We start from the raw sequence: 57671 nt of genomic DNA, 5'->3' as shown, positions 1-57671 counted from the left end.
GCTGGCGTCTTCCTGCACCGGGATATTCACCGGCTTGACGACGCCGAGCAGGTGGTTGTCTTCCAGCAGCACCGGAATGCCGGACAAGCCGCTCATCAGTTGGACTCCCAACGGCCGAGGATGCCGCAAGGCAGCGTCAAGCCGGAGCGGGAGATCGGCAGGCCGATCTCGCCGGCGCTGATCCGACCGCCGTAACGCGGCTTCATGGTCATCTCCAGCATGTTCGACAGTACGGTCGGCGAGATGCCGGTCGTATACGAGTTGATCAGCAGGAACAGCGGATCGTCCGAGAGGATCTGCATGCAGGATTCGAGGAACGGATACAAGCTGGACTCCAGCTTCCACGTCTCGCCGTTCGGACCGCGTCCGTAAGAAGGCGGGTCCATGATGATCGCGTCGTATTTGTTGCCGCGGCGCTGTTCGCGCTGCACGAACTTGAAGACGTCATCGGTGATGAAACGGACCGGACGGTCGCTCAGACCCGAGAGTTGAATATTTTCTTTGGCCCATTGGACCATGCCTTTGGCCGCGTCGACGTGCACGACGCTCGCGCCGGCATAAGCCGAAGCTACCGTTGCGCCGCCCGTATAAGCAAACAGGTTCAAGACCTGAATCGGACGTCCGGCATTCTGGATCTTGTCCATCATCCAGCTCCAGTTCGCGGCTTGTTCCGGGAACAGCCCCGTATGTTTGAAGCTGGTCGGCTTGATGTAGAATTTCAGTTTGTCGTCGTACGAGATCGTCCACCGTTCCGGGAGCTGTTTTTTCCAAGTCCATGCGCCGCCGCCCGACGAACTCCGATGGTAATGTCCCGCCGTCTCCCGCCACGGTCCGCTTTCGTCCGCGATCGGCCAGATGATCTGCGGGTCCGGACGCCGCAGCACCACGTCTCCCCAACGTTCGAGCTTGTCGCCCGCGCCGGTATCGATCAATTCGTAATCTTTCCAAAGTTCAGCCATATACATTGCGTTTAAACCACCCTTATTTAGTTGTTGTTGCTTTCTGAGCTTTCCGAAGAACGCTTGATTCCCAGACTATTATTCTACCCGAGGAGGGGACAAAAAGCCAGAAATTCAAAGTATATTGACATTGATAATCATTATCATTTATGATGAAGCAGAACGAATCCTTCGAAGCGGAGCGGTTCTTGATTTTACGATGAATTCTGGAGGTCTGACCATGAACAAACTCGTTCTTATATACGCCAGTCTAACCGGCAACACCGAAGAAATGTCCGAACTGATCACGAGCGGAATCGAAGAAGCGGGCGGTTCGGCAACGGTGAAAATGGCCGACGAATGCAGCGCGGATATCCTGCTCGACTACGACGGCATCATTTTGGGAACCTACACTTGGGGAGACGGGGAGCTGCCGGACGAGTTTCTGGATTTCTACGACGACTTGGAGAATCTGGATCTGACCGGCAAAAAAGCGGCGGTGTTCGGAAGCGGAGACACGGTGTACGAACAGTTCGCCAAAGCCGTCGATCTGCTGCAAGAAAAACTGGCGGAGCGCGGCGCGGAGATCGTGTCGGAACCGTTGAAGCTGGAGCTGAATCCGTCCGGCGACGAACGCGAAGCCTGCCGGGCGTTCGGCAAAAGTTTCGCTTCCGGCACGGTCGGCGTATGAGTACGGATCGCGAAGCGCCGCTGCTTCGGGACTATCGGCTCGAACGCTGGCTGGCTTCCGCGCGGTATGCCGATTCGGCGCGCGGCACCTGTTCTTCGCACGGAGGCGACTACCACTGGACCGAGCGTGTCCAGTACGCGGTCGGCCATGCGGTGAACCGCTATTATTCGGCAGATCCTGCGATGCGACGTCATGCGGATGCCGGGGAGTTGGTCGACTATCGTTGGCCGCGCCGCATCGCGTATTTCGATTCGGAGCAGAGCTATTGGCAGTTGAAAGATCAGGTCGCCCGCAACCTGCACGCTTTTTTTGCTTCTGACGGTTACGAAGGACAGCGGCCCGTGATGCTCTACGAGACTTTCGAGACGCGGATCGAGGAATTGGGCATCGACCTCTCGATGATCGTGCAGGCGGCATGGCAGGGCACGGACGAGCAAGGACTGCATCTGCAAAAATTCGTCGTCGAATACGATCCGGCAGTATTGGACGGCTACCGACATGCGGCTCGCGTGTTCTGCCGCTGCGCGTTCGGTGCCGATCCGGCGAAGATCGAGGCTTATCACGTATTAAGCGGAGAATATATCGACCTTTCGCTGGACGACATTCCGTACGAGAACTCGTTGGATTATCTGAAATTGGCTTACAGCGGCATGAAGCAGGGAGACGAAGAACAGTTGTGCGTTTGCGGACGATGCCGACGGGAAAAAGAAGCTTCGACGGAGCTTAGGCTCAGTTGATCTTCGATTCGGCCGATCCCGATTTACGCTTGGCGCCGCCGCAAACGACGCAAAAGCCTTGCCGAAGACCGTCATCGAACGGTCGGGCAAGGCTTTTGGTCGAGCGGAGCGAACGTTCGTGGAGCGCGGCGGATCAGAGTAGAAGTTCGTAGTAGTCCTGCACCGCATACGAGCGGAATCCGCAGCTTTCGTACAAGTGCAGTGCATTGTCGTTCTGCGTTTCCACGCCGATATGCGGCTGTAAGCCGGCTTCATTTTCTCGGCGAATCACTTGTTTAAGCGCGCTGCGCCCGATCCCGTTTCCGCGATAATCCGCGTCGACCACGAATCCGAACACCCAGGCCTGTCCGGGTACGTCGTAATCCATGGCCAGCGTGCCGACCGTTTCGCCATGCAGAACGAGCATGCTGCGGCTGCGGCTCGCGCTGCGCTGCTCTTCTTCCAGCATTTGCTCCGTATCGATTTCGCTCATCTCGAACCCGTCCTCGCACAGTCTCACGATGTCTTCGCGATCTCCGGGTTCGTAAGGACGATAAGAGACGGACGGCAGAGAACGCGTCTTGTCCTCCGAAGGTTCCTGCACCGCGTCCGCTTGCCAAGCCATCTCGTATTCGGAAAACGAGTAGCGGCAGCGGGTCGTTTTCAGCCATTCGGACGCGGAAACGGAAGCTTTCGGAGCGTTCAGCAGCACGGAAGAAGCGGCAGCCAAACTTCCGGAAGCCGAAGCTTCCTGCCAAAGTCCGGTGAAGATTCCTTTCCTGCGGTAATCCGGATGAACCATGCCGCAGACCTCGAATTTTTCGCCGAACCTGTAAAGCGCCAAGAATCCGACCAACCGATCGTTTTCGTAACGAAAATAATCCATGTCTTCGGAACGCGAATCCGATCTCAGCATTTCGTCGTTAAGTTTGAGCAGAATCCCGTCTTGCCGTTCGCAAAGCCGCTGCAGCGACTTGATGTCTTGCAATTGTCGTTCGTCCAGCAAAATAACCTCCCGTAATTCGTTTATGTAAGCGATACGCAGGCAGGCGGAATCCGCTTGCGAGATGCGTTTATCATAACATAAGCCCAAAAAACCCGGCAGCAGAATTTCCGCTTCCGGGCTAAGGCCGCACGCTTTTTTACGCGCGAAGATCGATCGAGCCGCCCAAATGGGGCGCAACGCTCGTCTCGAGCATCTTGGCCATCTGATCGCCCTGCTGTTTGGCTTGGTCCACGGCGATATTCATCACTTGGATCGAAGCTTGTTGGGCTACGCTTGTTTGGCTCATTACCGTAGAAAGTGCCGCGATATCCATATCGGATTCCTCCTTTCCGGCTGGCGGACTTCGTGTCCGACAAGATAGCTGCCTATATCGATTATCGGCATCGGGACGCCGAAGGCGAATAGGGCTTTTGTTGTATTCGTGATGTTGTAAGTTCCGGTTTGACTTCTTCTGGAAAACGAGCTATAATATATTTCATGTGGACACTTGAATAACGAAAATGCATATGCAGCATGCTTTGAAGATCCGAATCGCACTGGCGCGGTCATCGGAGCCGCAAGGATGGAAGAGAGGTAGGGCTTTCGTTGTTTTAGATTTCAGAGAACGAAGCCTTTCACCGTAGAGTGACAGCTCATGATTATTTGGACATCACGATTTCGCCGTAATGCGACGATCTGGCGGTCGTACGCGACATAGGCAAACATACAGCAAGGAAGACGATTCATCCATGAGGATCGGTTTCGGCAAGCGAAATCGTATGATTATTGGCAAGAGTGCCGGGAGAAGCCCGGCGAACGGTAAGAGGTTTCTCGGTTATTCAAGTGAAAAGCGGCGGAACGTACAGCATTACGTTTACTAAGTCCGCTATCGACGGCCGTCCTTCGGGACGGCCGTTTTTTGCGCGCTTCTTTTGCCGAATGCCTTGATTCTCCTCCGAAATAGATTTATACTTATTCTAAATTGAAATCTATGCAATCAAGATGATCCTAAACCATAAATGAGGAATGAACGAGATGAAAACCATTAATTTGACGACCCAGCGTCAAGCGGTCTACGACGTGGTACGGGAAGCGGAAGACCATCCGACGGCGGCCGACGTGATGAACCGTTTGGTGGAACGCGGACACAGTTTCGCTTACGGAACGGTTTATAACTCGCTGCGCTATCTGACCGACAAAGAAATGATCCGCGAACTCAAGCTCGGCGAAACGGCCAGCCGTTACGATGCGCGCACGGACGACCATCAGCATATCGTTTGCGAGGTGTGCGGCAAAGTCGGGGAAGTGATGACGCCGATGCCGGAAGAGTGGCTGGCGAAAGTGGCGGAAGAAACGGGTTACGAGGTGCATGAAGCTCATATCGTGGTGGAAGGAGTGTGCGCCGAATGCAGAAGCAAGCGCAAGAGATGATCGTATTGGAGACGGACGCTTTCGAACCGGAAGTTTGCGAGATCACGAGAAAGATCATTATCGTCAGCCCGTTTCCCGGGCGGATGCACGAGCTGATGCGCACGCTGATGGAAGCCTGCTTCGACGTGCTCGTGTTTCACCGGTGGGAACATTCGGAAGCGGGAGCGCTGCAAGCCGATCTGCTGATCTTCGACGTCAGCGGTTCGCAGGACGAAGATCCGGTAGGCGCTTTTCGGGAAAATATGCATCCGGTACATGCCGCGGTGCCTACGCTGTTCTTGGTGGACGAGCGGATGTTGGACGATCGGAGAAGCGGCGGACACGAGGAACTGCTGGTCTGGCCGGCTCGCCCGCAGGAAGGTCTGCATCACGTCCGCCGTATTCTGCGCAGCGTCTCTTCCCGCGAACTTGATCCGGGAACGGCGGCGGACGTGGAAGCCGTGCGCGACCAACTGATCTTCAAAGACCTGCGGATCGACCTGCGTCGCATGACCGTATACCGCGGAGGATCGCGAATCGATCTGACGAAGACGGAATACGAGCTGCTTCAGCAGTTGATCGAAGCCCGGGGAGGCGTGCGCACGCGCGAAGATTTGTTGAACCGCGTCTGGGGCACGCAATATTTCGGCGGCAGCAACGTGGTGGACGTGCATGTCAAGAGCTTGCGCAAAAAGCTCGGAGACAGCGCGGGCCAACCGTTGTATGTGGCGACCGTACGGGGAGTCGGATACCGCTTGGCGGACTGAGCGGGTATCGCGCATCGGCAAAAGCTGCGGCGCGTCGAGCGAAGATGAAGAAAGGCGGCGTTCGCCGAGCGCCCGCCTTCATCGGATCTTCACCAAAGCCTTATGTGCCGCTCATGATCGATCTTTCGGAGAGATGGTAGAATTCAATCATCGATTTAGATAAGGTCTAAAACCAATTCTAAATGTTAAGCGATGGCTTTTACCTCCAACCTCGAAAGGAAGATCGGATATGACGGATTACAGACTGACGACCAATCAAGGAGCGCCGGTAGGCGACAATCAGAATTCCAGAACGGCAGGCCGCCGCGGTCCCGCGCTGCTCGAAGATTATCATCTGCTCGAAAAACTGGCCCATTTCGATCGCGAACGGATTCCGGAGCGCGTCGTGCATGCCAGAGGAGCGGGCGCGCACGGAATCTTCAAGACCGAGTTCGGCATGTCGGAATATACGCGGGCGGCTTTTCTGAGCGAGGCCGGACTCGAGACTCCGGTATTCGTTCGCTTCTCGACGGTCATTCACGGCACGGGCTCGCCCGAGACCGCTCGCGACCCGCGCGGCTTCGCCGTCAAGTTCTATACGCAGGAAGGCAACTACGATCTGGTCGGCAATCATCTCCCGGTCTTCTTTATCCGCGACGCGATCAAGTTCCCGGATATGGTCCATTCGCTCAAACCGGACCCGCGGTCCAATCGTCAGGAACCCGGCCGTTATTGGGACTTCATGACGCGCACTCCGGAATCGACGCATATGATGACCTGGTTGTTCTCCGATCACGGCACGCCCGCCAATTACCGCGAGATGGACGGTTTCGGCGTCCATGCCTTCAAATGGGTGAACGAGTCCGGACGCGTCGTTTACGTCAAATACAAATGGGAATCGCTGCAGGGCGTACGCACGCTCAGCGCGGCGGAAGCCCGCGACGTTCAAGGCGAAGATTTCAGCCATGCCACGCGCGATCTGTTCGATCGGATCGAGGAAGGCGATTTCCCGCAGTGGACGTTGAAAGTACAGCTGCTCGACCCCGAACGCATGGACGATTACGCGTTCGATCCGCTCGACCCGACCAAGGTCTGGCCCGAAGACCAGTTCCCGCTTCGTACGGTCGGCACGATGACGTTGAACCGCAATCCGCGCAATTTCTTCGCCGAAGTCGAACAGTCCGCTTTTTCGCCGAGCGCGCTCGTGCCGGGCATCGAACCTTCGGAAGACAAGCTGCTTCAAGGACGCCTGTTCTCGTACCCGGATACGCAGCGCTACCGTCTGGGCGCCAACTATTTGCAGCTTCCGGTCAATTGTCCGTACGCGCCCGTGCGCAACCATCAGCAGGACGGCGCCATGAATATGCGGAGCGATCTGCCGCAGGACAATTACGAGCCCAGCCGCCACGAATCCGATCCGGTCGAAGATCCGGCTTACCGCGAGTCCGAAACGCCGCTCGAAGGCCGCGCGACCCGTCAGCGTATCGTCAAGACCGACGACTTCTCGCAGGCGGGCGAACAGTTCCGTTCGTATACCGCGGAGCAGCGGAACAATCTGATCGCGAATATCGTCAACGATCTTCGTCAGGTCGGCGAAGATACGCAGATGCGCGCGATCTGCAACTTTATCCGCGCGGACCGCGAATACGGCATGGTGTTGGCCCGAGAACTCGGCGTCGATATTTCCGGATTCATGGGCGGCCGATAAGCGCGTTTGCCGCAGCTTCACGAACCGATCGCAAGAAGGCCGGCGCGTTAACGGGTGACGATCTCGTGTTCGATCAGACCGGCTTCCCGGGCGGCGCTGGCCAGCTGAATGCGCATGATCGTCTGCGATTCGCTGATAATGAACACGACTTTCTCGAATCCGGTCTCTTGGTAGCCGACGAACGCGCTTTTGAGCTTCTCGATCTCATGGACGCGCAGCAGATTCATTTCGCGGCAGTCCACTTCGAGCGTGAACGCGGACGCGTCGATCGACGACGTGATTTTGTGGTAATCGCGTATAAAGTTCTGGTAGTCTTCGGGCGTGAACGTGCCGGTGATGCGCATATCGATCTTTTTCTCCGCCGGACGGGATTGGATATGGTAAGGAACGGTTGGCATGAGACTTCGCCTGCCTTTCGGAAATGTTCTTTGGATCCTCTGTCTAACGGGCTTGCGCCGATCTTGCCTCAACGAATTCGGAACATCCGAAAGTTATCCCTATTTTACATGCTTTTCCGTCGGGTCGATACCGTTTCGCGCAGATTGGGACGAAAAGCTCCGACCGATATTGAGGATTGCGCGGCCGAACGTTACAATGTGCGTATAAGCAGAGGAGGCCCGACATGACGGAAGAGGAACGCATACACCGAGGGATCTTGTTTTCTCCGGCAGCTCCCGAACTGAAAGCGATCAAGCTCGAATCCCATAAGCTCAGCGCGCTCTACAGCCGTACGTTCGAAGACGAGACGGAAGAAAGAGCGAGGCTGTTGGAGCGGCTGCTCGGCAGCTTGGGAGAAGGAGGGTTTATGCAAGGACCGATTTTTTTCCATTACGGCAAACATACCGAGATCGGCAAACACTTCTTCGCCAATTACAATCTGACCGTGCAAGACGATGCCAAAGTCGCGATCGGCGATCATGTCAGCTTCGGACCGAACGTGACGATCGTAACGCCGGTGCACCCGTTCGTGGCTTCGGAACGTCGGGCGATGTTCGATCGCAGAGGGGAAACCAAGTCGCTGTGTTACGCCAAACCGGTAACGATCGGAAACGACGTCTGGATATCGGCGGGCGTGACGATCTGCGGCGGAGTCACGATCGGCGACGGCTGCGTCATCGGAGCGGGCAGCGTGGTCACGCGGGACATTCCGGCGAATTCGCTGGCTGCCGGTTCGCCTTGCAAAGTCATCCGGCCGATCACGGAGGCCGACAGCATGCGGTTCAAGCCCGAGATTCTGGCGGATTGCCGAGTGATCGAACCGGAAGAATAAGCGTCGAACCGGAAGTTTTCGAATGGAAGACGCCCATATAAACGCGCAGGTCCCTTCTTGGGGGCCTGCGCGTTTCGGTATCCGGGATCTTTTCGGACGAATTCGCTTGTTCCGATTGGCGCAAGCCGGCGGCGTAAGGTAAAATGGGAAGGATAACGACAATCGAAAGTAGGGACGCATACCATGACCTATCGCAGCATGCAGGAATGTATCGCCGATCTGGAGAACGCCGGACATCTGCTCCGCATCACGGAAGAAGTCGATCCGGAACTGGAGATGGCCGCGATTCATCTGAGAGTATTCGAGGCGGGCGGACCCGCTTTGTATTTCGAAAAAGTAAAAGGTTCGAAGTACGGCGCCGTATCGAACCTGTTCGGCACGATCGAACGCAGCAAATACATTTTCCGCGATACGTGGGAGTCGACGCAGGAAGTCATCGGTCTTCGCAATGAACCGATGAAGGCGCTCAAGCAGCCGCTTCGTTACGCGGGAACCGGCCTGTCCGCGCGCCGGGCGCTGCCGATCAAGAAGCCCGGCCTGCCCGCGGATTTCGAAGAGATCAAGATCTCCGATCTGCCGATGGTCAAGAGTTGGCCGAACGACGGCGGAGCGTTCGTCACGCTGCCGCAGGTGTACAGCGAAGATCCCGACAAGCCGGGCGTCATGAACGCCAATCTCGGCATGTACCGGATTCAATTGAGCGGAAACGAATACGTGCAGGACGAAGAGATCGGCGTGCATTATCAGATCCACCGGGGCATCGGCGTTCATCAATCCAAAGCGGCGAAACGGGGCGAACCTCTTAAAGTGAGCTGCTTTATCGGCGGACCGCCCGCGCATACGCTGTCGGCCGTCATGCCGCTGCCGGAAGGACTCAGCGAACTGACCTTTGCCGGGCTGCTGTCCGGACGGCACTTCCGTTACAGCTACGTCGACGGGTTCTGCGTCAGCCACGACGCCGATTTCGTGATCACCGGCGAGATCTATCCGAACGAGACCAAGCCGGAAGGCCCGTTCGGCGACCACCTCGGTTATTACAGTCTGGTACACGATTTCCCGGTGATGCGCGTGCATAAAGTCTATGCCAAGAAGAACGCCGTCTACCCGTTCACGGTCGTCGGCCGTCCTCCGCAAGAAGATACCGCGTTCGGCGCGCTGATTCACGAATTGACCGGCGGAGCGATCCAGCAGGAGATTCCGGGCGTCAAAGAAGTGCATGCCGTCGACGCGTCGGGCGTGCATCCGCTGCTGCTCGCGGTAGGCAGCGAACGTTATACGCCTTATCAGGCGGTGAAGCGGCCGGCAGAGATTCTGACTATCGCCAACCGGATTCTCGGCACCGGGCAGCTCAGCCTGGCGAAATATTTGTTCATCACGGCCGAAGACGACGGGCCGGTGAACGCGCATGACATTCAAGGGTTGTTCCGGCATGTGCTGGAGCGGATCGATCTGCGGCGCGATTTGCATTTCCAGACGAACACGACGATCGATACGCTCGACTACTCCGGTACGGGACTGAACAGCGGCAGCAAAGTCGTCTTCGCGGCCGTCGGCAAGCCGATCCGCAAACTGTCGGCGGACGTGCCCGCCGCGCTGCGCGATCTGCCGAACGGATTCGGCCGCCCGGTCATGGCCATGCCGGGCATCGCGCTGCTCCGAGCGCCGGCATTCGTCGATTACGGTACGGCCGAAGCGCAGATTCGCGAGCTGACCGAAGCGATCGCGGCGCGCGGTCCGCTGGAAGATTGCCCGATGATCGTGCTGTGCGACGACAGCGAATTCGTGGGGGCGTCGTTCGACAACTTCCTGTGGGTCGGATTCACCCGCAGCAACCCGTCGCATGATATTCGCGGCGTCAACGAGACGTATGCCCACAAGCATTGGGGCTGCGAGAACGTCGTCATCGACGCGCGCTCGAAGCCGCATCAAGCGCCGCCGCTGATTCCCGATCCGCAGGTCCTGCAGCGGATCGAACCGGTCTTCTCGCCGAGCGGAAGTCTGGGCATTCTGCGCGGAATGCGCTGACGGATAGAGGCCTTTCGGCTTGCCGGCCGAAAGGCGCGGTTTGATCTTTTTTGATTGCATCGGCTTCGGCCCGGCGCCTGCCGCAAACCTTCGAGTTTGCGGCAGGCGTTTTTTTGTTGTCTCGTTTTTGGGCAAACGTCAAGGATAAACGTCGCATTGTTTTCTTCTATATGCGTATAGAAAATGTCTATTAACCGAACGATTGACCCGGTGTTTCGAGGATGGTAAGCTTCTTCACAACCCGAAAACATACAAAAACCATCGGAATTAACGAATTAAATTCGAGGAGAAGAGAGGCGGAGAGAAAATGACTCAACAAACCCATCAACGCAGCTTGAAATTCGGCGCGATCATTCACGGAGTAGGCGGAAGCGTAACGGGGTGGAGACATCCGGAAGTACTGAGCGATGCCAGCGTCAATCTCGAGTTCTATAAGCGTCAAGCGCAAACGGCCGAAGAAGGCAAGTTCGATCTGGTGTTTATCGCCGACGGCCTCTATATCAACGAAAAGTCCATTCCGCATTTCTTGAACCGGTTCGAACCGCTGACGATCTTGTCCGCGCTGGCGGCCGTCACGTCGAAGATCGGTCTGGTCGGCACGCTCTCTACCTCTTACAGCGAACCGTTCACGGTCGCTCGCCAGTTCGCTTCGCTGGACAAGATCAGCGGCGGCCGCGCCGGTTGGAACGTGGTCACTTCGCCGCTCGAAGGAACCGCGCGGAACCATATCATTCGTTCCCACCCGGCTCATGCCGATCGGTACAAGATCGCCGAAGAGCATCTGAACGTGGTACGCGGTTTGTGGGATTCTTGGGAAGACGACGCATTCGTGCGGAACAAAGAAACGGGCGTCTTCTTCGATCCGGACAAGCTGCATCGCTTGAACCATCAAGGCGAATATTTCTCGGTCGAAGGTCCGCTCAATATCGACCGCTCGAAGCAAGGACAGCCGGTGATCTTCCAAGCGGGCTCTTCGGAAGACGGCAAAGCGCTCGCGGCGCGTTCCGCCGATGCCGTATTCACCGGTCATGAACGGCTCGAAGACGCGCAGGCTTTTTATCGGGACGTGAAGCGGCAGGCCGTCGCCAACGGCCGCAAGCCGGAAGATATCGCGATCCTGCCGGGAATCAATCCGATCGTCGGCGCGACCCGCGAAGAAGCGGAAGCCAAATACGAAGAGATCGCGTCGCTGGTCACCATCGAGAAAGCGCTCGAATATCTGGGCCGTTTCTTCGACCATCACGATTTCTCGCAGTATCCGCTCGACGAAGCGTTCCCGGATCTCGGCGATCTCGGCAGCAACGCGTTCAAGAGCGGCACGGACAAGATCAAACGCGACGCCAAAGAGCAAGGACTGACGCTGCGTCAAGTGGCGCTTCGTTCCGCCACGCCGAAAACGAGCTTTATCGGCACGCCGGAAGACGTAGCGAACCGAATTCAGGAATGGTTCGAGAACGAAGGCGCGGACGGGTTCATCGTGCATACCGATATTCCGACCCAGCTGCGCACCTTCGTCGATACGGTGGTTCCGATCCTGCAAGAACGCGGCTTGTACCGTCTCGATTACGAAGCGGATACGCTGCGCGGCAACTTGGGCGTACCGATTCCGGAGAACCGGCATACGGCGCAGCGCCGGAAGCAGGAGCAGGTTTCGTCGGAAGAAGCGGCGGTCAACTGATCGGCGGTCCGAACCCGATCGATTCGGAAAACAAACGGCGGTTCGGCGTTCGTTCGGACCGCCTGCCTGAATCAAGGCGTCGTTGCGATACATAGACGCGCATACTAAGACAGATAGAGGGGGCTTACTCACATGTACGGCGATACTACGGACAAGAGCTTATCCAAGGCTTCGATCGGCAGAAAAAGGTTCAACTGGAGTTACGCGTTCGGCGCATTGGCGCTCGCGCTGACAACGGCTCTTGCGGGCTGCGGTCCGGCGGACGGCGGGAAATCGGCGCAGGCGGCTTCCGGAACGACCGCAGCTTCCGCGCCGGTTCAAGGCGGCGAATTGACTTACGCGCTGGCCACGTCGCCGGACACGCTCGATCCGCGCCGCAGCGGCCTTGCCGTCTCGGTCCGCGTATTCGGCGCTCTGTACGATACGCTGCTGATCCGCAGCGCCGACGGTTCGCTCGGCCCTTCGCTGGCGACCGAATGGAAAGCGTCGGACGACGGTCTGAGCTACACGCTCAAACTGAGGGACGACGTGAAGTTCCAAGACGGCACGCCGTTCGACGCCGAAGCGGTCAAGTTCAATTTCGACAGCATCATCGATCCGGAGACGAAGGCCGCCAATGCGCTCGCGCTGCTGCGTCCTTACAAGTCTTCGGAAGTCGTGGACGAACATACGATCAAGCTGAATCTGGAGAAACCGTCCGAAGCGTTCCTCGGCAACTTAAGCCAAGGCATGCTCAGTATCGTATCGCCGACGGCCGCGAAGAAAGAAGGCGAAGATTTCGGCAAACATCCGGTCGGAACCGGACCGTTCAAGTTCGCGAGCTGGACGGAGAACGCCGACATCAAGCTGGAACGCAATCCGGATTACGCGTGGGGCAGCGCGGAGGCGTCCAACGCCGGAGCCGCTTATCTCGACGCGCTGACGTTCAAGATCGTGCCGGAAGAAGCGACCCGAATCGGCGGCGTGCAGAGCGGCCAAGTCTTGGCGGCGGAGACCGTGCCGCCGCAGAACGTGGTCGCGCTGAAAAACGATCCGAACGCGCAGCTTCTTCAAACGAATACGATCGGGTTCCCGTATACGCTGTTCTTCAATCTGGAGCATAAACCGTGGAACGAGCTGAAAGCGCGTCAAGCGGTACAGTATGCCGTCGATATCGATTCGATCGTCAAGACGCTGTATCTGGGGACGTACGAACAAGCTTGGTCGTCGATCACGCCGGGCATTCTCGGGTACGACGAATCGCTGGAAGGCAAGATCAAGCCGGACGTCGCCAAAGCGAACGCCCTGCTCGACGAACTCGGATGGGTCAAAGGCGCCGATGGGATCCGGGTCAAAGACGGTCAGAAGCTGACGCTGCATTACGTGGACGGCTCGCCGAACCGCGAGAAACGCAACGATATTGCGGCCATGATTCGCGAGCAGCTCAAAGCGGTCGGCATCGAAACGGAAGTGGAAATCACGCAGGATGTAGCGACGGTCGTCTACCAGAACTGGGATTACGATCTGTACGGCAACAGTCAGGTCAATTCCGATCCGAACGGACTGGTCTCGTTCTATCATTCGACGAAAGAAGGCGAACGACGAACGCTGTCGGGGCTGTCCGATCCTCAGGTAGACGAGTGGCTGGATCAAGGCGCGACCGAGAAAGACGAAGCGAAGCGGGCCGAGCTGTACAAGAAGGTGCAGCAGTATATCAGCGATCAAGCGCTGATTCTGCCGGTGTACGTCTTCCCGTATACCGTAGCCGCGGGCAAATCGGTGCAAGGACTCAAATTCGACCCGTTCGGTTACCCGATCTTCAACGATGTCTATCTACAAAAATAATCCGCAAAAATAAGTTCGTCCGAGCGGTTCCGCGAAAAGAATTTCGAGCAAGTCCGCGCGGCCGCTTCCGAGGCGAAGAAACGAAGCGGTCCGAACCGGACGAAAGGAGGAAGACGTTATGCTTCAAGCCGCCTTGTCCCGGCTGCTCAGCTCTCTGCTCGTGATCGTCGGTTCGCTGGCATTGGTATTTTGCATCTTCTACCTGCTGCCGGGCGATCCGGTGCTGTCGATGGTCGATCCGACTTCGGTCAGTCCCGAAGTCATCGAAAACCTGCGGCAGCAGCTCGGGCTCGACCGTCCGTTCCATGAGCGGCTGCTGACGTATTTCGGCGACATGCTGACCGGAGATTTCGGCCGTTCGCTGGTCGGCTCCGATCCGGTGCTGCCGAAGATTCTGGCGCAGGTGCCTTCGACGCTGCTGCTTACGGCGGCCAGCGCGCTGGTAGCCGTGGCGGTCGGCGTCACGCTGGGCGTGTTATCGGCGGTCCGCAAAGGCGGCATCATCGATCTGATCGCCCGAATCGTCGGACTGTTCGGCATCTCGATGCCCACGTTCTGGTCGGGAATTCTGCTCATCCTGATCTTCTCGGTGCAGCTCGGCTGGCTGCCTTCGATGGGCTCGGACGGTTGGCGCACTTTGATTCTGCCGGCGCTCGCGCTCGGCTTCGTCGGAGCGGGTTCGATCGTGCGCATGGTGCGGGGCAGCATGCTCGACGTGCTGAACGAGCCGTTTATCACCACTCTGCGCGCCAAAGGGCTGCGCGAACGGGCCGTTCAGTACAAGCATGCGCTTCGCAGCGCTCTGATCCCGGCGGTGACGCTGATCGGGATGCAGATCGGCGATATGCTGGCCGGAACGGTCATTATCGAAACGGTGTTCTCGCGGCAGGGCATCGGTCGGATCTTGGCCGACGCCATCATGGCCAAAGACCTGCCGGTCGTGCAGGGGATCGTCTTCTTCACGGCGATCGTATACGTGGGCATCAATCTGCTGGTCGACCTGTCTTACGCGGCGATCGATCCGAGAATCAGACGGAAAGGAGCGAAATCATGAAAAATTCGGCGACATCGGCAGAACCGGCGGCGCGCGGCGCATGGCTCGGCCGCTTGGCGGGACGCAGCCGAAAAAGCGCTTATGCCGCAGGTCGGCAGGCCGTTTCCCGGCGGCGTTTCGGGTCGGCCGATCTTCTGACGGTTCTCGCGGGTCTTGCGGTTTCTTTTCTCGCCGCGTGCGCGCTGCTGCCCGGCTGGATCGCGCCTTATTCGCCGACCGAGATGAATACGGCCGCGATTCTGCAAGGTCCTTCTTCGGCGCATCTGTTCGGAACCGATTATTTCGGCCGCGACGTGTTCAGTCTGGTGGTATACGGAACTCGGGATTCGCTGCTGATCGGCGTCAGCTCCGTGATCGTCGGCGTGCTGCTCGGCGGTACGCTCGGCTCGCTCGCCGGATACGTCGGCGGCAGGCTCGACGCGGCGATCATGCGGATCATGGACGTCCTGTTGACGATTCCCGGCATCCTGCTGGCGCTGACGATCGCGGCGGCGCTCGGCCCGGGCCTGCGCAATATCGTGCTCGCGATCGCGATCTCGTCCGTGCCGGGGTATGCCCGGGTGATGCGCGGACAGATCATGGCGATTCGCGGCCGGGGATACGTATTCGCTTCGCGAGCGCTCGGAACCAAGCCGTCGGACGTGCTGCTTCGGCATGTACTGCCGAACTCGGCCGCGCCGCTGCTGGTCATGGCGACTTTGGGATTGGGATCGTCGATTCTGGCCGGAGCGGGATTAAGTTTTCTGGGGCTCGGCGTACTTAAAGAAATTCCCGACTGGGGCGCGCTTCTGTCTCAAGGACGCGGTTATCTGACCGTCGCTTGGTGGATCTGCACGTTCCCGGGCCTGACGATCACGCTGTTCGTGCTCTCGGTAAACTTGATCGGCGACCGTTGGAGAGACGCGGTCGATCCGAAGCGCAAAGGAAGATAAACGCCGGCCGCACAGGCGGTCGCCAAAGGAGGATCGACATCATGACGCAGCCCCTGCTTGAAGTCAAAGACCTGACGATCGACGTCCATACGCCGAGAGGCACGCTGACGGCCGTGTCGGAGATTTCGTTCGATATCGCGCCCGGCGAGACCGTCTGCCTGGTCGGCGAATCGGGCAGCGGCAAAACGATCGCTTCCAAAGCGATCTTGAGGCTTACCGATTACGAGAACGGCAGCATCGCGGGCGGAAGCATCCGGTTGGGCGACGATTTTATCGATTCGCTGCCGCAGAGCGCCGTTCGCGGTCTTCGCGGCCGCAAAGCCGCGATGATCTTCCAAGAACCGATGGCGGCGTTCGATCCGGTCTTCACGATCGGCAGCCAGATCGTGGAGACGATGGCGGCGCATCGCCGCGAACGGAAATCCAAGTTATGGGCGGAAGGCGCGCAGCTGCTGCGCCGGGTCGGCATCCCCGAGCCGGAACTTCGCATGAAGCAGTATCCGGGCGAACTGTCCGGCGGCATGCTTCAGCGCGCCATGATCGCGATGGCGCTCTCCGGGGAACCGGAGCTGCTGATCGCCGACGAACCGACGACGGCGCTCGACGTCACCATACAGGCGCAGATTCTTGAGCTGCTGAGCGAATTGAAGCAAAGTCTCGGCATGTCGATCCTGCTGATCACGCACGATCTGGGCGTCGCGGCCGAGATGGCCGACCGGATCGTCGTGCTGTATGCCGGACGCATCGCCGAACAGGGAACGGCCGCCGAAGTGCTCGGCAATCCGCGGCATCCTTATACGATCGGCCTGTTGAATGCCGTCGCGACGCAAGAAGGCCGCCGCGGCGAACGGCTGCGCGCGATCGAAGGCTCGCCGCCGGGTCTGGCCGAGATGCCGGACGGCTGCCGATTCCATCCGCGCTGCGCTTGGGCGACCGAGCGCTGCCGAAGCAGCGTTCCGCCGCTGAGCGAGCAGGGCGGCGGACGCTTCGCCGCCTGCTGGCACGCCGACGAAGTCGCGGCCGCCCCGCGCGGCGGAAGTCCGGCGGGCTTCGCTTCCGCCGTTCCCGCCTCGACCTCGGCGGGAACGCCCGGCGCCTCGGCCGCGCCGGCCGAATTCTCCGCTTCGCGCCCGCTGCTCGAAGCGGAGAACCTCGCCAAGCATTATCCGCTCGGCGGCGGATGGGGCCGCCCGAAGCGTATCCTTCGGGCCGTCGACGGCGTATCGCTGTCGATCGCCGAAGGCGAGACCTTCGGACTGGTCGGCGAGTCCGGCAGCGGCAAGTCGACGCTGGGCCGCCTGCTGCTTCAGCTCGAACCGCAGACGAGCGGGGAAGTGCGCTTCCGCGGCGAAGCCTTGACGCTGCGGGACCAAGCCCGCTGGCGGCAGTCGCGCCGCGATCTTCAGATCATTCATCAAGACCCTTACGGAACGGTCGATCCGCGTTGGAATATCGGCGAGATTATCGCCGAGCCGCTTCGGGCGCATACGTCGCTCGGCGCTGCCGAGCGTCGCGAGCGGGTCGGCGAACTGCTCGAACAAGTCGGCCTGCAAGCCGCTTGGCAGAACCGTTACCCGCACGAGTTCTCGGGCGGTCAGCGTCAACGGATCGGGATCGCTCGCGCCATCGCGGTCAATCCGCGGTTCGTTTTGGCCGACGAGGCCGTCTCCGCGCTCGACGTCTCGGTACAGGCGCAGATCGTCAATCTGCTGCAGGATCTTCAACAGAAATTAGGCTTGACCTCGGTATTTATCGCGCACGGCCTGCAAGTCGTTCGCCATATTTCCGATCGGATCGGAGTCATGTATTTGGGGAAGTTGATGGAAGTCGCGCCCGGCGAAGAATTGTTCCGGAATCCGGCGCATCCGTACACGCGGGCGCTGCTCTCGTCGATCCCGGGAACATCGGCGGCGAACCGGGAATCGTTTATCGTCAAAGGAGAAATTCCGTCGCCGACGAATCCGCCGGCCGGCTGCCGGTTCCATACCCGCTGCCCGCTGGCGACCGATCTGTGCCGCAACGTCGAGCCGCCTCTGGCGGAGATCGGCAGCCGGCATGCCGCCGCCTGCCATTATCCGTCGTAAATTCGCTTGTTCTTACTTATTCCCGAGGAGGAATTTCCATGACCCAGAACGTCCTGATCGTCTCCGGCAGCCCGAATCGCTCGTCCCGATTGTACGGACCGGTGAACTATTTGCAAGGCCGATTGACCGAAGAAGGCTTCGACAGCGAACTGCTGCATATCGCGGAGCTTCCGGCCGCCGACCTGATCGGCGCCAACTTCGCGGGTTCCGAGATCCGCGCCGCGCTGCGGAAGGTCGACGCGGCGGACGCCGTCGTATTCGCCAGCCCGGTGTACAAAGCTTCGTATTCCGGCGTGCTCAAGACGTTCCTCGATCTGATCCCGCAGGAAGGTCTGCGCGACAAACCGGTACTGCCGCTGTTCGTGGGCGGAACGATCGCGCATCTGCTGGCGATCGACTATTCGCTGAAGCCGGTATTGAACGCGCTCGCCGCGCGCAACATTCTCGGCGGCGTGTTCGGGGTCGATCGGGAGATCGAACGCCGCCCGGAAGGCGGATATATTCTGTCGGCCGAGATTCAGTCGCGTCTGGAACGTTCGCTGTCCGAACTTAAGCTCGAGCTGGCCCGGCGCGAGAGCGTGCCTGCGGCGCTTCCGGGCGTGCATGCCTGATATCACTTGATCGATCGAGAACGGGAGAAGGAAAGAGGGGACGATATGGAGATACGATTGAGCATTTTGGACCAAACGCCTATTTTTGAACAAGATACGCCCGAGCGGGCGCTGCGCTATACCGTCGAATTGGCCCGCCGCGCCGATCGACTCGGCTATCATCGGTTCTGGGTGTCGGAACATCACGATTCCCGCTCGGTCGCGGGATCTTCGCCGGAAGTGCTGATCGCGTATCTGCTCGCGTCCACGGAGCGGATCCGCGTCGGCTCCGGCGGCGTGATGCTTCAGCATTACAGCCCGTACAAAGTCGCCGAGAGTTTCAACGTGCTGGCGAATCTCGAACCGAACCGGCTGGATTTGGGCGTCGGACGCGCGCCGGGCGGCCTGCCGCGTTCGACGCGGGCGCTGCGCCGAGGCGCGCCGGAAGAAGACGCTTCGCTGTCCGGCAAGCTGGAAGAACTGCAAAACTATCTGCACGGCATCGAGCCGGGCGAAGGCGATCCGCTCGAAGGACTGCGCGCCGAGCCGGTATCGGAGCAGCCCGCGCGTCTTTACGTGCTCGGAGCGAGCGCGGACAGCGCCGATCTGGCGGCGAGTCTGGGCCTGCCGTATGTATTCTCGCTGTTTATCAACGGAGACTTGGGTCAAGCGGAAGAGGCGCTGCAGCGCTATCGGGACCGATTCGTGTCCGCGAACGGGTCGCGACCCGAATCGATTCTGTCGGTGTCCGCCGCGGCCGCGGACACCGACGAAGAAGCGGAAGGCATCGCGGCGGAAAGCGATCTGTTCCGCGCGGTTCTCGCCAGCGGACGGAAGATCACGATCGGCGATCGGGCGCGCGCCGAAGAATTCGGCATTCAATCCGGGGAAGAATACCGCATCGAACATATTCCTTCCCCGCTGATCAAAGGTTCGGCGGAAACGGTCGGTCGACGGCTGCGGGAAGCGGCCGAACGCTGCGGCGTCGAAGAACTGGTCATTACCAGTCCGATCCGCGAGTTCGCGAAACGGATCCGTTCGTACGAGCTGCTTAGGGATTATTTTGCCGGCACGCGGCCTGAAGAATTCGAACCCGAAGAATCCGAACCGGCGAACGACGGGGGTTCTCGGCCGATCGTTTCGGCATAAGCTCGATAAAAAGAGAGGTCGACGCGCGAGCAGAATCGTGCAGCGACCTCTCTAAGCCGTTTTCGGCGCAGGGGGCAAGAGGAAGGCCGTACGCGCAGCCGATTATGCTGCCGCAAAAAAAAGAACCCGGTATCGGGTTCTTTTCGTTATGTCTTTCGTTATGATCGTAGAATCGGTCGTGCTTCGGAACGTCTTTCAGCGGTTTCGCGAAGTATACAGCACTTTGGCCGTGGTCTTCACGATCAATTGACGTTGAGGTTCCTGCGGTTTGTCGGATTTGCCGGCTTCTTTAAATACGCCGTTGCAGGAAGAACAGAGCCGTCCGCTGCGCGTATCGCAGCCGCATGATTCGCAAGGGTAAGTCAGGTTGGTATACGTAAGGGACGATAAGCGTCCGGATTTGATAAAAGCATGCAGCTCGCCGAGCGAGACGCCGGTTGCTTTTTGTAGGTCTTTGGTTGTGCTTTTCGGGCGCATCCACAGATGATCGAGGCAGCGATTGAGACTGTTGTCCATGTCTGCGCTGCAAGAAGAACAGAGGTTGCGAAGATTTTTTTGATAAATGCTTCCGCATTTCGGACAATAATCGACCAAAAGAGTCATCTGTAGCACCTCGCTATCATTGTGTGATTTTCTTTGTAGGCTTTAGGTTGTAGAACCATAATACTATCTGACCGAATAGCGCGCAAGGACCAAAACTGAAATTAAGCTTAATTTAAAGGTTTTTGCCTTTTTAGTAGGCCTAAAGACCTTTTTTGTAGCAAGAACCGTATAACAGAGCCTTTAGAAGCTTATCCGGCAAAAAACGACACGGTTCCGACTATCGACGCAGCCGCTCGCCGCGATGCGGCAAAACGCCGAAAAGCCCGCCCGAGTCCTTGAAGATAGGACTTTCAGGCGGGCTTTTATAAAGATTCGCGATCGGATTCCTAACAAGGGAGAAAAGAGATCAGCGTATGCCTCGCGGAAGTTCCAACGAAAACGTCGTACCGGACGGACCGCTCGAACGCAGCAGCAAATCTCCGCCTTGAGCGCGTGCCAACAAACGGCTGTAAGTCAGGCCCAGACCGAGTCCGCGCGTGGCTCTTTTCTTCTGTTCGCTGCGGTAGAATCGGTCGAAAACATGATCGCGGTCTTGTTCGCGGATGCCGGTGCCGTTGTCGGCGATCTCCACATGGATGCGTCCCGTGGATTCGCGGATCGTAAGCCGAAGCCGCAGAGGGCGTTCGGGATGGGCGGCTTGCAGCCCGTTATTCAGAAGATTGACGACGATCTGCTGAATCCGCAACGCGTCGCCCGTCGTATAGATCATCTCTGCGGGGAAATCGTAGTCGATCTCGATGGAGTCGCATTCATGCGGCAGCTTCCATTGGTACACGATCTCCGATACCAGCAGTTTCAAATCGATCCGGTCTCGGCGTACGGAGACGTTGCCGGACGAGAACGCGTTATAGTCGAGCAGGTCGGCGACCATCCGTTCCATCCGGCCCGATTCCTGAAGCGCGATATCCAGAAACTCTTTCGCTTCTTCGCCCGTAACGACTTCTTCGCGCACGGCCATGACCAACCCCTTGATCGAAGTGACCGGCGTCTTCAACTCGTGGGTGACGCCGGCCAGCGACAATTCGCGCCATTCTTCCAATTGATGCAGCCGGCCGGCCATGCTGCGGAACGAATCGACCAATTCGCCGAGTTCGCGTTCTCCCGTTTGAATCTGAAGCTCGACGTCGTAACGTCCGTTGCGAATCTGTCTCGCGCTTTCGGCGACTTCGCGAATCGGCCGGGACAATTTGCGCGAGAGCAGATAGATCGTAAACCAACCGGACAAAGCCAGCACGCCCAGCAGCGAAGCGAACGCGATGATTTCGTTCGAAGTGTATAGAGGCGTTTTGCGGAACTGGCTGATGTAGACGCCGCCGATTTCTTTGCCGTTTTGCATGATCGGCGTATCGATCAATTGATACTCCGGCTCGCCGGAACGAGGCCGCGGATGCAATTTATCGCGGATTTGCTGCGGAGTCATCTCGGGGCGGGTGAATACCGCGTTGCCCTGCGCATCGGCGACAAGCAGGCACACGTCCAGATTGATGTTGAACAGTTCCATGCGTTCGTCGAGAATCGTGTTCAGATTGCTCGGAATATATAGCGAACCGTCTTCGGTCTTGACGCGATCCGCGACTTCTTGCCCGAGCATGGCGGCGGTGCGCGAACGGTTATCCATCGCCGTTTCGCGGATGCCGTACAGCGCGACGCCTCCGGCGATCGCCAGCGCAGCGAACAAGATCAGAAAATAGCGCAGCGTCCAATAAGTCAGGATGGAAGTCGCCCTGCGCTTGCGAGTTCTTCCTTCCGAGCGCCGCACCGGCGCCGCGATGACGTTCATTATTCGGCGACCCAAAATTGATACCCCGTTCCTCGTAAAGTGCGAATCTCCCCGTTTTCCGTCGGCCAATGGGACAACGCTTGCCGCAGCCGCTTGATCGACAGATCGACGGCGCGGTCGCTGCCTTCGTAATCCATTCCCCATACATGTTCGATCAACTGATCGCGGGTGAACATGCGGTTCGGATAATCGGACAAGAACATGAGCAGCGACAAGTCGCGGGGCGTAAGCGGAACTTCGGCCCCGTTGAGCAGGACGCGCTGCGCGTTAGGATCGATGACCAGTCCGCCGAACCGTTTGCTGGCGTCTTCTCCGCTGTAGACGGGCCGTCTGCGCAGCACCGCGTTCACTCTCGCCACCACTTCTTCGGGGACGAACGGTTTGGTCATATAATCGTCGGCGCCGCCGTTGAGTCCGTCAAGCCGATAATCGATATCGCCGAGCGCCGTGAGCATGATGACCGGACACGATCCCCGTTTGCGGATCTCCTCCAACAGCTCCCAGCCGTCGATGCCGGGAAGCATGATATCCAGCAGCACGAGCGCCGGCTGCGTCTCTTCGAATCGTTCCATCGCCTGCCTGCCGTCCGCGACGCGTTCGACGGCGAACCCGGCTTTTTTGAGATAAGCGGCCAGCACCCGGGCAATGGCTTCCTGATCTTCGACGATCAGAATCGTGGTCATGGCGATCTTCTCCTTCCTTGCATAAATCGTGCGTTCATCTATGTTTTTCGGCAGGAAACAAAAAGGGTCATGGCTTCTATTCTACGTACAAAATCGCTCAGGGCAAGGCTTTTCGACGCTTTTTGTCCGGATCGGAAAACATTTTTTCGCTGCCGGGGCTTTGACATTTTCCCGACATATTGGGGTGTTATGATACCAAAAAAAACGGTCAGGGAGGAAAAACAAATGAACAAGAAAGCCAGAAATTGGATGATCGCGGCAGCGGCGGTAGTGGTGATCGGCGGGGCGGGCGGTTACGCTTGGATGACGAGTTACCTCGGCAATAACGTGGAGATCGAAAGCGTGCTGCCGACCGAAGCGTCTTCGAATTCGGCCTCGACGACCGGCGCGACCGCCAAAGCGGCGGAAGCGACGAACACGGAAACTTCGGGAGCGGCCGTGGCGGCGGACGACCTGAACGGCGAATGGAAAATCGCCGATACGTCGAAAGTGTATTTCTCCGTCAAGACGTCGCAAGAAGAAGTCAATTTCGCGGACGACAAAGTCAGCGGAACTTGGAACGTGGACGTTGCCGACCCGTCGAAAATGAAAGGCAGCGGAGCGATCGAGATCGACGCGATCGACTCGGGCAACGCGCAGCGCGACGAGCATATCAAGAGCGACGATTTCTTCCAGATGAGCCAACATCCGCAGGCGACGTTCACGGCGGATTCGTTCGAAGGCCTGCCGACGGAATGGAAAGAAGGCGAAGTTTACGATTTCAAGATGGGAGGCACGCTGACGGTCAAAGGGATCGAGAAGCCGGTCAAGTTCGAAGCCAAAGCTTCGTATCAGGGCGGCAAGCTGCTGCTGTCGGGCACGACGACCGTGACGTTCGAAGACTTCGGCCTGAAGAACCCTCATTCGGTCGTGCTCAGCACGGAGAACGATATCAAAGTCCAATTGGAACTGTCGCTCGCGAAATAAGCCGGAGCGATCAGGCGGCGGAATCCGCAGCCTGCACCTTTTCGAATCCGATCATATCGGGCCTTGCCGAGCGGCGCAATCGCTGTACGGCAAGGCTTTTTTGCGGCGAAAAAGCGTACCGTCGACGAAGGCGGAGCGTGGACGATGATTATGCGGCGGGAATTTGCGGTATGGGTTAATATGCTTTTTCGACAAAAAAGGAGCTGTCTGCCTCTATGATCGTTCGTTTCGGATATGTCGCCATGTCGCTCGAAATCCAAAACTCTTCGCCGTCCAAAACGATGACGATGGCCCGTTTCGCCAAACTGCCCGATCGCGAAGCGGCGCTTCGGCAGCTTGAGCGGATCGCGGAAGAGAATCTTCGCAATACGCTGCGCCTGCTGCGCCACAACGTCGCGGAAGGGATCGAGATGTACCGTTTTTCTTCCAAATTGATTCCGCTCGCGACCCATGCGGATCTTCAAGATTGGGACCCCTTCGAAGCGTTGGCCGAGCCGTTCGCGGAGATAGGAGAATACGTGCGCGAGCATAAGCTCCGGGTCTCGTTCCATCCCGATCATTACACCGTGCTCAGCACGCCGAGACCGGAAGTGTTGATCTCGTCCGTGCGCGATCTGCGCTACCATGTCAAGATGCTGCAAGCGATGGGATTGGACGCGCGGGCCAAAAACAATATCCATATCGGCGGCGCTTACGGAGACAAGCCTTCGGCCGCCGATCGTTTCGTCGAACATTTCGCCGGGCTGGACCCCGATATTCAATGCCGCCTGACGCTGGAAAACGACGACAAAACGTTCACGACCGGCGAAACGCTGGAAGCCGCGCGGCGAACAGGACTGCCGATGGTGCTCGATATCCACCACCACTGGGTCAACAGCGGCGGCGAGCCGGCCTCGGATTGGTGGCCTGAAGTCGCGCGCACGTGGGAATCGGAGCTTGCGCGCATCGACGTGCCTCAAGGCGAGACGCTTCCGCCGAAGATCCATGCGTCCAGTCCCAAGAGCGAGACCGACCGCCGAAGCCATGCGGACGGGGTGGAAGCCGGACCTCTGCTGGAATTCCTGCGCGCTGCCGCCCGAACTTCCCCGCAGATCGACGTGATGCTGGAAGCCAAGCATAAGGATCGGGCTTTGTTCGGACTGATGCGCGATCTGGAAGCTTACCAGGGAGACGGCGTGAAGATTCTGGGCGGGGGGAAGATCGAAGTGGAGGCGTAACGGATACGCGAAAAGTCCTCTCGGGCATGGGCCGGAGAGGACTTTTTTTTGCGCGAAAAGCGCCTTGCGACCTTCTACAGCGCCGCCGTGCGCAGCATCGGGCTGACCAGCGAAGGCAGCGTCGAACCGTGATTCTCGCCTTCGAACAGGCGGAAGCGGACGTTCAAGCCGTATTCGCGCAGCGGTTCGAGCCGCTCGTACAGCGCACGTGCATTCCGAACCATCGGGAACGGGGCTTCGCTTTCCAGCTCTCCGAGCGCGATCAGCAGATTCAGCTCGCGCTTGCCTTCGCGCAGCCGTTCGGCGAACGCCGCTTCTTCTTCTTGAATCTGCGGACTTCCCCAATGCAGCGAAGGACTGCCCGCCACATAGCAGCGGAAAGCCTCCGGACGCGTGAACAGCGTATGCAGCGTAAACAATCCGCCGAAAGAATGTCCGAACAGCGTCTGGCGGCTGCGGTCGATCGGCAGCATGGTTTCGATCCGGGGCTTCAGCACGTCTTCGATAAAGCGCAGAAACCGGTCCGCCCCGCCGTGCTCCGGCCGAGGCAGGCCGTCCCGGGACTCGGGCAGATTCTCGGCAGCGACCGGCAGCGTATAGTCGTAACGGCGTTCGGGCGAGAAAGGCAGGCCGCTCGGATAACCGATTCCGACGATGACCGACGGCCGGACGCCGGTCTTGTCGGCGCGCCGCGATTGGGCGCGTGCGGCTTCGCGCACCGTATGAAACACGGCATGGCCGTCGAGCATATAGATCACCGGATAGCCGGCAGCCGGCGCTTCTTGATCGGGAACGGATACGAGAATCCGATATTCGCGTCCTTCGGCGGAGAAGACGGCGAACTGCCGGGCTCCGCTCAATTCGATCGGGAACAGTCCGTCCGCGAGAAGTTCGGAACCGGCGTCTTCGCCGCCTTCCGCGGAAACCAAGTTCGAATGCATGGAGCAAGCCTCCTCGTGCAAAAAATAAGACGTTCGATTCGAACGCGGCCGAGCGATGCGGACGAACGCGAAGCGATGAACAAACGCCTGTTTACGGAAGTATAACGCCGACGGTCGGGCATAGACATGGACGATGTTCAGACAGTGAATGGACGATCGAACGCCGCCTGCCGTTGACTCCTTTTTCGGCAAAAGGTAAAGTAAAGAAAGATTTCAATGAGAAACATTATCAATAACAGCGGAAGCTGTTATCGAATATCGAGGGAGGAGATCCGTTATGGTCATCAATTTCGGAGGAAATCAGGCGAAGCGGGGCGGAATCCTGCCGCATGAAGAACCCGTCTTCCGGCTTCGGGGCATCGAACGGGCAGACTGCGATTCCGGGCGCGAAATCCCGCAGCGACTCGCTTCTTCCTATGTATGGATCGCGGCCGTGGCGGGAGAAGGCACCGTCGTCTGCGAACAAGGCAGGACTCCGCTTGAAGCCGGCGGCATGCTGTTGTTCGCCCCGGGAAGGACTTTCGGGATCGAAACGGGATCGGCCGAAAGCTTTTCCGCCTATCTGCTGCTGTTCGACGTTTTTCGCGAAGAAGAAGCGAATCCCGGCCGACTGCGCGCCTTGACCGGCGAAACCGGATTCCGGTTCGGGCCTTCGGAAATTTATGTGCCCGCCGCCCGGCTGCTTGCAGTCTGCGAGTCGATCGGGCGTTATTGGCAAAGCCCGGAAGTCGGCGAGCGAATGAAAGCCAGAGCCGGTTTTCTGGAATTGATCGGAGAATGGTCGGCGGCTTCGGCCGGTCCGCGCCGCGATCCCGAGAAGCTGCTTCAACGCACCAAGACTTTTATCGACGAACATTATCGCGAGCCGCTGAAGTTGGACGAGCTGGCCGATATGGCGGGACTTAGCCGCAATTATTATGTCGGACAGTTCAAGAAGCGCTACGGCAAGAGCGTCGTCGAATACATGACCGATCTTCGTATTCGCCGCGCCAAACGACTGATGGCCGGCGGCTCGGATTTGAAGCTGCGCGAAGTGGCGCAGCAGGTCGGATACAGCGACGAATTCTATTTCAGCCGGCGCTTCAAGCAGGAGACGGGAATCGCGCCGAGCGCTTACGTCAAAAGCCGGGCGCGCCGAATCGCGGCTTACGGTCCGATCGCGACCGGTTATCTGCTCGCGCTCGGGATCATTCCTTATGCCGCTCCGCTGCATCCCAAATGGAACGCTTATTATCACCGTCGGTATGCCGACGATATTCCGGTGCATCTGAGCGGTTACAAACTCGGCGAACATCGGGAAGCCAATCTGAGCCGTTTGGCGCAGAGCCGTCCGGAACGGATCGTATGCGGCGGCGTTTCGGACGAAGAGAAAAGGCGTCTGGAAGAAATCGCCGAAGTCGTCTATATCCGACCGGAAACGGATTGGCGCGCCGCGCTTCGCGAGACGGCCGCCGTTCTGGAAGCGGAGCAGGAAGCCGAACGCTGGTTGGCGTCGTACGACGAAGCCGCGGCGACGATCGGAAGTGCGATCGGGCGGCGGCGCTCCGGCGAACGCACGCTGATGATCCGGTTTATCGACGGCCGTTTCTATTCCGCGGCTTCGTCCTCGGCTGCCGGCGTTCTGCGCTTTGACCTCGGCATCCCGGTCTTCGAATGGCCTGACGAATACGAAGCGCGGGTTCCGCTCGGTCTCGATCTGCTGGCCGCTTCCCGCGCCGATCGCATCCTGCTGCTCGTTTGTCAAGAAGACGCGACATTGGCGGCTTGGGAGCGTCTGCGGCAATCGCCCGAATGGACCGGCCTGCCCGCCGTGGCGTCCGGGAAACTTCATCTGATCGCATCCGATCCGTGGCGGGAGAGCACGCCGAGCGCGCATAAGCGGGTACTGAAAGAGGCGTCGCGGATTTTCTGATTTTGGTTCTATCGGAGAATCGTCCATGATTTCGGGGGAAATCGTGCATGGCGTTCGGGGCAAGCAGTCTCTATGATTTGGTAATGAGAATCATTATCATAAATAGAGAGTTCGAAAGGGGAGCAATCATCATGCATCAACGTTTCAAATCGTTATCCGCCGTGTTTATTCTGGTCCTGACCGTAGGCCTATTGGCCGCCTGCGGCAGCGGCAATCAAGATCGGACTTCCGCGGAGACGCCGAAAAGCGCGGATGCAAGCGCGCAGGCAGCGGCAGCGGACAAGACGGAAACGGCGGCAAACGGACAAACCTCGGACAGCGCGTCCGGCGAGCGTACGATCGAGTACCTCGGCAAAACGTATACGGTTCCTGCCGAAGCGCGGCGGATCGTGATCACGGGCGCGATGGAAGCGATGGAAGACGCGGTAACGCTCGACGTGCATCCGATAGGCGCCATTACATACGCCGGGAAATTCCCGGAGCAGTTCGCGAGCATTACCGATAACGCGCAGTCGATCGGTGAGAAAACGGAGCCCAACTTCGAGACGATCCTGTCGCTCAAACCCGACGTCATTCTGGGCACGACCAAGTTCCCGGAAGAGACGGCCGCGCAGCTCGAGAAGATCGCGCCGACTATTCTGGTGTCGCACATTTCGTCCGATTGGCAGGATAATTTGAAACTGATGGGCGAGTTGACCGGGAAGCAAACGCAGGCTCAAGCGGCGATCGATCAATACGCGGCGGACGTCGAGAACGCCAAAAGCGAAATCGGAAGCAAGACGGAAGGACGTACGGTCATGGCCGTGCGCGTGCGTCAAGGTTCGCTGTACGTCTATCCGGCCGACGTGTTCGTCAACGCCATCTTGTACGGCGATCTGGGGATTGCCGTGCCGGAGATCGTCGCGTCCGCCAAAGCCCAGCAGGAGATTTCCGTCGAACAGTTGGCCGAGATCGATCCGGACGAATTGTTCGTTCAGTTCTCCGAAAACGAAAACGGCAAAGCGCCGAAAGCGTTGGACGAGCTGGAAAGCAATCCGATCGTGCAGCAGTTGAAAGCGTACAAGGACGGCACGCTGTACGTGAACGCGATGAACCCGCTGTCCGAAGGCGGACCGGCCTGGAGCCGCGACCAGTTCTTGAAAGCCGCCGCCGAGAAACTGGCTCGATAATCATGAACGGCAAAAGAAGAATCCGCCCGCTGGCGCTGACGACGATCCTGCTTCCCGCAATCGTCGCCGCGCTGGCGGTTTCGGTTCTGTACGGTGCCAAACAGATCGACGCCTCCGCCGTCCTGGAGGCGATCTTTCGTTTCGATCCGAATAACATCGACCATCAGATTATCGTGCAGTCGCGCATGACCCGAGCGGTCGGCGCGCTGCTGATCGGCGCTTTTCTGGCGATGTCCGGAGCGATCATGCAGGGAATGACCCGCAATTATCTCGCTTCGCCTTCGATCATGGGCGTATCGGACGGTTCGGTCATGGCGGTTACGCTGAGCATGATCCTGCTGCCGGCGACCTCGAATATGGGGACGATCGCGTTCTCGTTGATCGGTTCGGCCGTCGGAGCGGGAATCGTGTTCGGATTGGCTTGGCTGCTGCCGAACGGGACTTCTCCGGTCCGCATGGCGATTCTCGGCACGATCATCGGAACCTTTCTGGGCGGAGTCGCCGAAGCGGCGGCCATGTATTTTCAAGTGTCCCAATCGATCAGCTTCTGGTACAACGCCCGCCTCGATCAGATGAACCCGGCGATGATCAAGCTCGCGCTGCCGTTTGCCGCGGTCGGCATCGTGCTGGCCCTGTGTTTGTCGCGTTCGGTGACCGTCTTGTCGATGGGAGACGACATCGCGGCCGGACTCGGCCAGCGAACGGGGCTCGTCAAAGGCCTGTCCATGCTCTGCGTCGTGATCTTGACCGGCATCTCCGTCGCGCTGGCGGGCAAGATCGCTTTTGTCGGTTTGTTGGTTCCGCATATCGTCCGCTTTTTCGTCGGAACGGATTATCGGAGCATCATCCCGTTCAGCGCGCTGGTCGGCGGATTGTTTCTGGTGTTCTGCGATATCCTCAGCCGATTCGTGAACGCGCCGTACGAGACGCCGATCGGCGTCGTCACTTCGCTGCTCGGCGTACCGTTCTTCTTGTACCTGATCAAACGCAAAGGAGGACGCGCCAATGCGCTTTGATTCTCCGCGCCGCACAGCCTCGGTCGCGGCGATCGCGCTCGTCTTGATTCTGGTTATCGCGTATATCAGCGTGACCAACGGCATGTTCGATCTATCGGTCGGCGATGTGGTGCGGACGCTGCTCCGCATCGATCCGATTCCCGAACACGATCTCGTCGTGTTCGATTTCCGCCTGCCGCGGATCGTGATCGCGCTGCTCGTGGGATTCGGTCTGGGCATCGCAGGCTCGGTCGTTCAGGGGATCACCCGGAACGGACTGGCCGACCCCGGGATGCTGGGGATCAATGCGGGAGCGGGCATGGCGATCGTGCTGTTCATGCTGATTCTCCGCGACAAGCTCGATTTCAAGGACGGCTGGCTGTCGTTCATGGCCATGCCGATGTTCGGTCTGTTCGGCGGGCTGGCCGCCGCGGCGCTGATCTTCCTGTTCGCCCAGAATCGCGGGCGTCTGGATCCTCAGCAGTTGATCTTGGTAGGGATCGCCGTCGGTTCCGGCTTCGGAGCGGTCACGCTGTATTTGTCGCTCAAGATGAGCCCGAGCGATTTCGAAGCGGCCGCCGTCTGGTTGGCGGGCAGCCTTCATCGTTCGAATTGGCGGTATATCGCGGCCATGCTGCCGTGGTTCGTGCTGCTGACGCCTTATATCGTATACAAGTCGCGCATGCTGGACGTGATGCAGCTTCGGGACGAGAGTTCGCAAGGACTGGGCGTCGAGCTGACCGGAGAACGGCGCAGACTCGTGTTGGCCGCCGTAGGTCTGGTCGCGGCCTGCGTATCCGTCTCGGGCAGCATCGGCTTCGTCGGCCTGATCGCTCCGCATATCGCCAGAAGGCTGGTCGGCGTTCGTCATCGGCATATGCTGCCGATCTCGGGTCTGATCGGCGCGGCGACGGTAGCGGCCGGCGATCTGATCGGCCGGACCGTCTTCGCGCCGGCCGAACTTGCGGTCGGCGTCGTCGTCTCGATCATCGGCGTGCCTTATTTTGTCTATCTGCTGTTCAAGTCGCGCGTTTGACGCGCCGGAACGATCGAAGATTTCGATAAGTCCGAGAGCCGCGCCGATCCTGATCAGATCAGGGTCGGCGTTTTTGCGGCGTGCCGAGATAACCCAAAGTCCCGATGACTTATAGAAAAAATCGATAAAGAAAAAGCCGAAATCGGCCTGTCGAAAGCGAAGAAAAAGCCTTTTTCTCCATTGACAGCAGGCTATTCGGACACTATGATACACTAAACCGAGTTAATAGATCGGATAAATCATGATGAAAGAGGGGCGGCCGAGTGAACATCGAAAATATCGAGTCTTTCGTCTATATCAACCATTACGGAAGTTTCAACAAAACGGCCGAAGCGCTGTTTCTGTCGCAGCCGTCGGTCACGGCGAGAATCCAGACTTTGGAGCGCGAACTCGGCTGCCGTCTGTTCGACCGGATCGGCAAGCAGGTGGTCCTGACCGAGGAAGGACGCAAGTTTCTTCCTTATGCTCAGGAGATGCTGAAGACGCTGCAAAAAGGACGCCAGCATATCCGGCGTTCGGAGAAGCTTCCGCAGGAACTGCGGATCGGCAGCACGATCTCCGTATCGAATTACCTGATTCCCGAGCTGCTGCCCCGCCTCCACGAACGCTGCCCGGGGATTCACGTCAAATTATCGACCGGCGGCACCGACGAATTGGTCAAACGTCTGCTTGCCGGCGAGATCGATACGGCTTTTATCCGCAAAGTCATGCATCCGGGATTGCGCACCGTCGCTTTTTACGAAGATCCGATCCATCTGTACGTTCGTTCCGATCATCCGTTCGCGCGCGAAGAGTCGATCTCGGCCGTCGATTTGCAGGAACGCCAATTGGTGTTCTTCGAATGCGGAACGCTGGATTGGCTGCGGATTCACCGGTCGTTCGAATCGCTGGATTCGCCGCCGGACATCGCTTATCACGTCGACAATTCGGAAACGGCCAAAAAGCTGATCCTGCGCGGCGCGGGCATCGGGTTCCTGCCGGCCGTGTGCGCGCGCGAAGAAGTCAAAGACGGCCGATTAACGCCGATCCGCGTGCGGGAACTGTCGGAGTTCGCGCTCCAGACCAGCTTGGTCGCGCTGCGTCAGGACGATTCGGCGATCACCCGCCAACTGGCGTCGATCTTCGGCGACGTGGTGCGGGACGGCGAACTGGCGGCTTCCCCGCTGCCGGAACGCGGCGGTCCGGACATGGCGCGCGCGGCCGCGCGGTAAATCGGCCGGCCGCGCCGCGCGTGCTTGCGGAAGCGGCCGACCGCGCGGCTTTGCAGCGAATCCTTGACGATCGAACAGACGGCTTTCCGAACGCGGAATGCCGTTTTTTGCTGCGCCGAAAAGGCTTCGGGACGTGTCAGTTTTATCGGCCGCGGACAAGAATGAGCCGCGCTTTTTAGCGTCTCGGCACATTGTGGAAAGCGAAACGAATAGGCTACCATTGGGAATAAATTCCCGATAAGGAGAGCTGCATATGACCCTTCATGAAACGATGATCAGCTACAGAACGATGGACAGCGCGCATGTCGGAGGGCGCGAGATCGCGCGGCTGTTCGACGCTTATCCGGAAGTGACGGTCGAATCGACCGAGGTACGCGGGGAAAAAGGCAAGACCGATTTCGTGCGCATCGTCGTTCCGGGAACGTCCGGCAAGCTCGCCGGAGGCTCCGCGCCTACGATGGGCATCGTCGGCCGATTGGGCGGGATCGGCGCGCGGCCTTCGCGGATCGGGCTCGTGTCCGACGCGGACGGCGCGGTGGCGGCGGTCGCCGCGGCGCTCAAGCTGGCGGACATGCAGGCGAAAGGCGACCGGTTGGCCGGCGACGTCATCGTGACGACGCATATTTGCCCCGATGCCCCGACGCAGCCGCACGAGCCGGTAGATTTTATGGGCTCGCCGGTAGAGATCGACGTGATGAACCGTTACGAGATCGATCCGGCGATGGACGCCATCGTCTCGATCGATACGACCAAAGGCAATCGCGTGATCAACCATAAAGGCATCGCGCTGTCGCCGACGGTCAAGCAGGGCTATATCCTCCGCGTCAGCGAAGACCTGCTGCGCATCATGGAGATGACGACCGGCGAGCTGCCGGTCACGTTCCCGATCACGACGCAGGACATCACGCCTTACGGCAACGGCTTGTACCATATCAACTCGATTCTCCAACCGGCCGTGGCGACGGACGCTCCGGTGGTCGGGCTGGCGATCACGGCCAAGTCGGCCGTGCCGGGCTGCGGAACGGGCGCGAGTCACGAAGTGGATATCGCCTCGGCGGTACGCTTCGCGGTCGAAACGGCCAAAGAAGTGACCGCGGGCACTTGCCGTTTCTACGATACAAGCGAATTCGCGGCGCTGAACCGGCTGTACGGTTCGATGGAGCGGCTGCAGACGCTCGGCGAGGAGAAGACCGAAGCGGCGATGGAGCCGTCGGGATTATGATCCAGATCGCGAACGAAGGCTTATTCGAAACGGGCTTCCCGGATCGGGCACGGCGCCTCGGGATGATCACGATCGGACAGGCGCCGCGCGCGGACGTGGCGCCGATCTTGGAAGAAGCGCTCGGCGCCGGCATCCGTCTGGTGCAGGTCGGCGCGCTGGACGGCGTCGAAGAAACGGATATTCGGAAGCGGCTTCAACCGGAAGACGGCGAAGACGACCATCTGCTGACGTCGCGTCTGGCGAACGGCCGCTCCGCGGTCTTCTCCCGGAACAAGATTCGTCCGCTGGTCCAGCGGAAGATCGACGAGCTCGAAGATGCCGGAATCAAGCAGATTCTGCTGCTCTGCACCGGCGCGTTTCCCGGTTTGACGACCCGAAGCGCTCTGCTGTACGAGCCGGACCGGCTGCTGCCGCCTCTGCTTAAAGCGCTGGCCGGCGAACGGCGCTTCGGCGTCGTCGGACCGCTCGCGGAGCAGGCGGACAGCCTGCGCTCGAAGTACGGACCTTACGGATTGGACCCGAAGTACGCGGCGGCTTCGCCGTACGAACCGGACCGCGAAGCTTTCCGGCGCGCGGCCGCCGAGCTTCGCGGCGAAGTCGACCTGATCGTGCTCGATTGCATGGGATATACGCGCGAGATGCGGAGCTGGATCGCGGAAGGATCGGACGTTCCGGTCGTGCTGTCGAACGCGATGATCGGCAAAGTCCTCTCGGAAACGGTATAATCGTAGCAGCGGCGGCAAACAAGACCGGATCGGCGGCACCTGCCGGCCCGGTCTTCGTCCGCATCGAAGGAGGAAAAAAGATGAGCGAAACTCGAATCGAAACCGCCCGGAATCTGCTGCGCGACTGCCTCGGCGTCCAAGCCGGCGAATCGCTGGTCGTCGTCGCCGACGACAGCCGGCGCGATCTGGCGGATTCCCTGTACGAAGCGGGCCGGCGTCTGGGCGCGGAGACGGTGCTCGCCGTGATGGGCGAGCGTTCCCGGTCGGGCGAAGAACCGCCTGCGGCCGTGGCCGACGCGATGGCCGCGGCGGCGGCGGTCGTATGCGTCACCCGGCATTCGCTGACGCACACGCAGGCCCGCAAGCGGGCCGCGGCGGCCGGCGCCCGAGTGGCGACCATGCCCGGAATCACGGAAGACATGTTCTCGCAGGGCGCGATCACGGCCGATTACGGCCGGGTACGCGAACTGACCGAGCGCGTGACGGCGCGGCTGTCGGACGTCTCGGAAGTGCGCGTCGAGAAAAACGGGCGCAGCCTGAGCTTCTCGGTCGCCGGCCGGGACGGCGTGCCGAGCACGGGATTGTATCTCAATCCCGGGGAGTCGGGCAATCTGCCTTCGGGCGAAGCGTACATCGCGCCGGTCGAAGGCAGGGGAGGCGGCGAGATTCTCGTCGACGGTTCGATCGCGGGCATCGGAGCTCTGGAAGCGCCCGTCCTGCTGCGGATCGAAGACGGAAGATTGGTCGCGGCCGAAGGGCTCGAAGGCGCGCGGCTGCTGGAGATATTAGGCGGCGGGGAAGGCCGAACGCTGGCGGAATTCGGTATCGGTACGAACGACAAAGCGCGTATCACCGGCGTGGTGTTGGAAGACGAGAAAGTGTACGGCACGATCCATATCGCGTTCGGCAGCAACCATACGTTCGGCGGAACCGTCGACGCGGGCGTGCATATCGACTGCGTGGTAAAAGAACCCGACGTGTATTTCGACGGCAAGCCGGTCATTCGAGCCGGCGAGTGGATCGACTGAAAAAAGGAGGCGGCGGATAACATGCTGGGAATCATTCGCGTGATCACGATGGACAGCGAAGAAGACGTGAACAAGCACGGCGCGCTGATCCGGCGCCGCAGCGGCGTGGAGACCCTGAGCGCCTGCATTCCGGATCAGCCGGAAGGCGTGTACGACGAAGCGACGGAAGCGCAAGCGTCGCCTAAGATCGTCGAACTGGCCCGCGAGTTGGAGCGCCGGGGCTGCACGGCGATCGGGATCAGCTGCGCCGCCGATCCGGCGCTCGAAGAGACGCGGGCCGCGGTCGGCGTCCCGGTCTACGGCGCCGGTTCGTGCGCCGCTCGGCAGGCGCTGGAACTCGCCCCTCGCGCGGGCGTGCTGACGATCCTGCGGGAAGCGCCGCCGCTGATTCGCGGCGCGCTCGGCGAAGCGTATATCGGGACGGAACGCCCCGAAGGCGTCGTAACGACGCTCGATCTGCAAACGCCGCAGGGGCAGGAAGCCGCGATCGAGGCGGCGCTGCGTCTGCGGAATCGCGGGGCGGAAGTCGTCGTATTGGCTTGTACGGGCTTTGCCAGCATCGGCTTCGCCGATCAGCTGCGCGCGCGCACGGGCATCGTCGCCGTCGATCCGATTCTGGCGCTGGGCGTCGAAGCGCTGCGCGCAGGATCGGCCGTCGCGTCCGAGCGGCCTTGATCCGCGAAATCGAACGTCCGACCCGAACACGGCGATGCTGCCTGCCGCGAAGCGACAGCTGTTCGCTCCGCGCGACCCCCGCATTTTCGAGGCGGGGGTCGGATGTCGGCCTCGACGATCGACCTTTGCGAACGTAAAGCTTCATCCGGCGGAACTTCGTTTTCCGCCGGACGAAGCTTTTTTTGCGCGTACTCTGTCCGAATCTTACACTGCGGCGTCAGATTTTCGAGCAAACCTTTTCCAGCGATGGAGAGTGCCGGAAGACGGTAGCGTTTACTTTTTCCGAATAGCTGACATGCCCTATTCTTCACCGTCGATGTCTGATAAACTTACCTGAAAATTGAGCAAGCCGGCGTCGGCCGATGCGCGATGTTGCGGAATATCGGGTCGGTCGGCGCCGCGAATCTGGGAATCGGCGGTGAGAAAGAAGTGGAAAAGACCGGCGTTACGTTACACGAACTGCTTCGCATGCCTCTGTTGGAACAGGCCCGAGTGGTCGGCGGAGCCGTAGGATTGAGCCGCCCCGTGCGTTTTATCGATATCATCGAAGTGCCCGATCTGAAAGGCTGGGTCAAAGAAGGCGTGCTGATGCTGACGACCGCTTATTCGATCCGCCACGATCCGCCGCTGCTGGCGGAAATGATCCGCACGCTGGCGCAAGGCGGCGCGGCGGGGCTGGCGATCAAACCCGCGCGCTTCCTGAACGAGATCCCCGAAGAAGCGCTGGCCGCCAGCGAGCGGTACGGACTGCCGTTGATCGAACTGCCGCCCGAGATCCCGTATACCGACATCACCAAGGCCGTGATGGAACAGGTGCTGGATCGGCAGGCGGTCCTGCTGCGCAGAGCCGACGAGATCTACCGCAAGCTGACTCGCATGGTGTTGGAAAATACGGGCATTCAGGCGGTGCAGGATCAAGTATCGGCGCTGCTGGGCGCGGAAACGGCGGTCGTGGATCATTCCGGCTGCGCGATCGTGTCTTCGCCGGCCGGTTGGGATTATCGGGAAGCGAAGCACCCGCTCCGGCGGGACATCGATCTCGATCGACGAACGGTGGCGCGCCTGTTGGTAAACAAGCGGGAACTGGACGAGATGGAAGAGATCGCGATCGAGCAATCCCGGTTGGTATTGGCTCTGGAACTGATGCGAGACAAGATCGTCGAAGATACGGAGAGCCGTATGCGCGGCAATTTTATCGACGAACTGATGACGCCGCCGGGATTGTCGAAGCACGAAGCGGAGCAGCGCGGACGGCAGCTCGGCATGAATCCCGGCCAACAGTGGCAGGTCGCCGTGATCGAAGGTTCGGTCCCGCCCGAAGAAGACGGGCTGATCCGTCTGCTCCAGCGGGAAGCGGCGAGCCGCGGCGTCAAGCCGCACGCGGAATTCCGCAGCAATCGCGCGATCCTGTTTCTGCCGCTGCCCGCGACTCGCGACGACGACCGCCGCGAACCGGAATCTCTCTGGACGCAGACCGTCGGAGGATGGATGAAAAGCGGGGAAGCGGGATTGCAACGCTGCCGTGCCGGAATCGGCCGCCCCAAATGGCTGTGGGAGATCCATGACGGCTACGGCGAAGCGCGCGGCGCTCTGGCGATCTCGCGCAAGCTCAGCGGCGGCGACTTGACGGCTTACGACGAGATCGAGCTGTACCATTTGCTGCGCGGCACGGCCGACGACGAAGGGTTCAAAGCTTTGTTCGAGCGCAGGCTCGGCAAGCTCAAACGGTACGACGACGAGCACGGCGGAGATCTGCTGCGAACGCTGTTCTTTTATCTCAAAAGCCGAGGGAGCCTGATCGATACGGCCAACAACCTGTTCATCCACCGCAACTCGGTCAAATACCGCTTGGAGCGGATTCGCGATATCGCCGGTTTCGACCTGAACGACCCGCACGAGCAGTTGACCCTGCATCTGTGCTTGATCGCTTATTATTTGTCCGAACAATCATCGGAGTAAGACGGACGAGGCTTCCTCTCGGGGAAGTTCGCGCACCGATGCTTTGATGATATAAAGCGGCTTCGTATTAAAGTTTCGATGCTTTGCCGAAGAAAATAAGTAACACCAAAAGTGATATTCGTGCTGAAAGGACAGAAGAAGCTTCGTTTTTTTAGCGGGAAGGGACGTAGTGAGGGCCGCTTAATGTCGGTAAAATGAGCACAAATCCAAGAAACGCCGGTCGAAACAAAGCTTGGGCGGTCGGACATGCAATGAAACCTGACAAAGAAGTTCGGGCACAACAAACAAAGGGGTGGGTCGATTGTTTGGATATACGGTCAAAAGATTGGGTCAGATGATTCCGTCGCTGCTCGGCATCGTGGTGATCACGTTCATTCTGTCGAGAGTGCTGCCGGGCGATCCGGCGGTGATGATGGCGGGAGAGCAGGCGGACGATTCGGTCATCGAGAACATCCGCCGAGACATGGGACTCGACCAACCGCTGTACATGCAGTTTTTCGCTTACGTCGTTAAGCTGTTCCAAGGCGATCTCGGCATGGCTTACCATACGGGGCATACGGTAACCGCCGATTTCGCCAACCGTTTCCCGGCGACGATCGAGCTGACGCTGTTCAGCATTCTGATCGCCGTGCTGGTCGCGATCCCGGTCGGGATCGTCGCCGCCACGCGCAAGGAATCGATCGCCGATCATATCTCACGCGTGTTCTCGCTGATCGGAGCGTGCGTGCCGATCTTCTGGCTGGGGCTGATGTTCATCTACATCTTCTATTCGATTCTCGGCTGGTCGCCCGCTCCGATGGGCCGAATCAGCGGCGATCTGAATCCGCCGACGAACCTCACCGGTTTGTATCTGGTCGACAGTCTGCTGACCGGCGACTTCGCCGCTTTCCGCTCGAGCCTGTCGCATCTGATCCTGCCGGCGATCTGCCTCAGCACCGGCACGATGGCGATCGTAGCCCGCATGATGCGCTCCAGCATGCTGGAAGTGATCGGACAGGACTTCATCCGTACGGCCCGCGCCAAAGGCATTCACGAATTCCTCGTCATCTCCCGTCACGCGCTGGTCAACGCCCTGATTCCGACGCTGACCGTGCTCGGGCTGCAGTTCGGCTATCTGCTCGGCGGCGCGGTCATTACCGAAACGATCTTCTCTTGGCCGGGCGTCGGCGGTTACGTCACCGATTCCATTCTGGCCGCCGATTACGCGCCGATTCAGGCGTTCACTCTGGTGAGCGCGCTGCTCTACAGCCTGATCAACCTGCTCGTCGACCTGATCTACGGTTGGATCGATCCGCGCATTCGCTACGAGTGACCCACGAAGGAGGCATAAGCCATGAGTGAAACCGCAACGACTCTCGTTCCCAATCCTGTTCCGCAGCCGTCGGCTCGGGCAGACCTGCGCAAGCGGCAGACGTTCGCCCGGCTGCTGCTGAAAAACCGCTTGGCGGTGCTGGGTCTTAGCTTCATCGTGATCTGGACGCTGCTCGCCGTGATCGCGCCGTGGGTATCGCCGTACGAACCGACGCTGACCGACACGGCTTCGAAGCTGCAATCGCCGAACGCCGCGCATTGGTTCGGCACCGACAACTTCGGCCGCGACGTGCTCAGCCGGGTGCTGTACGGAGCGCGCATCAGCATCTGGACCGGACTCATCGCCGTCGCGATCTCGCTGTGCATCGGCGTTCCGCTCGGCGGGATCGCGGCCTATTACGGCGGTCGGCTCGGCAGCGTGATCATGCGCCTGATGGATATTCTGTTGGCGTTCCCGTCGCTGGTGCTGTCGATGGCGATCGCCGCTTCGATCGGCGCGGGACTGACCAGCGCCATGATCGCGGTCGGCATCGTCGGCATTCCCGAATTCGCCCGGCTCATGTACGGCCAGACGATCTCGCTCAAAGAAAAAGAGTATATCGAAGCCAGCCGCGCGATCGGGGTCAAAGACAACGTCATCTTGTTCCGCCATATTCTGCCCAACGCGCTGGCTCCGCTGCTCGTCCAAGCGACGCTCGGCATGGGATTCGCGATCCTGACCGCGTCCAGCCTGAGCTTTCTCGGTCTCGGCGTCAAGCCGCCGATCGCCGAATGGGGCGCCATGATCTCCGAAGGCCGCGAATATATCATCTCGGGACAATGGTGGCTGGTCACCTTCCCGGGTCTCGGCATCGCCACTTCCATACTCGGTTTCAATCTGCTCGGAGACGGCCTGCGCGATATTCTCGATCCGAGGCTTCGCTCCGGGAAGTAAAAATAAGCTTTTGCAGAGCAAACAGGAAAAGGGGAGATTCAGATGAAGAAAATGAAATGGTTCGGCGGTTTTCTGGCCCTCTCGATCGTGCTGAGCGGCTGCGCGAGCAACGCGAATCAGCAGACGGCAAGCGCGGGCGGCGAAAAAGCGAAACCGGCGTTGACCGTCGCTTACTCCGAAGGCGGCACGACGATGGACCCCGCGGAAGCGAGCGATCTGACCTCCGATACGCTTGTTCTGGCCGCTTACGACCAGCTTGTCACGTACGGCAAAAAGACCGTCGACGGCGCGGAAGTCGCCAACACCGACGATATCCAGCCGATGTTGGCCAAGAGTTGGGAAGCTTCGGAGAACGGCACCGTGTATACCTTTACCTTGCAGGATAACGTCAAATTCCAGAGCGGCAATCCGTTGACGTCGGCGGACGTGGTCTACTCGTTCGAGCGTCTGGCGGCGTCCAGCTCCGGCAGCTTCCTCTACGGCATGGCCGATATCAAGAGCGTCGAAGCCCAAGGCGACAAGACGGTCGTGATCACGTTGAACGGGGCCAACCATATGTTCGAGCAGATCATCGCCCTCTACAATTTCTCGATCCTCGATCAGAAGACGGTCGAAGCGCAAAGCGCCGATTACCTTAAGACGAACACGGCCGGTTCCGGCCCGTTCAAGATCGAGAAATGGGACCCGGCGAGCGAAGCGGTATTCGCCGCCAACGAAGAATATTGGAACGGCGCTCCGGCGCTGGGCAAAGTGACGCTGAAGTTCACCAAAGAAGCGTCGAACCGCGTGCTGCTGCTCGATAAAGGTGACGTCGACATGGCGATCGAGATTCCGGCCAAAGACGTCGAATCGCTGAAAAGCAACGCCGACCTGAAAGTGCAGTCCAACGCGAGCAACCGGATCTTGTATTTCGCGATGAACAACAAGGTCGCTCCGTTCGACAACGTCAAGGTCCGTCAAGCGATCTCGTACGCCATCCCTTACGAGCAGTTGATCGGGGACGTCATGTACGGTCAGGCGAAGCAGATGAAAAGCGCGGTCGCGAGCAATACGCCGGGATATACCGATGCGGGCTACGTTTACGAGCATAATCTCGACAAAGCGAAACAGCTGTTGGCCGAAGCCGGCTACGCGGACGGATTCAGTTTCGATCTGACGCTCGGCTCGGGCTTCCAAGACTGGGAAGACGACGCGGTGCTGATTCAGGCGGAACTGGCGAAGATCGGCGTCACGATGAATATCGAGAAAGTGGCGCGCGCCCAATTCCTCGAGATGCAAAAAGAGAAGAACCTGACCGCCTTCATCTCCAAATGGACGTCGTTCGTCAACGATCCGGGCTATCATCTGGGCTTCCTGCTGACCGGCAAAGGTTCGTCGAACTATATCAACTACAGCAATCCGGAAGTCGACGCGCTGTGGGAGCAGGCGGCCAAAGAATCGGATCAGAACAAGCGCAACGAGCTGTACGCCAAAGCGCAGGAACTGATCACGACCGATTCCCCGTGGTCCTACCTGTACGAATACAACCGTATCGTCGGCATGAACGGCAAAGTAAGCGGCTACGTGTATTATCCGGACGAAGTCATCCGCTTCAATACGATTACCAAAGCCCAGTAAAGCGGTCACGAAAAGGAGTGCTGAATGATGAACCTTATCACGGATTGGAACAGCAGGCTGCTGGAAGAAATCGAGAACCGTCAAGACGAACTGTTGGAGCTCTGCTCGGCGCTGATCCGTTTTCCGTCCGAGAACCCGCCCGGCGATTCGCGCGACATCAGCCGGTTCATTATCGATTATTTGAAACGCGCGGGCATCGACACGACGGTGCACGAGACGACCGAAACGATGTGGAACTTGGTCTCGACGCTCGAACGAGCGGACGCGGATAAGGAAGAAAGGCCCGCGAACAAAAAGCTGATCTACTGCGGCCACACGGACGTGGTTCCCGCCGGCGATCTCGAACGCTGGGATTTCGATCCGTTCTGCGGCGAAGTGCGAGACGGCTATATGCTGGGCCGCGGCGCTTCGGACATGAAAGGCGGATTGGCCGGACTGATCTTCGCGACGGCGCTGCTGGCGGAGCTGAAGGTTCCGCTGCAGGGCGATCTGTCGCTTCTGATCGTGCCGGACGAAGAAACGGGCGGCCATCTCGGCGTGCCGTGGGTACTCGATCGCGGCCTTGCGGAAGGCACCGCCGCGGTCATCGCCGAACCTTCGGGTCCGCTGAATCCGACGATCGGACAAAAAGGAAGCTGCTGGTTCGAATTCACGGTCGAAGGCACGCCGGGACACGGCAGCCTGTCGCCCGTGGTAGGCACGAGCGCGATCGTCAAAGCGGCCAAAGGCATCGAAGCGCTGCAAAAACTGTGGGACATCAAGCCGGATATTCCGGAAGAAGTGCAGGAGATCATCCGCATATCCAAAGATTACGCGGTCAACCGCGAAGGCGCTGCGCCGGGCTCGGAGCAGGTGTTCGACCATGTCACGGTCAATATCGGCACGATCGAAGGCGGCACCAAGGTCAACGTCGTGGCCGACCGCTGCACGGTGCAGGTGGACAGCCGCGTGCCGTTCGGCGTCGATTACCTCGCCGTCATGGAACGCGCGAATTCGCTGCTGCTGGAAGCGGGCATCGAGACGACGGTCAAGCCGTTCGGCTTCCAAGGCAACGCGAACTGGACGCCGCCGCATGAGCCGATCGTGGCCGACTTGGTCGGCGCGATCTCCGAAGTCAGCGGCGAAGAAGCTTACGGCGTGCTGCAGTGGGCGTCCAGCGACGCGCGGCATTTCCGCAAGCACGGCATTCCGGTACTCCAATACGGTCCGGCGGAGCTGTCGACCATCCACGGCTTCAACGAGAAAGCGCCGGTGGATCAGATTATTCGATGCGCCAAAGTCTACGCGCTGACCGCTTTGAAATACCTCGGCGCCGCGCAGCCGGCCGTCCACGGGCAGCCGGACGCCGCCGCGACGCCGTAAACGGTCGAGGAAAAGACCGACCAATCGACGAATTTACGGGAGGGATGGCCATGACGGCGAAACTGCTTGAAGTATCGGGGCTTCGAACCGAATTCGTGACCGGCGGAGGCGTCATTCGCGCGGTGGACGGAATCGACCTGAAGATCTCCGAAGGAGAAACGCTCGGCATCGTCGGCGAATCGGGCTGCGGCAAAAGCATTACGTCGCTGTCGATCATGCAGTTATTGCCTTCGAAAATCGGTCGGATCGCGGCGGGCGAGATTCGTTTCAAAGGCGAGGATCTCGTACGCCGATCCGGCCGGGAAGTGCGCCGGGTACGCGGCAACCGAATGGCGATGATCTTTCAAGAGCCGATGACCTCGCTGAATCCCGTGATCCGGATCGGCCGCCAAGTCGCCGAATCGGCGCGTTACCATCTGAAGATCGGGAGAAAAGAAGCGGAAACGCTGGCGATCGAAATGCTGCGCAAAGTCGGCATCTCGCGTCCCGAACAGATCGTGAAGCAGTATCCGCACGAACTGTCGGGCGGCATGCGTCAGCGCGTCATGATCGCGATGGCGATGGTCTGCAAGCCGGAGCTGCTGATCGCCGACGAACCGACGACCGCGCTGGACGTGACGATTCAGGCGCAGATCCTCGATCTGATGCGCGAGCTCCAGCGCGAAGAAGGGACGGCGATCCTGATGATCACCCACGATCTGGGCGTCGTTGCCGAGATGTGCGATCGGGTGGTCGTCATGTACGCCGGGCAGATCGTCGAAGAAACGGACGTGCGCACGCTGTTTCGCAGCCCGCAGCATCCGTATACCCGAGGTCTGCTCGATTCGCTGCCGCAGCTGTCGGAAGGACGCGAGCGTCTGGCCTCCATCCCGGGACAAGTTCCCAACCCGCTGGAGCTTCCGGCGGGCTGCCGCTTCGCTCCGCGCTGCCCGGTGAAGATGCGGGAATGCGAAGAAGCCGTGCCGGAACTGCTGACGACGGAAGAAGGCCATCAATGCCGCTGCTTCCTGCGGCAGAAAGAGAAGGAGGCGGTATCATGAGCACGCTGGAAACCGCGGCGCCGCGAATCGCGGCCGATTCCGATACGCTGCTGGAGATTCGCGATCTGACCAAACATTATCCCGTCCGCAAAAAGTTGTTCGGTCGACGGCCGGCCGGAGCGGTCCGCGCCGTGGACGGCATCAGCCTGTCGATCAAGCGCGGCGAAACGATCGGGATCGTCGGCGAGTCCGGCTGCGGCAAATCCACCACCGGCCGAGCGGTGCTGCGCTTGGTCGAACCGACGGCGGGCGAGATCCTGTTCGAAGGCACGGACGTGCGCGCGCTGAATCCCGAACAGCTCCGCAAATTCCGCACGAATATGCAGATGGTGTTCCAAGACCCTTACGCGTCGCTCGACCCGCGCTGGACGGTGCGGCAGATTCTCGAAGAGCCGCTGCGCACGCACGAGCCGTCGAGCCAGCGGGAACGGGAAGAGCGGATCGACGCCTTGATGGAAACGGTCGGCTTGTCGCCGTACCACGCCGGCCGTTTCCCGCACGAGTTCTCGGGCGGCCAGCGCCAGCGAATCGGGATTGCGCGCGCGCTTGCGCTGAATCCGCGCTTCATCGTCTGCGACGAGCCGGTATCCGCGCTCGACGTATCGATCCAATCGCAGGTGCTGAACTTGATGCAGGATCTGCAGGAGCGTCTCGGCTTGACTTACATGTTCATCTCGCACGACTTGTCGGTCGTCCGTTTTATCAGCGATCGGGTGGGCGTGATGTATCTGGGCAAATTGGTCGAGCTGGCGCCGACCCGGGAGCTGTTCGATCTGCCGCTGCATCCGTATACGCAGGCGCTGATGTCGGCCGTCCCGCAGCCCGACCCGGACGCGCCGCGCGACCGGATCGTGCTGAAAGGCGACGTGCCCAGCCCGGCTAATCCGCCTTCCGGCTGCGCGTTCCATACCCGATGTCCGGCCGCGATGGACCGCTGCCGTTCGGAGATGCCCGAGCTGCGGGAACAGAGCGGCCGTCAGGTAGCCTGCCATCTGTACGGTTAGCGGATCGGTGAGGATCATGCCGGCCGAAATCCGGAAATTCGCGATACCGTCAGACGCCCGCCGCGGAAGGTTCAACCTTTCGCGGCGGGCGCTTTTCGTTTGTTCGCGTTTTTCTTGTTCAAGCTTTTCCTGACCGAACTTTCTTTGAGCCGGCGTTTTCGTTACAATCAAGGTTGTAAGCGATCTCATGCAAAACCTATCAAAGTTTGGCGAATGCCGGAAAGGTGGAACTTTTTGTTGAACGGTAAAGTGAACGTAGGGATGATCGGCTACAAATTCATGGGCAAAGCGCACAGCAACGCGTACCGCGCGCTGCCGATGTTTCTTCCGGACGTGCCGAAACCGGTCATGACCGCGATCTGCGGCCGCGACGAACAAGCGGTGCGGGCGGCGGGCGAGCAGTTCGGTTGGCAGAGCGTCGAGACGGATTGGCGCCGTCTGGTGGAACGGAGCGATATCGATCTGGTGGATATCAACGCGCCGAGCGACGCGCACAAAGAAATTGCGCTGGTCGCGGCGGCGGCAGGCAAACATATTTTCTGCGAGAAGCCGCTCGCGCTCAGCCTCGCCGACGCGAACGAGATGCTGGAAGCCGCGGAACGCGCGGGCATCAAACATATGGTCGGCTTCAACTATCGATTCGCGCCGGCGGTACGCCTCGCGAAGAAACTGATCGACGAAGGGCGTCTCGGCAAGATCTATCATTTCCGCGGGTTGTTCTTGCAGGACTGGATTCTGGACCCGGATTTCCCGCTCGTCTGGCGGCTGCGAAAAGAAGTGGCCGGTTCCGGCTCGCTCGGCGATCTGGGCGCGCATACGATCGATATGGCCCGCTATCTGGTCGGCGAATTCGCCGAGGTGGTCGGCATGAGCGAGACGTTTATCAAAGAACGGCCGATGCCGACGGAGATGACGGGGCTGACGGCCAAAGGCAATGCGGACGGTCCGCGCGGTCCGGTGACGGTCGACGACGCGGCCATGTTCATGGCGAGATTCGAAAGCGGCGCACTCGGAACCTTCGAGGCCACGCGGTTCGCGGCGGGACATCGCAGCACCAATTCGTTCGAGATCAACGGCAGTCTGGGCAGCGTGCGGTTCGACTTCGAACGGATGAACGAACTCGAAGTGTATTTCACGAGCGACGACGAAGACGTGCAGGGCTTCCGCCGCGTGCTGGCGACCGACGCCGCGCACGATTACATGCAAGCTTGGTGGCCGGCGGGACATACGATCGGCTATGAACATACGGTGACGCACGAAGTCCACGAACTGATGCGGGCGATCGCCGAAGACCGCCAGCCGGTCCCGAATTTCGTGGACGGCGTACGCTGCCAGGCGGTGCTCGAAGCGGTTGAACGCTCAGCGGCGGAGAAGCGTTGGGTGAGCTTGAGCGAGTTGGAAGGTTAAGAGAAGAAGCCAAATCAAGCGAAGGGTCGAAATCGCGAAGCGTCAAAAAGAAAAGAATCACGAACCGAAAAAAGAACCTGCTCCTCGCGGAGCAGGTTCTTTTTTTGCGGATCGATAGAAGCCTTCGATCGTCTGCTCAAGCGTCCTTCTTGACGTTAGGCACGTCCACGACGATCTTGCGGTTGATCGATTTGAGCTGCTTCAGAAACTCTTCTTCGCGTTCGGGCGAGATCAGGATGCTGCCGCCGGCGTACGCGATCTCCAGCCGGTCGCGGGAGTGGGCCGGGCCCGAACTCATGCTGCGCTTGCGGCCGATCTTCTCGATCTTGTCGATCGGAATGTTCCAGTTCAGGACGCCGGAGCGCACGCGCAGACGATCGCCTTGAATCTCGTAATTCGTCACGAACCAAGTCGACACGACGAACATCAGGATGATCAGCCAGACCGGAATGAACATCACGGAGCCGGTCGAGAGGGCCATCCAGACCAGAATGAGCAGAACCAGGATCGTAGCCCAGTTCAACGTGAAGAAAAAGACGTCTTTATCGCTTTTGTATCGATTATTCATACCCGCCTCCGAAATCCTATGATGTCTTTATTCTACAGGAGCGAAGAGGTTCGGCACAATCATTCGGCAAAAGAAGCGCAGAACCGCAAATGTCCGCGACCGGCAGACAGTACGAATTGTGGACATGATTCGAATTTTTGCGCAGTCTGATCGTCCCAAGACAAAAAAGTTCCGTAACGCTCTTTCGCTTTACCAGAGAAAAGTGTATAGTAAGAGGCCGGGGCGCGTCGTTGCGACTCCTTGCTAAAGAGAAAGTGCGTGTACGGAAAAGGGGTAATTTCATTGAGCAAGGGAAAGACATTGGGATTCTGGATATTGACGGCATTGGTCGTCGGCAACATGGTGGGATCGGGGATCTTTATGCTTCCGCGTTCGCTGGCCGAAGCCGCGAGCCCGGCCGGTACGGTACTCGCCTGGTCGGTCACCGGATTCAGCGTGCTGATGTTGGCGCTCGTGTTCGGCAACTTGGCGCTTCGCAAACCGGAGCTGAACGGCGGACCGCAAATTTATGCCAAAGAATTGTTCCCGAACAGCCCGGCGCTGTCGCTGCTGTCGGGATTCATGTCGAGCTGGGGTTACTGGATCGGCAATATCGCGGGCTTCGTGGCTGTGATCACGACGTTCGCCAGCTATCTGTCGACGTTCTTCCCGGTGATGAACAGCACGCAGGTGCTGCTCTCGTCGGGAAGCTTCGAATTGACGGTCGGACACTCGCTGAACTTCGTCGTCTGTTCGCTGCTGCTGTGGGGAACGCACGCGCTGGCGCTGCGAGGGATCGAGGGGGCCGGACGGTTGAACTTGATCGCCACGGCGACCAAAGTCATCGGATTCGCGCTGTTTATCGTGATCGCGCTGTTTATGTTCCAATCGTCCACGATGGGCGATTTCGCCGGCGCGCATCTGGACGAAACGGGACGATCCGTGTCGCTGTTGTCGCAGATCAACGGCGCGGCGGTCGTAACGCTGTGGGCGTTTATCGGGGTGGAATCGGCGACGGTATTCGCGGCGCGCGCGAGACGCAAAAAAGACGTCAGCCGCGCCACGATGGCGGGACTCGGCATCTCGCTGGTACTGTACGTCGGCATCAGCATCCTGACGATGGGCCTGCTGCCGAGAGAACAGCTCATGCAATCGCAGAATCCGCTCGTCGACGCCATGACCGCGGTGATCGGCCCGGTCGGCGGCTATCTGCTGGCCGCGCTCGGCTTGATCAGCCTGATCGGTTCGACGATCGGCTGGGTGCTGCTGAGCGCCGAAGTGCCTTACGAAGCGGCCAAGCAGCGGGTGTTCTTGCAGCCGTTCCGCCAAGAGAACGGACGCGGCATGCCGAAGCTGTCGCTGTGGATCTCCAACGGCATCGGCCAACTTCTGATCTTCTCGACCGTCTCCGGTTCGATCTCGCAGGCGTTCGATTTCATTATCGTCGTGGCGACGCTGGCTTATCTCGTGCCTTATCTGATCGCTTCGGTCTATCAACTGAAGCTGACGCTGACGGGCGAAGGATATGCGGCGGCGCGCGAACGCCGCATCGACGGAGCCGTCGCCGTGCTCGCCACGATCTATTCGGCTTGGGTCGTCTACGCGGGCATGGGCGATTGGCAGACGTTCTTGTTCGGCGTGCTGCTGCTGGCGAGCGGGATCGTGCTTTATCCGCTGCTGCGAAAGCAGCTTCGGGACACGGAGGTATCGGGCAGCCGTAAGGTTTCCTGATCCCGCGACGTATCATCGGCATAGAAAAGGCGATCGCTTCGGCGGTCGTTTTTTTGTGCCTTTATCTCTTTATATGCAAAAAATGAGATAAAGGCGAAACTTTCCTGAATAGGACCCGTATCAGGACTTATGGCTTGCAGGCAAGCAAGACTTTAGGCAGGCATACAGAATTCTCAGGGGGGAATAAAAATGAAATACAAATGGATGGCCATCGGATTGATCGCGATTTTGACGGCTTGCGGCGGAAATACGGAAGCGAAACAGGATGCGCCGGCCGATGTCGCGGAAACCGCGGCACAGACCGAAGAAGCGGCACCTCAACCGGAAACGACTGTCAACAAAGACGGTTCGATCACGACCACGACAAGCAAGACGGTCGGCGCGACTACGGGCAGTACGCAGCTTCAATCGAAAACCGAAACGGATTCCGACGGTTCGGGCAGCTTAAACGTCGATACGACCATAAATACCGACGCTGCAGTGAATATGGATGCCACGGTAAACGTAGAGTCTACGATAAATGTAGATCCTACGATAACCGTAGAAAGCGGAAGCGGAGAATACGGAATAGGACCCGCGATCGCGGAGAAAGTCGGAGATTATGAAGATTACGATCCCAAGAAAGTCGTACAGGTAGTCACGAAAGGAACGCTGGACCGTTATCCAGACAAGACGGTGGGAGAAGCGTTCAACGAGTTCTTCAACCATCCGAAGTGGAGATACTATAAGTCCGAGCTGAACGAAGACGTGGTCGAGTTCACCGGGGATGCAATCTACGCAGAAGAAAAAGGACGTATGACCGTTCAATTCCTGCTGTACGACGATCACACGTTCGAGATTTTCGGAATCTGGGTCGGCAGCAGAGAGCCAAGCTCGGACGAAGAATATTCGCTGTCGGACGACGAAATCGTATACGCGCTCGAAGATATTTACGAACCCGTCGACTAAAAAGAGACCGGGCGGAAAACGCAATTAAAAAAAGACTTCAAAAAAGACTTCGAATCTTGTTCGAAGTCTTTTTTTTATGCGCGAACGCCTGCTTTCCCGCGATCCGGCCAGTCGTTCAGACCGAAAACGACTCCAGATTCCGTTCGTAATACGACACGATAAAATCGCGAAAGTTCTCGGCCGAAGCGGATAAAGTCTTATGCCGGTTCCAAGACAAAGCGACCGGATAGACCGCCGAATCGTCCGCTACCCGAATATAATTCAACCCCAGTGCCCGGCAGATCGAAATCGGAAGCAGCGCCGCGCCTTGATCCAGCTTGACGATCTCGACCAGCAGATGCGAATCGACCTCGAACGCGATATTCGGCACGAAGCCCGCTTTTTCGCACAGCAAATTCGTAAATTCGCTGTACTCGGCATTATTGGCCAGCGTGATAAACGGTTCGTCGGCAACCTGATTTAACGAAACTTCCGTCTGCCCGGTTAATCGGTGATTCGAAGGCAGGACCAGCACAATGTCTTCGTTGACCAGAACGCGGCTTTCGATATCCTCGTCCGGAGCATGACGGCCGGTGATGCCCAGATCGATATCGCCTTTTTTGAGACTGGCGAAGATCTCGTTCTTGGCGCCTATGGCTTGAATGATCTTGGATTCCGGAAAACCGTTGATATACTCGCTGATCAGTCCGGTCAGAAACCTTGGATTGGTGATCGAGATCCTTAACGTACGGGAGATCGATTGTTCTTCCGCGCGGATTTCCGCCTGCGCGTTTTCGAGCTCGGTAAAGATCCGATCGACGTGTTTGAGCAAAATTTTGCCCGAAGCGCTCAAGCGAATGTTTCTTCCTTGCCGCTCGAACAAGTCCGTGCCTAACTCGTCTTCGAGTCTTTTGATCGTCAGGCTCAGGGACGGCTGCGCGATATTCAACTGCCGGGCCGCTCTGGAGATGTGTTCGGTATAAGCGACGGTCTGAAAATACTTGAGCTGAAGCAGTTCCATCTGCACACCACCTATTTATTCGAATAAATGTATATATAGAATATTATATATTAGATTAAATTTAAAGCGAGGCGTAAGATAATCTTATAAAAGAAACGAACGCATAACGAAGGAGGACGTTTTTTCATGAAGATCGATATGAATAACATCGCCCGGAATTTGAATACGCCTTTGACGGCGCCCGCTTATCCGATGCCGCCTTACAAATTCGTGAACCGCGAATATCTGAACATCGTGTACCGCACGGATGCGGAAGCTTTGCGCGCAGCCGTTCCGGAGCCGCTCGAAATCGACGACCCGCTGGTCCGGTTCGAAGTCATGTGGATGCCCGACGTTTCGGGACTCGGCGCGTATACCGAAGCCGGGCAGGTCATTCCGGTCCGCTTCAACGGCGAAGAAGGAGACTACGTGCATTCGATGTACGTGGACAACTTCCCGGCGATCGCGAGCGGTCGCGAACTGACGGCTTATCCGAAAAAGCTCGGCGCGCCGAAGCTGTACGTCGATTCGGATACGCTGGTCGGCACGCTGGATTACGGCTCGCTTCGCGTCGCTACGGCGACGATGGGCTACAAGCATGCCGAGATGGATAAAGAAGCCGCCAAAAACGAAATCTGCCGCCCTAACTTTATGGTCAAGATCGCGACGGATTATCAAGGAAATCTGCGCGTCTGCGACTTGATCCGCACGCAGATTACGGATATCGACGTCAAATGGGCCTGGAGCGGACCCGCTCGGCTGCAATTGTTCGAACATGCGCTGGCGCCTTTGGCCGATCTTCCGGTATTGGAAGTCGTATCCGCCTCGCATATTCTGACGGATCTCACCTTGAACGCCGCGCAGCCTATATATAACTATTTGGAGCAAAAATAAGGAGGAGTTACGCATGAGAATCGCCGTATTGGGAGCCGGCTCGCTCGGAACCATCGTCGGAGCTTATCTGGCCGACGGAGGCATGGACGTCGAGTTGATCGACGCGTATCAGGAACATGTGGACACGCTGAACCGAGTCGGTGCCAAAGTCGTGGGTACCACGGAGTTCCATTCGAAAGTCAAAGCCGTCACACCGGAAAACAAGTCGGGCAAATACGATCTGGTGCTGCTGCTGACCAAACAATTGTATAACGATTCCGTGCTTGCGGAACTGCTACCGTTTCTGAACGAAGACAGCGTGGTATGTTCTTTGCAAAACGGGATTCCCGAACAAAAAGTCTCTTCGATCGTCGGCGCGGAGCGCGTGATCGCGGGGTCCGTCGAATTCGGCGCGACGTTTATCGAACCGGGCGTTTCCGAGCTGACGACCGCATACGATCAGTTCAAACAGTACGCGTTCCAAATCGGAGAATTGAACGGCGAAACGACGGACCGCATCCGGAAAATCCAAACGGTATTGGAACTGGTAGGCGGCACGCATATCTCCGATAACCTGGTCGGCACGAAATGGTCCAAGCTGCTGATCAATAACGCATTCAGCGGGTTGTCGGCCGCGTTGAACGGAACGTACGGCGATATTCTGGATCACGAGACCGGCATCGCGAGCGCGGTGCATATCGCGGACGAGACGATCAAAGTCGGACATGCCAACGGAATCCGTTTCGCTTCGATGGGCGGTTTCGATCTGGAGTCTCTGGAATTGGGCAGCGAAAGCGACGTTCCCGAGCGGATCCGCGCGTTCAGAACCACGATGGAACCGTCGAGACTGCTGAGAGCGAGCATGCTTCAAGATCTGGAGAAAAAGCGCAAGACCGAGATCGACTATATCAACGGAGTCGTGCCGCAGATGGCGGAAGGCAAAGACATCCCGACGCCTTTCAACGATCTGGTCGTCGCGCAGGTCCGAGCCGCGGAAGAAACGCGTACCGTGCCCGATTTCGATACGAATCTTCAAGCGTTCGAAAAGCTGCTGGCTGTCGAAGCAAACAAACAAAGCTTATCGTAACGCACGACCTTTTATATCCGGACGCCGTGAAGTCGGACGAAAAATTAACCGAACAAGGCACCGTGATTCGGACGTTCGTTTATCTCGAGACGATGATTTTTTTTAAAATACCCAGCGCTCTTCAAAAAGCCGGATGAGGCAAATCCTCATCCGGCTTTTTCTGCTTTATTTCTTATTTGTCGAACGAACCGCTTCGCTGGTAAACTGGTATTCATCGGATGTTCATTTTACATACCACGAAAAACGGAGGACCCATGACTATTATCGGAATCGATCTCGGCACCACCAACAGCGCCGTTTCCGTCTGGAAAGACGGCCGTTCGCTGCTTATTCCCAACGCTCTCGGCGATCGGCTGACGCCTTCGGTCGTCGGACTCGACGACAACGGCGACATTCTCGTCGGACGCATCGCGCGGGAACGCCTGCTGACCCACCCGCTGCTGACGACGTCCGCGTTCAAGCGCCATATGGGAACGCCGCGCGAGATTCGGCTGGGAGATCGGCGTTTTCGCGCGGAAGAACTGTCGGCTCTCGTGCTTCGCGCGCTCAAAGCCGATGCGGAAAGCTACCTCGGCGAAACGGTGACCGAAGCCGTGATCAGCGTGCCGGCTTATTTCAACGACACGCAGCGCAAAGCGACCCGGATGGCGGGCGAACTCGCGGGACTCAAAGTCGAGCGCCTGCTGAACGAACCGACGGCGGCCGCGATCGCGTACGGATTGCATCAGCAGAAACCGGAAACGCAGTTTCTGGTCTTCGACCTCGGAGGCGGCACGTTCGACGTATCGATCTTGGAACTGTTCGACGGCGTGATGGAAGTCAAAGCCGTCGCCGGAGACAATTATCTGGGCGGAGAAGATTTCACGGACGCGATCGTCGATTATTATCTCTCTTCGTTCGGCTTGTCCGTCTCGTCGATCGAACGCAAAACGCTGGCCGCGCTGCGCGAGCAGGCGGAAGCGGGCAAACGCGATCTGACCAAACACAAACCGTTCAAATTGTCGGCTCTGATCGACGGAGAACGGAAAGAGCGCGAGATCGGCCGCGAACGGTTCGAAGCGCTCGTTCAGCCGCTCGTGGATCGGCTGCGCCGCCCGATCGAACGCGCGCTGCTCGACGCGTCGATCGACGGCGATGCGATCGACGAGATCGTCATGGTCGGCGGCGCTTCGCGGATGCCTGTCGTTTACGGCATGCTCAGCCGCATGTTCGGCCGGCTGCCGGCCGCCCATATCGATCCGGACGAGACGGTCGCCGTGGGCGCTGGCGTTCAAGCGGGCATGAAAGAACGCAGCGAAGAGCTTCAAGACGTGGTCATGACGGACGTCTGTCCGTACACGCTCGGCACGGAAGTGGCGATGGCTTACGCGACCGGCGAATACGAAAGCGGACATTTCAGCCCGATCATCGACCGCAATACGTTCGTGCCGGTCAGCCGCGTGAAGCGGTTCTCCACGGTGAACGAGGATCAGAAGAAAATCGTCGTCAAGATCTATCAAGGGGAAAACCGTTTGGCGGCGAACAATCTGCTGCTCGGCGAACTCGAAGTGGAGTTTCCGCCGGAAACGAGCGGGATTCGCGATATCGATATCCGCTATACGTACGATATTAACGGAATTCTCGAAGTCGAAGTCAAAACGGAAGGGCTGGACGACGTTCACCGTATCGTGATCGAAGAAAATCCGGGCGTGATGAGCCGCGAAGAGATCGAGCGCAGGCTGGCGAAACTCTCCGCGCTCAAAATGCACCCGCGAGAGCAGGAGCGCAACCGTCTGTTGCTCGCGCGGGGAGACCGACTGTACGAAGAGCGGCTCGGCGACGAACGTGAGTGGATCGGGCTGGCGATGCAGCGTTTCGAGGCGGCGCTGCATCGCCAGGACAAACGAGAGATCGACGAAGAGGCGGAGCGTCTGGAACAGTTCTTGAATCAATTCGAAGGGAACCGGCGCTGATATGGGCGTTTGGAAGATTCTCGGCATCGCGCCGACCGCCGATGCCCGGACGATCAAGCGCGCTTATGCCGCGCTGCTCAAGAAAGTGCATCCCGAAGACGATCCGGAAGGGTTCCAACGGCTGCGCGAAGCCTATGGAGAAGCGTTGGAATTGGCGAAGACGCTGCAAGCGGAAGCGAGCGCGGGAACGATCGGGCCCGATTCGGCAGCGGATAGGTCGGTTCAGGCAAACACCGAAAGCGCGGAAGATTCCGAGGCGTCTTACGGTTCGTCCGGCGAGGCCGGCCGGCTGCCCGCTTGGGGCGAAGCCAATCGGTTGACGCGCCGACGGCGGCAGGAAGACCGCCGGTCGCCGGACGAGGGCGCGGGAGCAGACGGCGGCGAACGGCAGACGGAGTCCATGCAGTCCGGGCCGCTTGAAGCGGCGGAACGGGTTCGCCGCATGCAGGAACTGTACGCCGAGTACGCGCGGCGCATCCGGCCGGAACTCTGGGAAGAGCTGCTGGGCGATGAGCGGCTTCGAAATTTGACGTTCCGCCGGGAAGCGCAGTCGGACGTGCTGCGCTTCGTGGCGGAGCATCCGCATCTGCCGCATGCGGTCTGGCAAGTTCTCGATCGGACGTTCGATTGGACCGGCGACGAGTTAGGGCTGGTCCGCTCGGTACCGCCGGAATTCGCGGCGTTCGTGCTCGAATCGATCCGCCAGCCCGCGGCGCTGCGCTTCGAATACGTCCCGTCCGATCCGGGTTTCGACCAAGACGAGTTCCTCGGGCTTCGGGCCCGCGGGGCGGGGCTGTTTCGAAGCGGACGGCTGCGCGAAGCCGTCGAAGAATGGGATCGGGCAAGCGAGTTGTTCGCGGGCGACCCGGATCTGCTGCGGCTGCGCGCGGCGGCGCTGCATCTGCTGGGCGAAGACCTGCGCGCGGAAGAAGACTGGCGAAAGCTGGTCGCGCAGTTTCCGGACGAGCGGGACGCGTTCCTGCGGCTGGCGGACCGCTTGTTGGAAACGGAGCGCGCATCCGAAGCGCTGAGGCTGCTTCAGCGGGCGCTCGATCTGCGTCCCAACGACCCGCAGGCGCTGCTCGGCCTTGCCCGCTGCTACCGCGAGTCGGAACGTTATATGGAAGCGCAGCACGTCTGCGATCTGGCGCTGATGCTCGAACCTTCGGACATCGAACTTCGCATTCGGCTGCTCGATCTGCAAAGCTTGCAGGTTCAGCGCCTGCTCGAGATCTTGAAGCGTTATCCGGGCGACCGGGATTCGCGCTATGCCGCGGGGGAACTGCTGTATGGACTCGGGCGCTACGAGGAATGCGAACGCGTGCTGACGGAAGCGCCGCTCTACGGATCGACCGGCGAGATGAAAGCTTTGCTCGGCCGGACGCTGCTGCGGCTGGGCCGCGAAGCGGAAGCGGAGGAACGCTTCGACGAGGCAGTGGCAGCTTCGGAAGCCGCCGGGCAGAACGGTTACGAAGCGCGGTATCGGCGCGGTCTGCATCTCGCTAAACGCGGGGAATGGCGTGCCGCGGAAGCCGACCTGCGCCGTGCCGCCGCTCTGGCTCCCGGCGAGAACGCGCGGCTGCATGCGGCGCTCGCGGACTGCTTGGCCGGTCTCGGGCGTTTCGACGAAGCGCTCGAATCGATCGGACGAGCGCTGCGGATCAAGCCTTGCAGCGCCTTCTACGGGATTCGGGCCGTCGCGCGGCACGGGCTCGGACAATACGAAGACGCGTTGGAAGATTGCGAACGCGCCTCCGAATATCGCGCGTTGGACCGCCGAACGTTAGAGGTGCGGGCGTACTGCGAACTGCGCGCCGGCCGCGACGAAGAAGCGGCCTACAGCTTGGAAGCGGCCCGCGATCTCGGCGGCGATTCGCCGGAACTTCTCGCGGCGCTCTGCGAGCTGTACCTGCGCCGCGGCGCTTACCGCGAAGTCGTGGCGGCGACCGCGCCTTACGTATCGGCGGAATCTTCGGCCGATGCGGCGGTCGAAGGCGAACTGCTGCTCTGCCGCGGCTGGGCCTGCCGCGCTCTCGGAATGTCGGCGGAGGCCGAAGAAGCCTTCGTCGAGGCGGCGAAGCGGCTGCCGGACGATGTGCGCGCGCTGAGATCGGCGCTGGACGTGCTGTTCGCGGACGGCGGCCTGCGCGCGGAAGCCGTGCTGTCGTACGCGGAGCGCATTCTCGCGCGCGATCCGCGCGATGCCGAGACCCGGCTGCGTTACGCCGGGGCGCTGCTTGATCTGGGCCGCGCGGACGAAGCGCTCCGGACGATCGAAGACCTGCTCGATCGTCCGGAGCGGCCGCAAGAGTTCGCGTTCGTCTGGTATTACGCGGGCGCTGTCGAGATCGAGCGCCGAGACTACGCGGCTGCGGCGGAGCGGCTGCGCCGGGCTTGCGGCGAAGGCTTGCAAAGCGATGCCGCAAGCCTGCTGTCGATCGCTTTGTTCGAGACCGGCGAGACGGGCGAAGCGCTGCGTCTGGCGCGCGAAGTCTGCGCGCGCCAGACAGGGCAGGCCGTATACGGCGACAGGCTCAAAAGGATGGAGAATCGAAGCGGCGTGCCGAGCGCGCTCCGGCTGTTGATGCGCCGGAACTCCCGGCAGGAAGATTGGCCGTTCGATATCCGGCGTCTGCCGCTGCGTCCGCTTCCGCGCGGCGGCGAATTTCCTTACGAAAGAGAGGTCGGGCCGAGATGATGAACGCTTACGAATACGAACGCGCGTTGAACTGGGCGGCGGCTCTCGGCGCGCCGCTTCTGTCGCAGAACGGCGTTCGGCCTCCTTACTCGCCGGCCGCCTGCCGTGCGGCGAATTTCGATTCGGAAGGGATTCTGCGCAAGTTGTGGAACGTGACGGACGGAGAAGGCGTGCGGGAGCTTGCTCGGCGAATGTGGGCGGGCATGCACAATCCTTCTTTTCAAGAGATTCGTCTGCTGCTGTCGGGGATGACGCTGGA

The 57671-nt window shown here is 59.4% G+C and carries 51 protein-coding genes (2 of these 51 running past the window's edge); 40 read left to right on the top strand and 11 right to left on the bottom strand.

Annotation, left to right across the window (positions count from 1 at the left end):
- Together CDO73_RS07425 and CDO73_RS07420 are read right to left on the bottom strand one after the other, a co-directional pair.
- On the bottom strand, nt 1-96 hold the 5' end (the start) of the coding sequence (locus CDO73_RS07425; RefSeq protein ID WP_088487877.1) for an RluA family pseudouridine synthase. The gene continues 636 nt to the left of window position 1, outside the view; 96 of the gene's 732 nt are visible here — the first part of the coding sequence; the start codon lies at nt 94-96; the stop codon falls past the left edge of the window.
- Nucleotides 96-965 carry a class I SAM-dependent methyltransferase gene (locus CDO73_RS07420; protein WP_088487876.1) on the bottom strand — a complete coding sequence of 290 codons (870 nt, stop codon included), beginning with the start codon at nt 963-965 and terminating at the stop codon, nt 96-98. The genes CDO73_RS07425 and CDO73_RS07420 overlap by 1 nt, the downstream gene beginning before the upstream one ends.
- Nucleotides 966-1179: 214 nt before the next feature.
- Here CDO73_RS07420 and CDO73_RS07415 point away from each other — a divergent pair, with 214 nt between their 5' ends.
- Entirely contained in the window at nt 1180-1629 is a 450-nt protein-coding gene (locus CDO73_RS07415) for a flavodoxin (RefSeq protein ID WP_088487875.1), read from the top strand.
- Nucleotides 1626-2366, top strand: a complete 741-nt coding sequence (locus CDO73_RS07410; protein WP_088487874.1) for a hypothetical protein — start codon at nt 1626-1628, stop codon at nt 2364-2366. The genes CDO73_RS07415 and CDO73_RS07410 overlap by 4 nt, the downstream gene beginning before the upstream one ends.
- 133 nt (nt 2367-2499) lie before the next feature.
- Here CDO73_RS07410 and CDO73_RS07405 read toward each other — a convergent pair whose 3' ends face one another.
- Nucleotides 2500-3351, bottom strand: coding sequence for a GNAT family N-acetyltransferase (locus CDO73_RS07405; protein ID WP_088487873.1), 852 nt, complete (start codon nt 3349-3351; stop codon nt 2500-2502).
- Nucleotides 3352-3487: 136 nt separating this feature from the next.
- Complete coding sequence (locus CDO73_RS07400; RefSeq protein WP_088487872.1) at nt 3488-3664, bottom strand: YjfB family protein; 177 nt, start codon at nt 3662-3664, stop codon at nt 3488-3490.
- Nucleotides 3665-4365: 701 nt separating this feature from the next.
- On the opposite strand from CDO73_RS07400, the gene CDO73_RS07395 reads away from it, so the two are divergent.
- The 3 genes from CDO73_RS07395 (at nt 4366) to CDO73_RS07385 (ending at nt 7194) form a co-directional block, all read left to right on the top strand.
- Nucleotides 4366-4761 carry a Fur family transcriptional regulator gene (locus CDO73_RS07395; RefSeq protein ID WP_088487871.1) on the top strand — a complete coding sequence of 132 codons (396 nt, stop codon included), beginning with the start codon at nt 4366-4368 and terminating at the stop codon, nt 4759-4761.
- On the top strand, nt 4737-5507 hold the full coding sequence (locus tag CDO73_RS07390; RefSeq protein WP_088487870.1) for a response regulator transcription factor: 771 nt from the start codon (nt 4737-4739) through the stop codon (nt 5505-5507). The genes CDO73_RS07395 and CDO73_RS07390 overlap by 25 nt, the downstream gene beginning before the upstream one ends.
- Before the next feature lie 229 nt (nt 5508-5736).
- The gene (locus tag CDO73_RS07385; RefSeq protein ID WP_088487869.1) at nt 5737-7194 is read left to right on the top strand and encodes a catalase; all 1458 of its coding nucleotides are present in this window, start codon (nt 5737-5739) and stop codon (nt 7192-7194) included.
- A gap of 47 nt (nt 7195-7241) precedes the next feature.
- On the opposite strand, the gene CDO73_RS07380 is transcribed toward CDO73_RS07385, so the two are convergent.
- Nucleotides 7242-7592, bottom strand: a complete 351-nt coding sequence (locus tag CDO73_RS07380) for a hypothetical protein (RefSeq protein ID WP_088487868.1) — start codon at nt 7590-7592, stop codon at nt 7242-7244.
- Between the two features lie 224 nt (nt 7593-7816).
- Here CDO73_RS07380 and CDO73_RS07375 point away from each other — a divergent pair, with 224 nt between their 5' ends.
- The 9 genes from CDO73_RS07375 to CDO73_RS07335 all read left to right on the top strand — a co-directional run bounded on the left by CDO73_RS07375 (nt 7817) and on the right by CDO73_RS07335 (nt 19800).
- Nucleotides 7817-8464, top strand: a complete 648-nt coding sequence (locus CDO73_RS07375) for a sugar O-acetyltransferase (protein ID WP_088487867.1) — start codon at nt 7817-7819, stop codon at nt 8462-8464.
- Nucleotides 8465-8647: 183 nt separating this feature from the next.
- Entirely contained in the window at nt 8648-10489 is a 1842-nt protein-coding gene (locus CDO73_RS07370) for a UbiD family decarboxylase (RefSeq protein WP_088487866.1), read from the top strand.
- Nucleotides 10490-10796: 307 nt separating this feature from the next.
- Nucleotides 10797-12167, top strand: coding sequence for an LLM class flavin-dependent oxidoreductase (locus CDO73_RS07365; protein ID WP_088487865.1), 1371 nt, complete (start codon nt 10797-10799; stop codon nt 12165-12167).
- A 132-nt stretch (nt 12168-12299) separates the two neighbouring features.
- Entirely contained in the window at nt 12300-13991 is a 1692-nt protein-coding gene (locus CDO73_RS07360) for an ABC transporter substrate-binding protein (RefSeq protein WP_088487864.1), read from the top strand.
- 118 nt (nt 13992-14109) lie between these two features.
- Nucleotides 14110-15045 carry an ABC transporter permease gene (locus CDO73_RS07355; protein ID WP_088487863.1) on the top strand — a complete coding sequence of 312 codons (936 nt, stop codon included), beginning with the start codon at nt 14110-14112 and terminating at the stop codon, nt 15043-15045.
- Nucleotides 15042-15977: an ABC transporter permease gene (locus CDO73_RS07350; RefSeq protein WP_088487862.1), complete on the top strand. Its 936-nt coding sequence runs from the start codon at nt 15042-15044 to the stop codon at nt 15975-15977. Before CDO73_RS07355 ends, CDO73_RS07350 begins: the two co-directional genes overlap by 4 nt.
- A 41-nt stretch (nt 15978-16018) precedes the next feature.
- Nucleotides 16019-18061 (top strand): ABC transporter ATP-binding protein, encoded by a 2043-nt coding sequence (locus tag CDO73_RS07345; RefSeq protein ID WP_088487861.1) that lies wholly within the window; start codon nt 16019-16021, stop codon nt 18059-18061.
- 38 nt (nt 18062-18099) lie between these two features.
- Complete coding sequence (ssuE, locus tag CDO73_RS07340; RefSeq protein ID WP_088487860.1) at nt 18100-18672, top strand: NADPH-dependent FMN reductase; 573 nt, start codon at nt 18100-18102, stop codon at nt 18670-18672.
- A gap of 45 nt (nt 18673-18717) precedes the next feature.
- The gene (locus tag CDO73_RS07335) at nt 18718-19800 is read left to right on the top strand and encodes an MsnO8 family LLM class oxidoreductase (protein ID WP_088487859.1); all 1083 of its coding nucleotides are present in this window, start codon (nt 18718-18720) and stop codon (nt 19798-19800) included.
- A gap of 195 nt (nt 19801-19995) precedes the next feature.
- Here the strand turns inward: CDO73_RS07335 and CDO73_RS07330 are convergent, their stop codons facing one another.
- The 3 genes from CDO73_RS07330 to CDO73_RS07320 form a co-directional block, all read right to left on the bottom strand.
- Nucleotides 19996-20316, bottom strand: coding sequence for a hypothetical protein (locus tag CDO73_RS07330; protein ID WP_143536091.1), 321 nt, complete (start codon nt 20314-20316; stop codon nt 19996-19998).
- 433 nt (nt 20317-20749) lie between these two features.
- Nucleotides 20750-22183, bottom strand: a complete 1434-nt coding sequence (locus CDO73_RS07325; RefSeq protein WP_088487857.1) for a sensor histidine kinase — start codon at nt 22181-22183, stop codon at nt 20750-20752.
- On the bottom strand, nt 22183-22866 hold the full coding sequence (locus CDO73_RS07320) for a response regulator transcription factor (protein ID WP_088487856.1): 684 nt from the start codon (nt 22864-22866) through the stop codon (nt 22183-22185). Before CDO73_RS07320 ends, CDO73_RS07325 begins: the two co-directional genes overlap by 1 nt.
- A gap of 225 nt (nt 22867-23091) precedes the next feature.
- Here CDO73_RS07320 and CDO73_RS07315 point away from each other — a divergent pair, with 225 nt between their 5' ends.
- Both CDO73_RS07315 and uvsE read left to right on the top strand, forming a co-directional pair.
- Nucleotides 23092-23832 (top strand): YceI family protein, encoded by a 741-nt coding sequence (locus tag CDO73_RS07315; RefSeq protein WP_088487855.1) that lies wholly within the window; start codon nt 23092-23094, stop codon nt 23830-23832.
- A gap of 215 nt (nt 23833-24047) precedes the next feature.
- Nucleotides 24048-25049: a UV DNA damage repair endonuclease UvsE gene (gene uvsE, locus CDO73_RS07310; RefSeq protein WP_088487854.1), complete on the top strand. Its 1002-nt coding sequence runs from the start codon at nt 24048-24050 to the stop codon at nt 25047-25049.
- 74 nt (nt 25050-25123) lie between these two features.
- Here uvsE and CDO73_RS07305 read toward each other — a convergent pair whose 3' ends face one another.
- Nucleotides 25124-25990, bottom strand: coding sequence for an alpha/beta hydrolase (locus CDO73_RS07305; protein ID WP_088487853.1), 867 nt, complete (start codon nt 25988-25990; stop codon nt 25124-25126).
- 277 nt (nt 25991-26267) lie between these two features.
- Here CDO73_RS07305 and CDO73_RS07300 point away from each other — a divergent pair, with 277 nt between their 5' ends.
- The 17 genes from CDO73_RS07300 to CDO73_RS07220 all read left to right on the top strand — a co-directional run bounded on the left by CDO73_RS07300 (nt 26268) and on the right by CDO73_RS07220 (nt 46597).
- Nucleotides 26268-27902: an AraC family transcriptional regulator gene (locus tag CDO73_RS07300; RefSeq protein WP_088487852.1), complete on the top strand. Its 1635-nt coding sequence runs from the start codon at nt 26268-26270 to the stop codon at nt 27900-27902.
- Nucleotides 27903-28033: 131 nt separating this feature from the next.
- Nucleotides 28034-29071, top strand: a complete 1038-nt coding sequence (locus tag CDO73_RS07295; RefSeq protein ID WP_088487851.1) for an ABC transporter substrate-binding protein — start codon at nt 28034-28036, stop codon at nt 29069-29071.
- 2 nt (nt 29072-29073) lie between these two features.
- Nucleotides 29074-30087, top strand: a complete 1014-nt coding sequence (locus tag CDO73_RS07290; protein ID WP_088487850.1) for a FecCD family ABC transporter permease — start codon at nt 29074-29076, stop codon at nt 30085-30087.
- Nucleotides 30077-31102: a FecCD family ABC transporter permease gene (locus CDO73_RS07285; protein WP_088487849.1), complete on the top strand. Its 1026-nt coding sequence runs from the start codon at nt 30077-30079 to the stop codon at nt 31100-31102. The genes CDO73_RS07290 and CDO73_RS07285 overlap by 11 nt, the downstream gene beginning before the upstream one ends.
- Before the next feature lie 263 nt (nt 31103-31365).
- On the top strand, nt 31366-32313 hold the full coding sequence (locus CDO73_RS07280; protein ID WP_088487848.1) for a LysR family transcriptional regulator: 948 nt from the start codon (nt 31366-31368) through the stop codon (nt 32311-32313).
- Nucleotides 32314-32566: 253 nt separating this feature from the next.
- The gene (locus tag CDO73_RS07275; protein WP_088487847.1) at nt 32567-33535 is read left to right on the top strand and encodes a DUF1177 domain-containing protein; all 969 of its coding nucleotides are present in this window, start codon (nt 32567-32569) and stop codon (nt 33533-33535) included.
- Complete coding sequence (locus CDO73_RS07270; RefSeq protein WP_088487846.1) at nt 33532-34260, top strand: AroM family protein; 729 nt, start codon at nt 33532-33534, stop codon at nt 34258-34260. Before CDO73_RS07275 ends, CDO73_RS07270 begins: the two co-directional genes overlap by 4 nt.
- A gap of 80 nt (nt 34261-34340) precedes the next feature.
- Nucleotides 34341-35288 (top strand): aminopeptidase, encoded by a 948-nt coding sequence (locus tag CDO73_RS07265; RefSeq protein ID WP_088487845.1) that lies wholly within the window; start codon nt 34341-34343, stop codon nt 35286-35288.
- Between the two features lie 21 nt (nt 35289-35309).
- Nucleotides 35310-35963, top strand: a complete 654-nt coding sequence (locus tag CDO73_RS07260) for an aspartate/glutamate racemase family protein (RefSeq protein ID WP_088487844.1) — start codon at nt 35310-35312, stop codon at nt 35961-35963.
- 369 nt (nt 35964-36332) lie between these two features.
- Complete coding sequence (locus CDO73_RS07255; RefSeq protein WP_256972600.1) at nt 36333-37922, top strand: PucR family transcriptional regulator; 1590 nt, start codon at nt 36333-36335, stop codon at nt 37920-37922.
- 301 nt (nt 37923-38223) lie between these two features.
- Nucleotides 38224-39234 carry an ABC transporter permease gene (locus CDO73_RS07250; protein WP_179218614.1) on the top strand — a complete coding sequence of 337 codons (1011 nt, stop codon included), beginning with the start codon at nt 38224-38226 and terminating at the stop codon, nt 39232-39234.
- 21 nt (nt 39235-39255) lie between these two features.
- A complete protein-coding gene (locus CDO73_RS07245) occupies nt 39256-40167 on the top strand; it encodes an ABC transporter permease (RefSeq protein ID WP_088487843.1) in 912 nt (303 codons plus the stop codon).
- Nucleotides 40168-40209: 42 nt separating this feature from the next.
- A complete protein-coding gene (locus tag CDO73_RS07240) occupies nt 40210-41784 on the top strand; it encodes an ABC transporter substrate-binding protein (protein ID WP_088487842.1) in 1575 nt (524 codons plus the stop codon).
- A gap of 27 nt (nt 41785-41811) precedes the next feature.
- Entirely contained in the window at nt 41812-43146 is a 1335-nt protein-coding gene (locus tag CDO73_RS07235) for a M20 family metallopeptidase (protein WP_373446972.1), read from the top strand.
- A gap of 50 nt (nt 43147-43196) precedes the next feature.
- Entirely contained in the window at nt 43197-44186 is a 990-nt protein-coding gene (locus CDO73_RS07230; RefSeq protein ID WP_088487901.1) for an ABC transporter ATP-binding protein, read from the top strand.
- Complete coding sequence (locus CDO73_RS07225) at nt 44183-45190, top strand: ABC transporter ATP-binding protein (protein WP_088487841.1); 1008 nt, start codon at nt 44183-44185, stop codon at nt 45188-45190. Before CDO73_RS07230 ends, CDO73_RS07225 begins: the two co-directional genes overlap by 4 nt.
- Nucleotides 45191-45451: 261 nt before the next feature.
- Nucleotides 45452-46597 (top strand): Gfo/Idh/MocA family protein, encoded by a 1146-nt coding sequence (locus tag CDO73_RS07220; protein WP_256972602.1) that lies wholly within the window; start codon nt 45452-45454, stop codon nt 46595-46597.
- Between the two features lie 136 nt (nt 46598-46733).
- Here CDO73_RS07220 and CDO73_RS07215 read toward each other — a convergent pair whose 3' ends face one another.
- The gene (locus CDO73_RS07215; protein WP_088487839.1) at nt 46734-47165 is read right to left on the bottom strand and encodes a PH domain-containing protein; all 432 of its coding nucleotides are present in this window, start codon (nt 47163-47165) and stop codon (nt 46734-46736) included.
- A 282-nt stretch (nt 47166-47447) separates the two neighbouring features.
- Between CDO73_RS07215 and CDO73_RS07210 the strand changes: the two genes are divergently transcribed.
- Both CDO73_RS07210 and CDO73_RS07205 read left to right on the top strand, forming a co-directional pair.
- On the top strand, nt 47448-48875 hold the full coding sequence (locus CDO73_RS07210) for an amino acid permease (protein ID WP_088487838.1): 1428 nt from the start codon (nt 47448-47450) through the stop codon (nt 48873-48875).
- Between the two features lie 189 nt (nt 48876-49064).
- Nucleotides 49065-49823, top strand: a complete 759-nt coding sequence (locus CDO73_RS07205; protein ID WP_088487837.1) for a hypothetical protein — start codon at nt 49065-49067, stop codon at nt 49821-49823.
- Nucleotides 49824-49938: 115 nt separating this feature from the next.
- Here the strand turns inward: CDO73_RS07205 and CDO73_RS07200 are convergent, their stop codons facing one another.
- On the bottom strand, nt 49939-50823 hold the full coding sequence (locus CDO73_RS07200) for a LysR family transcriptional regulator (protein WP_088487836.1): 885 nt from the start codon (nt 50821-50823) through the stop codon (nt 49939-49941).
- A gap of 126 nt (nt 50824-50949) precedes the next feature.
- Here CDO73_RS07200 and CDO73_RS07195 point away from each other — a divergent pair, with 126 nt between their 5' ends.
- From CDO73_RS07195 to CDO73_RS07175, 5 genes are all read left to right on the top strand, one after another.
- Nucleotides 50950-51696, top strand: coding sequence for an acetoacetate decarboxylase (locus CDO73_RS07195; RefSeq protein ID WP_088487835.1), 747 nt, complete (start codon nt 50950-50952; stop codon nt 51694-51696).
- A gap of 13 nt (nt 51697-51709) precedes the next feature.
- Nucleotides 51710-52762, top strand: a complete 1053-nt coding sequence (locus CDO73_RS07190) for a ketopantoate reductase family protein (RefSeq protein WP_088487834.1) — start codon at nt 51710-51712, stop codon at nt 52760-52762.
- Nucleotides 52763-53016: 254 nt separating this feature from the next.
- Nucleotides 53017-54714, top strand: coding sequence for a molecular chaperone HscC (locus CDO73_RS07185; RefSeq protein ID WP_088487833.1), 1698 nt, complete (start codon nt 53017-53019; stop codon nt 54712-54714).
- Between the two features lies 1 nt (nt 54715).
- Entirely contained in the window at nt 54716-57412 is a 2697-nt protein-coding gene (locus CDO73_RS07180; protein ID WP_088487832.1) for a J domain-containing protein, read from the top strand.
- Nucleotides 57409-57671 carry the 5' portion of a DUF1266 domain-containing protein gene (locus tag CDO73_RS07175; RefSeq protein WP_088487831.1) on the top strand. The gene runs 409 nt beyond the window's last position, so the window shows 263 of its 672 coding nt (coding positions 1-263); it begins with the start codon at nt 57409-57411; the stop codon falls past the right edge of the window. Before CDO73_RS07180 ends, CDO73_RS07175 begins: the two co-directional genes overlap by 4 nt.

Source organism: Saccharibacillus sp. O23 (genome assembly GCF_002205895.1).
Taxonomy (GTDB): Bacteria; Bacillota; Bacilli; order Paenibacillales; family Paenibacillaceae; genus Saccharibacillus.
Note: the sequence above shows the minus strand (reverse complement) of the source record. Positions and strands in the feature narration are given on the sequence as shown.

Excerpts from the sequence above, each read along its gene's own strand:
- CDO73_RS07420 (WP_088487876.1), bottom strand. The coding sequence starts at position 965 with ATGTATATGGCTGAACTTTGGAAAGATTACGAATTGATCGATACCGGC.
- CDO73_RS07415 (WP_088487875.1), top strand. The coding sequence starts at position 1,180 with ATGAACAAACTCGTTCTTATATACGCCAGTCTAACCGGCAACACCGAA.
- CDO73_RS07410 (WP_088487874.1), top strand. The coding sequence starts at position 1,626 with ATGAGTACGGATCGCGAAGCGCCGCTGCTTCGGGACTATCGGCTCGAA.
- CDO73_RS07400 (WP_088487872.1), bottom strand. The coding sequence starts at position 3,664 with ATGGATATCGCGGCACTTTCTACGGTAATGAGCCAAACAAGCGTAGCC.
- CDO73_RS07395 (WP_088487871.1), top strand. The coding sequence starts at position 4,366 with ATGAAAACCATTAATTTGACGACCCAGCGTCAAGCGGTCTACGACGTG.
- CDO73_RS07390 (WP_088487870.1), top strand. The coding sequence starts at position 4,737 with ATGCAGAAGCAAGCGCAAGAGATGATCGTATTGGAGACGGACGCTTTC.
- CDO73_RS07385 (WP_088487869.1), top strand. The coding sequence starts at position 5,737 with ATGACGGATTACAGACTGACGACCAATCAAGGAGCGCCGGTAGGCGAC.
- CDO73_RS07380 (WP_088487868.1), bottom strand. The coding sequence starts at position 7,592 with ATGCCAACCGTTCCTTACCATATCCAATCCCGTCCGGCGGAGAAAAAG.
- CDO73_RS07375 (WP_088487867.1), top strand. The coding sequence starts at position 7,817 with ATGACGGAAGAGGAACGCATACACCGAGGGATCTTGTTTTCTCCGGCA.
- CDO73_RS07370 (WP_088487866.1), top strand. The coding sequence starts at position 8,648 with ATGACCTATCGCAGCATGCAGGAATGTATCGCCGATCTGGAGAACGCC.
- CDO73_RS07365 (WP_088487865.1), top strand. The coding sequence starts at position 10,797 with ATGACTCAACAAACCCATCAACGCAGCTTGAAATTCGGCGCGATCATT.
- CDO73_RS07360 (WP_088487864.1), top strand. The coding sequence starts at position 12,300 with ATGTACGGCGATACTACGGACAAGAGCTTATCCAAGGCTTCGATCGGC.
- CDO73_RS07355 (WP_088487863.1), top strand. The coding sequence starts at position 14,110 with ATGCTTCAAGCCGCCTTGTCCCGGCTGCTCAGCTCTCTGCTCGTGATC.
- CDO73_RS07350 (WP_088487862.1), top strand. The coding sequence starts at position 15,042 with ATGAAAAATTCGGCGACATCGGCAGAACCGGCGGCGCGCGGCGCATGG.
- CDO73_RS07345 (WP_088487861.1), top strand. The coding sequence starts at position 16,019 with ATGACGCAGCCCCTGCTTGAAGTCAAAGACCTGACGATCGACGTCCAT.
- ssuE (WP_088487860.1), top strand. The coding sequence starts at position 18,100 with ATGACCCAGAACGTCCTGATCGTCTCCGGCAGCCCGAATCGCTCGTCC.
- CDO73_RS07335 (WP_088487859.1), top strand. The coding sequence starts at position 18,718 with ATGGAGATACGATTGAGCATTTTGGACCAAACGCCTATTTTTGAACAA.
- CDO73_RS07330 (WP_143536091.1), bottom strand. The coding sequence starts at position 20,316 with ATGGACAACAGTCTCAATCGCTGCCTCGATCATCTGTGGATGCGCCCG.
- CDO73_RS07325 (WP_088487857.1), bottom strand. The coding sequence starts at position 22,183 with ATGAACGTCATCGCGGCGCCGGTGCGGCGCTCGGAAGGAAGAACTCGC.
- CDO73_RS07320 (WP_088487856.1), bottom strand. The coding sequence starts at position 22,866 with ATGACCACGATTCTGATCGTCGAAGATCAGGAAGCCATTGCCCGGGTG.
- CDO73_RS07315 (WP_088487855.1), top strand. The coding sequence starts at position 23,092 with ATGAACAAGAAAGCCAGAAATTGGATGATCGCGGCAGCGGCGGTAGTG.
- uvsE (WP_088487854.1), top strand. The coding sequence starts at position 24,048 with ATGATCGTTCGTTTCGGATATGTCGCCATGTCGCTCGAAATCCAAAAC.
- CDO73_RS07305 (WP_088487853.1), bottom strand. The coding sequence starts at position 25,990 with ATGCATTCGAACTTGGTTTCCGCGGAAGGCGGCGAAGACGCCGGTTCC.
- CDO73_RS07300 (WP_088487852.1), top strand. The coding sequence starts at position 26,268 with ATGGTCATCAATTTCGGAGGAAATCAGGCGAAGCGGGGCGGAATCCTG.
- CDO73_RS07295 (WP_088487851.1), top strand. The coding sequence starts at position 28,034 with ATGCATCAACGTTTCAAATCGTTATCCGCCGTGTTTATTCTGGTCCTG.
- CDO73_RS07290 (WP_088487850.1), top strand. The coding sequence starts at position 29,074 with ATGAACGGCAAAAGAAGAATCCGCCCGCTGGCGCTGACGACGATCCTG.
- CDO73_RS07285 (WP_088487849.1), top strand. The coding sequence starts at position 30,077 with ATGCGCTTTGATTCTCCGCGCCGCACAGCCTCGGTCGCGGCGATCGCG.
- CDO73_RS07275 (WP_088487847.1), top strand. The coding sequence starts at position 32,567 with ATGACCCTTCATGAAACGATGATCAGCTACAGAACGATGGACAGCGCG.
- CDO73_RS07270 (WP_088487846.1), top strand. The coding sequence starts at position 33,532 with ATGATCCAGATCGCGAACGAAGGCTTATTCGAAACGGGCTTCCCGGAT.
- CDO73_RS07265 (WP_088487845.1), top strand. The coding sequence starts at position 34,341 with ATGAGCGAAACTCGAATCGAAACCGCCCGGAATCTGCTGCGCGACTGC.
- CDO73_RS07260 (WP_088487844.1), top strand. The coding sequence starts at position 35,310 with ATGCTGGGAATCATTCGCGTGATCACGATGGACAGCGAAGAAGACGTG.
- CDO73_RS07255 (WP_256972600.1), top strand. The coding sequence starts at position 36,333 with ATGTTGCGGAATATCGGGTCGGTCGGCGCCGCGAATCTGGGAATCGGC.
- CDO73_RS07245 (WP_088487843.1), top strand. The coding sequence starts at position 39,256 with ATGAGTGAAACCGCAACGACTCTCGTTCCCAATCCTGTTCCGCAGCCG.
- CDO73_RS07240 (WP_088487842.1), top strand. The coding sequence starts at position 40,210 with ATGAAGAAAATGAAATGGTTCGGCGGTTTTCTGGCCCTCTCGATCGTG.
- CDO73_RS07235 (WP_373446972.1), top strand. The coding sequence starts at position 41,812 with ATGAACCTTATCACGGATTGGAACAGCAGGCTGCTGGAAGAAATCGAG.
- CDO73_RS07230 (WP_088487901.1), top strand. The coding sequence starts at position 43,197 with ATGACGGCGAAACTGCTTGAAGTATCGGGGCTTCGAACCGAATTCGTG.
- CDO73_RS07225 (WP_088487841.1), top strand. The coding sequence starts at position 44,183 with ATGAGCACGCTGGAAACCGCGGCGCCGCGAATCGCGGCCGATTCCGAT.
- CDO73_RS07220 (WP_256972602.1), top strand. The coding sequence starts at position 45,452 with ATGATCGGCTACAAATTCATGGGCAAAGCGCACAGCAACGCGTACCGC.
- CDO73_RS07215 (WP_088487839.1), bottom strand. The coding sequence starts at position 47,165 with ATGAATAATCGATACAAAAGCGATAAAGACGTCTTTTTCTTCACGTTG.
- CDO73_RS07205 (WP_088487837.1), top strand. The coding sequence starts at position 49,065 with ATGAAATACAAATGGATGGCCATCGGATTGATCGCGATTTTGACGGCT.
- CDO73_RS07200 (WP_088487836.1), bottom strand. The coding sequence starts at position 50,823 with ATGGAACTGCTTCAGCTCAAGTATTTTCAGACCGTCGCTTATACCGAA.
- CDO73_RS07195 (WP_088487835.1), top strand. The coding sequence starts at position 50,950 with ATGAAGATCGATATGAATAACATCGCCCGGAATTTGAATACGCCTTTG.
- CDO73_RS07190 (WP_088487834.1), top strand. The coding sequence starts at position 51,710 with ATGAGAATCGCCGTATTGGGAGCCGGCTCGCTCGGAACCATCGTCGGA.
- CDO73_RS07185 (WP_088487833.1), top strand. The coding sequence starts at position 53,017 with ATGACTATTATCGGAATCGATCTCGGCACCACCAACAGCGCCGTTTCC.
- CDO73_RS07180 (WP_088487832.1), top strand. The coding sequence starts at position 54,716 with ATGGGCGTTTGGAAGATTCTCGGCATCGCGCCGACCGCCGATGCCCGG.